This is a genomic window from Streptomyces sp. NPDC101152 (assembly GCF_044768275.1).
Taxonomy (GTDB): Bacteria; Actinomycetota; Actinomycetes; order Streptomycetales; family Streptomycetaceae; genus Streptomyces.
Window position 1 is genome coordinate 395,530 of sequence record NZ_JBIWPO010000002.1, and the last position, 49,461, is coordinate 444,990.

Sequence of the window (49,461 nt, forward strand, 5' to 3'; positions counted from 1 at the left end):
CTCCCGTCTGGCCGCCCTCGGCGGCGCCCTGATCTCCCTCAGCCTGTGGCTGACCATGAGCTGGGCCTCGGACCCGTACTACTACGGCAACGACCTCGCCTACCTGATGGCCTGGCTCCCCCTCGTCCTGGCGGGCGCCCCCGTGTTCTCCCTGGACGCCGCACTCCGCGCCCTGCGAAGGCCGGCGGGAGGATACCGGTAACCCGTGGCCGGCCTGGTCGTTGGGCCAGTGCGTCTGGCCGTGGCCTCCGCCCTGCCATGGCCACTCCACCTCGCCGGTCAGCCGGTTGACGCCCTGTCAGGCCGACGCGTCCGGCTCGGCCTCCGCGCTCTCCTGTCGCCGTGCGGTCACCGCCCTGCGCCGGCGTATCCCACGGCTGACCAACCCCACCGCCGCGGCGAGGAACAGCCCGACCGCCACAACGGGTATCACCGCGAACCACGGCGTATCCCACAGGCCGCCCGCGTCACCGGCGTACATCGCCCCCGCGAGGGCGAGGAAGAGACCGGCGACCAGCCTTCCCGGCTGGAACTCATGACGTAGCACGGATCACCTCCGCCTGCCCGACCCCGACCCGGAGGCCGAGGTCCAACGTGCCGGCGTTCTTGTCGCCGGTGACCGGCGACAGCGTCACGTCCTTGTGCTTGCCCGGCGCCACGTCCACGTTCTTCCTCGTGTCTCCCGGCAACCGGATGTCACCCACTCCCACGTCGATGCTCAGCCTCACGTTCGCATTCTTCGGCACGATCACCTTCAACTGACCCGCCCCGACCTCGGCCTGCGTGCTCACCGTCTGTCCCTTCGCCGGGCGCAGCCGGCCCAGGTCCAGGGTGCCGACACCGCTCCCGAGCCGGTACGTCGTCCCCACGTCGGCCACGGCGGCGGGCTGCCAGGTCGTGCGTATCCAGTGCGTGCTGATGTCCTTCGGCAGGGCGGCCGAGCCGGCGAGCAGCGCCGCCGTGACCATGGCGAGGAAGACCGAGCCCGCTCCCGTCCGCCCCAGGAACGCGCTCAGGGCGATCCCCACGCCGACGACGAGGAGCGCACAGGCGAGTCCGGTCTGCAGACTGGTGCCGAGGGCGTGGTCCGTCCACGTGGTTCCCGTGCCGAGGCCGCCCGCCAGGAGGGCGAGCAGGAATATCCAGCCGCCGATCCAGCGGGGGCCGCGCGGTCTGGGCGGCACGGGGCGCGGGGTGCGCGGGGCCGGGCGACCGGCCCAGGCGGTGCCGAGGCTGATGTTGACCGCCGCCGCGATGTCCCGGTCGTGGGAGTCCCGGGGACCCCAGAGGTAGCCGGTGCCGCCGACGTGCGTTCCGTCCTTGACGATCGGGTCACGCCACCACGAGGGATAGGCGGCGGGGACCGGCGGTGCCTGGGCCTCCGGCGGGGCGTCGGCGACCGCCTGGGCGGCCAGCGGGTCGGGATCGGGGGCGTCCCGCTGCTGCGACCAGTACCCCGCTCCCGCCAGGAGCAGGGAGAGGACCACCGCGAAGGCCAGCACCCCGCCGTTGCTCAGCATCGTCAGGAACACCCCGCAGCCGACCAGCGAGAACAGCACGGCCGTCAGCGCCTGTCCGTCGACCCGGCCGGTCAGCAGCTTGCGGACCTCGTTCTCCTCCTCGCCCTCGAACGGGATGAGCAGCCAGGCGAAGCCGTAGAAGATCAGGCCTATGCCGCCGGTCGCGGAGAGCACCACGAGCGTGATCCGGAAGATCACCGGGTCCATGTCGCACTGCCGCCCGAGCCCGGAGCAGACCCCGGCAAGCATCTTGAACTGCCGGTCACGACGGAACCTGCCGGGAGACGTGACCTGCCCGGCGCCTGCGAGGTCCTCTCCGCGTCGCCGGTCCCGCCCCCCGGCCAGGGCTTCCGCGTCTGTCGCGTCCGTGCCCCGGGCACCGATGTCCTCACGCGGGCCTTGGGTTTCCCTGGCGTCGCGCCCCTCCCAGGCACCCCCCTCTTTCCGCGCGCCCGCGTCCGCCCGCCCGTGCGCGCCCGCGTCCGCGTGTGCGCGCACGCCCGAGCCGGACGCGGGGCCCGAGTCGGCCGGGGAGCCCGGGCCCGCGGCGGGCGCGGCATCCTGCGGCCCGGCGCCCGGAACTGGGCCCGGGCCGGAGCCGGGTCCCGGACCCGTCGCGGCGGCGTGCTGGTGATCTGTCATGTGTCCATGGTGACGGGCCGACCGCCCGAGCGGCAGTCGGGACGACCCTGGCCGAACCCTGATATCGCCCCTGACCCGCCGCCCGGGAAGCGTTCGACGGGCGGCGGAGCCGAAGATCAGGGGAGTCTCGGGGGTCGACCCTGATGCCCCTGTCCTCCACCCGTGTGAGTATCGGTGGCATGCCGGAAGCCGCTGCAGCGCCCCTCGTCGAACCGCGGCCGCCGCGCAAGCTCTACCGCAGCAGCGACGGACGCTGGCTCGGTGGTGTGGCGCGGGGGCTCGCCGGACATCTCGGGCTGCCCGTGGTCTGGGTGCGGCTCGTGTTCGTCGGCCTGTTCATGGCGGACGGCCTCGGCGCCCTGCTGTACGCCGCGTTCTGGTTCTTCGTGCCGCTGGGCGTCGGCGGTGTCGGCGGCCAGAAGCCCCCCTCGCTGGTCAGTACCGAGACCTCGCCCGACGGCCGCCGCCGGCTCGTCGCCCGCAAGCCGGACAAGGGACAGATAGTCGCCCTGCTCCTGATGGTCGTGCTGGCCATGGTCTTCGTGGGCAACGTGAAGCTGGGCACCGGCGCCAAGGCCTACCTCTGGCCCGTCGTCCTCGTCGGCGCGGGCGTCGCCCTCGTCTGGCGCCAGGCGGACAACGCACGCCGGGCCCGCTGGGTCGAGGTCGGCAGCCGCCGTCGCACCCTCACCCTGCTGCGCGCCGCGGGCGGTGTCCTGCTCGTCACCGCGGGCGTCTCCGGCGTCTTCGTCCTGCAGGGCTCCACCGCCCACCTCGGTTCCGTCCTGCAGGCCGCGCTCGCGGTGCTGGTCGGCATAACGCTCCTCGCGGGGCCGTACCTCGTCCGCATGACGCAGGACCTCTCCGAGGAGCGGCTGATGCGCATCCGCGCCCAGGAGCGCGCCGAGGTCGCCGCGCACGTGCACGACTCCGTGCTGCACACCCTCACCCTGATCCAGCGCAACGCGGAGAACGCGAACGAGGTGCGCCGGCTGGCCCGCGCCCAGGAGCGCGACCTGCGCACCTGGCTCTACAAACCGGAGGGCACCGGCAAGGACGAGGCGGACGAACCCGCCAACCTCGCCGACGCGGTGCGGCGCAACGCGGCCGAGGTCGAGGACAAGCACGGCGTCCCCATAGAGGTCGTCATAGTCGGCGACTGCCCGCTCGACGAGAGAATCGGCGCGCAGATGCAGGCGGCGCGCGAGGCGATGGTGAACGCCGCCAAGTACGGTGGCGAGGGCGGCGCGGTGCAGGTCTACGCCGAAGTCGAGGGGAGGACGGTCTTCGTGTCGGTCAGGGACCGCGGCCCCGGCTTCGACCTCGACTCGATACCCACCGACCGCATGGGCGTCAGAGAATCGATCATCGGCCGCATGGAGCGCCACGGCGGCACGGCGCGGCTGCGTGCGGTGCCGGACGGCGGCACGGAGGTCGAGCTGGAGATGGAGAGGGCGGAGAAGACGTCATGAGCGACCCGACCGAGGCGAACGAGCCCGTGGAGTCGACCGGCGGGAGCGCGGGCGAGCGGCATGTGCGCGTGGTCCTCGTCGACGACCACCGCATGTTCCGTACCGGCGTCCAGGCCGAGATCGGCCGCACCGACGAGACCGGCGTCGAGGTCGTCGGCGAGGCGGCGGACGTCGACCAGGCGGTCACCGTCATCACCGCCACCCGCCCCGAGGTGGTCCTCCTGGACGTCCATCTGCCGGGCGGCGGCGGGGTCGAAGTGCTGCGCCGCTGCGCCGCGTTGATGGCCGACGCCGAGCAGCCGGTGCGCTTCCTCGCCCTGTCCGTGTCGGACGCGGCGGAGGACGTGATCGGCGTGATCCGCGGCGGCGCCCGCGGTTACGTCACCAAGACGATCACCGGGACCGACCTCGTGAACTCCATCTTCCGCGTCCAGGAGGGCGACGCCGTCTTCTCGCCGCGACTGGCCGGCTTCGTCCTGGACGCCTTCGCCTCCACCGACGCCCCGCCGGTCGACGAGGACCTGGACCGCCTCACCCAGCGCGAGCGCGAGGTGCTGCGGCTGATCGCCCGCGGCTACGCCTACAAGGAGATCGCCAAGCAGCTGTTCATCTCGGTGAAGACGGTCGAGTCCCATGTCTCGGCGGTCCTGCGCAAGTTGCAGCTGTCCAACCGGCACGAGCTGACCCGCTGGGCCACGGCGCGACGGCTGGTGTGACGCTCACACCACGCGCGTGGCGCCCGCGAACGGCATCTCGTCGACCGGCGCGATCCGCACCGGTTCCGACGGGTTCGGGGCGTGGATCATCTCGCCGTCGCCGATGTAGATGCCGACGTGGCTGACGCCGGAGTAGAAGAACACCAGGTCGCCGGGGAGGAGTTCGGACCGGGAGACACGGCGGCCGGCGTCGATCTGGGCGTAGGTCGTGCGGGGGAGGGAGATGCCGGCGGAGCGGTAGGCGGCCTGGACGAGGCCGGAGCAGTCGAAGGCGCCCGGGCCGGTCGCGCCCCACACATAGGGGCTGCCGAGCTTGGAGTAGGCGTAGGCGACGGCGGCCGCGGCACGGGAGTCGGGCGCCTCCGCGGCGGCCGCGCCCGGGGCCGTCAGACCGATCCGCGCGTCCGGACCGGACCGTGAGGCGCGCGCGCCGCCGTCCCTGCCGAGTCGCGCGCGTTCCTCGGCGGGCAGTTGGGCCAGCAGCCGTCTCGCCGCGTCCAGCTTGGAGGTGATCGTCCTCTTCTGCCGCTGCAGTTCCGCCTGCCGGGCCCTCAGCGAGGTCAGCTCGATGCGTGCGGCGCCTCGCAACTGCTCGATGTCCCGCAACTGCCGGCGCACGTCCGCGACGGCGGCCGCCTGCCGGGTGCCCGCCCGGTCGACGAACTCGGCGCCGTCGAGGTACCGCTCGGGGTTGTCGGACAGGAGGAGCTGCACCGCCGGATCGATACCGCCGGCGCGGTACTGCGCCCGGGCGATCGAACCGAGGGCGTCCCGCGCCGAGTTGAGCCTGTCCGTCCTGCGGGCCGCCTCGTCCCGCATCGTCGACAGCCGCTGCTCGGCCGCGTCCGCCTTCTCCTTCGCGCCGTCGTACTTCTCGGTGGCGGTCTCCGTCTCCTGGTACAGCTTGTCCACCTGCGCCTTCACCTGCGACGGTGTCAGTTTCGGCGAGGCCTGGCCGGTTCCGTCGAAGGCCGTGGCGGTCGCCGCGCCCGCGAGGGCGATGGTGAAGGCGGTGCGGGCCGTGTTGCCGCCCAGCGAACGCCGACCGGGTTTGCGGTGCGCTGCCACGTGGACTGCACGTCCTTTCGTAGGGCCGCCCCGGGCCCCGAGGCGGGTTGCGCGTCCGGCGGCGGCCCACACAGGGGGAGCGGGCCACCGCCGGACCTTCTCGGCGGTGGTGGCCGACTGCCGCCCCTGGCCCGGGCGGCGGTGGGGAGCCGGTCACCTGGGGGAGGACGCTAAACCTGATGGTGTCGGCGGGGTAACGCCTTGTGCGGAACTGCCGCGAGCGGACCGCCGGGTGACCGGAAACGACCGCGATCACCGCCCGGCTCCGTCGACTTCGCGCAGTGCGCTGACCGAAGTGACGGTTTCGGGACCCGTATGGTCGCCGGAGTGCTATGGGCCGCATATATGCAAGATCGGGCCAGAGGGGGCGGCCCGGTGTCGGACGCCCCACACGCCTCTGTTTAAGCTCCGGCCTCATGGACGTACTCATCCACCTGTTCGTCGGCCTGCACATCATCGGCATCGCCGCGCTGCTCGGCGGCTTCCTCACCCAGATGAAGGCGATGGGCCGTGACGAGGCCCGGTTCGTCCCGGGCATGCTGCACGGCGCGCTCACGATGCTGGTCACCGGGGCGGTCCTGGTCGGCCTCAACCAGGCCGGCGACCATCACGTCAACACCGTCAAGATCGGCATCAAGCTGGCCCTGCTGGTGGTGATCCTCGGCCTGGTCTACGTGAAGCGGGACGACGAGAAGGTGGACAAGAGCATGTTCGGGCTGGTGGGCGCGTTCACCACGGCGAACATCTTCATCGCGGTGCTGTGGACCTGAGGCCGGCCCGGGCGGCCGCGAGGGCCTGCCCGGCGACCGCCAGCCACACCGCCACCGCGACCCACAGCAACACCTGTCCGGGGCTCCTGAGCCACGGCACGTCCAGGGCGGCGGCCACGGACAGCACGGCCGTCGCCGTCATCCCCATCGGGAACACGGTCGCCCAGCGCCGCACGTCGTAGCCCAGGCGGGGCCGGGCCGCCTCCGCCACGAGCAGGACGAGGTAGCAGGCGGCGTCGAGCACGACCAACGCGAGGGTGACGGCACGCAGGACGCCGCGGTCGTCGCCGCTCCACAGCGGCAGCCGCGCACTGTCCGCGGCGACGAGCTCCGCTCCGGCCAGCGCCGAGATGGCGAGCGCGCCGCCCGCGACCCACTGGTCCCCGCGCCCCTCCACGACCTGCCGCGGATCGAAGCGGGTCAGCGCGAGGCAGTACAGGACGAGCCCGAGTCAGAACAGCACGAGTGCCGCGTGCGCGAGCCACGCCACCGAATGCGCGGCGGCGAGCACGGCCCCGAGCACGGCGAGCCCCTGAGTGGCCACGCAGCCCAGGAACACCGCACCCGGCATGCGGCGCCGCCAGTGCGGATGACGTCGACGAGCAGCACGGGCCACAGGAGGGCCGCCAGCGCGAGCAGGGCCTCGGCGAGGGACTGCCACCCGAGGGCCGAGAACCGCGTCCCGAGTACGGTCGTCGCCGCTACGGCGGCGAGCGACACCGGTTCGCGGGCCTGCGCCCGCCAGCTCTCCCGGTCCCCCGGCAGACGCGCCCCGAAGTCAGCCGCGAGCCCCGCCCAGCCCACACAGGTCAGCACGAGCGCGACCCGCGACACCACCTCGTGCCCCGCGACCTGCAGCCCGGCCGATACGATGCCGGTCGCCATGACGGCGGCCCCGGCGGCCGGCGGACGCCGAACCCACCAGGTACGCAGAGGACGGTGCGGGATGCTTCCCAGGCCGGCGGACATGCGGCCGATGCTAAGGAGCGCGGCCGGGGTTGCCAGGCTGCACGCGCGCGGGTGGGGAGAAAAGCACGCGGGCGCAGGCGGCGGACAGGGGCGCTCACCCGTGTAGGTTCCGATCTGGTTTGTCGGTCGGCGCTGCGATGACCTGCGAACTTGCGTGGTTGTCTCGGTGATCTGTCGGTGGGTTCGTCCAGCCGGGCTGTCGGTTTCTTCGGGGCTGGATGGGGGGCTCGTGCGGATCTGCCCGAGGCCGCAGGGCTCGTGGGGTGGCTTCGACCACGTGAGGTGACCCAGTTTGGCGGCGGATTCCGGTCCCACTTGGCGATCTTTCGGGCATGATCTGCAATGGCGTTCGCCTTCATCTAATTCGCGCGGGATGCTGATCCGACGCGCCGGGCTCGATGCGCGGGCCTGGCAACCGGGGCGGGGAGGATCGCGTTGATCGTCTGGGTGAATGGTGCGTTCGGCAGCGGGAAGACCACGCTGGTGGACGAGCTGCGTCCGCGCTGGCCCGAGGCCCTGATCTATGACCCGGAGATGGTCGGCTATGTGCTGCGGGAGATCGTGGAGGTTCCGACCGGCGACTTCCAGGACCTTCGACTGTGGCGGCGGCAGGTCGCCGACTTGGCGGTGGGGCTGGTTGAGGAGTACCGACGTCCGGTTCTGGTCCCCATGACCTTGGTCAACCCCGGCTATGTCGGAGAGATCTTCGGCGCGTTGACGGTTGCGGGCATCGACGTCCACCACTTCTTCCTCAAGGTCTCCCGAGACGTTCTGGAGCAGAGGATCGACGGCCGGAGCTTCACCCCGGACAACCCTGAGCAGGACGAGAAGGTGCGGCGCTGGTGCAAGGACAAGATCGCGCCGTGCATGGCCGCTGCCGACACCCTTCCCAGCGACACCGTGTTTCTGGACGGCGAGCTGACCCCGCAGGAGTTGGCCGACGTGGTGCTGGCTCGTGTCGGCGCGGCTGCGATCCGGTAGGGCAAGCCAGCCGTCCGTCAGCCTTCCGGTATACGGCCCGGGCCGTCCGATCAGTTGTCGTTGCCGCGTCGTCGTACTCGCCCACCGCGACCCGCCCTTCCGTGTCAGAACGCTCTGACACCAGGACATAGGCCACCACCAGCCGTAACCTGGCCGTGCGGCAGGGAAACAACACGAAAGGCTGGACCTCAGACTCTGGCTGTGACTGCGGTGCGGCGCGAGCACCGGGCCGAAAGGAGAGCGCCGACCGACACATTGACGACAGATCACTTGGACACCGTCATCTCTTTTCGGAACCTACACCGCTGTAGGTTCCCATCACTTTTGTCGGGGCGGGCGCGTCTGAGCTGCAGGTTCATGGCGGTTTCTCATCGATTTGTCCGCGATCTTTCTCATCGGTCTGTCTGTTTCTTCGGATGGCTGATGAAGCTCCCGGAACAAGCCATCCTGCGCTCGAAGGTGGGACATAGCTGCTCGCTTTGGTTCCTCATCCGCGGTCTGCCGACACGGGTGTCGTGGTGCCCGGCGCATCTCAGTGCCCGACCGTCGACTCGTGCGTGCGACGCTCAGGAGCGGTGTGCCCTGCGCTGTCATGGCGCAGCAGTACTACCAGGAGCATTCCGGCGAGGACGTAACCACCGCCCTGAGCGGCGAGCATAGGGATGATGCCGAGGGACCGGCCCAGGAAGCCGGCCGCGCAGGTGCCTGCGACGAACGCGATGCCTTCGGCGGCGCCGAGTGCGCCGAAGATGCGACCTCGGTGGCTGTCTGTGGTGTGGCGCTGCAACAGGGTCATCACGGATGTGACCGTCAGCGCGCCGGGGAAGCCGACCAGGATCATCAGCACGATGGCGGGCCAGGCCGCGGCGAGTTGCAGCGGGTAGAGGAATAGGGCGAGGTCGATCAGACCGAACGCGATCGCGGCCCAGCCCATCGCCCGGGTTGCGGGCAGACGGTTGCCGATCGATGCGGCGAGCAGTCCGCCGCCGATGCCGCCGATCGCCTGGGCGGCGACGATCAGACCATATGTTTCGGCGCTCGCGTGCAGCACTGATCGGACGAAGGGGGCGAACAGCGTGCTCATGATGCCCTCGCCGACGCTCGTGACGAGCAGGAAGATGACGATGACGCGCAGCACGTGCTGGTGCAGGGACAGCCGCATTCCGTCGGCCCAGTCGGTGCGCAACTGTCGGAGGCGGGCCCTGAGTTCCGGGTGGGCGGTGGGCGTTCGCTCTGCCCGCGGTGCGGTGGGGATTGCCGCGATCAATGAGGCGGAGACGAGGAAGCTCGCGGCGTCGAGGAGCGCGAGCAGGCTGATTCCACCGGCTGCCGCGGCGGCGCCGCCGAGGGCGGAGCCGATCAGCCGGGAGAGGTCGCTGTTCTGGCTGTTGAGCGCGTTGGCGGTGACGAGGTGCTCGTCACCGACCAGGCGGGGCAGCAGGCTTTGCTGGGCGGGGGTGAAGAACTGCTGCACGCAGCCTTCCCACGCGGTGACGGCGTAGACGATCCAAATCTGGCCGGGCCGGTGCACCGCGAGCAGGGGCAGTAGGCCAAGGGCCAGCAATACGTTTGCCGTGACCATGGTGCGCCGCAGGTCCCACCGGTCGACGAACACGCCGGCGAGTGAGCCAAGCACGATCTGCGGGATGAACGACGCGAGCAGCATGAGCGCCGACGCGAGCGTGTTGCCGGTGAGTGCGTAGACGTAGTAGGCGAGGCCGACGCGGAGTATCCAGTCGCCGGTGAGTGAGATGAGTCCGGCCGACAGAAGTAAGCGCAGGTGGCGCTGGCGCAAGGCCAGTGCGATGGCCCGCATGTCAGCCCTCCGCCGCTGTCGGTTCCTGCGGCGTGGCGATGAGTGTCATCTTGACGGCCTTCGATCCGGGCGGGCGCGACGCGAGGTCATCGATCGGTCGTTGCTCGAGGTAGTGGGAGAGGAGCCCGCCGAATGCCTCCATCAGCTCGGTGAACTCGTCTTCGGTCAGGTAGACGGTGCTGTGTCCGATGCCGGAGTGCTTGCGCCAGCCGGGTGACCAGGAGGCCCGCCGCTCCTGCCAGCGGTGGAGTTCCTCCAGTGCGCGCTCGGCCGTGACTTGTTCGAGCACGGCCACCGCTTCGGCCCCGCCGGGCTGGTCCTCGATGTCTTCGATGTCGTGCGAGGTGTGCACAAGCTGCCACGGGCGCTCGCGATTGTCCGCGCCGTCGACCTGCTGCACGAAGCCGTACTTCGCAAGCTGGCGAAGATGATGTGAGGCCAGCGCGTGGCTGATGCCCAGCTCACGCGCGGCGTCCGCGGCGGTGATCCGGCCTGCCCGGCCGATGATCGACTGTAGTTCAAGACGGATCGGATGAGCGAGCGCGCGGATGCTGCGAGGGTCGTCCAGCAGCCGGCGGCGCTGGCCCGCGCCCATACCGGGATCCGGGCCGTTGTCCGGTGTCGGGTGGGGAGATTCCAAGGACATGCTTGGAATGTAGAGGCTCCCGGCCCGCATCTCAAGCATGTGCTTGGAATAAGCGTGTCAGGGCTGCCAGCTTTCAGAGATCGCCGTCATGGCTGGGCGCTGCGTCGTTGGATCTCGTGGGTTGCGGCTCTGCGTCCTTCAGGGGTGAGGGTGTAGTAGATCCGGCGGCGGCCGGCGCCGCGGCCGATGGGGGCTCTGCCGGTCCAGGAATCGTCGTCTTCGGGGCGGCTGGTGAGCCAGCCGGCTCGTTCGAGCTTCCTGAACAGGGGGGAGATGCTTCCCGCGCTGATGCCGGTGCGGGTGCGGACTTGGGCGGCGTAGGACTCTTCGTCCTGGTGGTCGAGGAGGTCTTGTAGGACGGTGACGGTCTCGCGGCGGATGCGGATCCGTGTGACGGCGATATCGGTGAAGGGCCGGGGCGGGCCGGGATTGCGGCGGGTGGTGACCCGTTCTGTTGCAGCAGCGAGGACGGCGTTTCCCGGCATGGGGATGAGCTTGCCGCCGAGCGCGGTGTTCATCCGGGTGCGGACGCGTTCGTCTTCGAGTGAGCGCAGAAGGGCTCGACCGCGCGCGGTGGGACGGTGAGGCTTGCCGAAGGCGGAGCGGTGGAACAAGAGTCCGCCGAGATCATTCTCCAGCCGCTGGAACTGTGCGACCAGCACCGACCGTTCAGCCCCGAGGTAGTTGGCCGCGGTTTCCATGCTGGGAAAGGTCATCGTGATCTCGAAGCGGTGGAGTCGGAGCCAGCCGTGCAGGGTGCCTTCGACTGCGGCGCGGATGTTGCGGGGGCAGCCGGTGCCGAGCTTCGTTGTCATGATGGTGCGGCTGCGGACACCTTGCGGGCGCAGGGTGATGCCAACATGCTGGAGACGCCGCCGGACGGTCTCGTCCGTGGTGCCAAGTTCGGTGGCGATGTCCCTGGTGGAACGCTTGTGATCCAGGTATTGGATGCGCAGCCAGCCCTCATCGATGGGGAACGGTCGTCGCGTCCGGTAGATGGGGAAGCCGAGTGCCTTGGCCTGCTCGACCACGACATGACGGGGGATGCCGGTGTCGTCCGCGATCCGTCGGAAGGTCTTGCCTGCGTCGAGGTATTCGCGCTGGAGGAAGCTGGGGGTGAGAACGGTGCGGGCCTGCTCACGCATTCTCCAAGCCGCTGTCGGAGTGTGGGGACGCCATTCCCGCGGTTGCTGGTCGATGCGTTCGAGGGCGAGGCGGACATGAGTGAGGCTGACGCCCAACTGGAGAGCGATGTCTGACGGCTTGCCGCCTTCCGCGATCACGAGGCGCCGCACTGCGTCGAAGTCGATGTCATCGAGTCGCGGGCCGGGCAGGTCCAGGCCGTGACAGCACTCCTCGGGCGGCTGCCAGGTCACGGGCTCGTCGATGCCCAGATCGTCGAGCACCCTCTGAGCATGCTGGAGCAGGGCGTCTCGTTGGGCGAGGGAGAGCGACAGGCTGAAGTTCAGGTAGCGAGAGCGGTCGCCAGGGGTCTTCCAGGCCAGGCTGTGGCGAGGGTCGGTGAGATCGGCGCCGGTCAGCAGTTGGAAGACGTAGCGCTGGGCGTGCAGGAGGCGGCCCGGTGACGTGGGGGTGCTTGTTTCACCGGGATGCGCGTTCGTCCGGAAACACAGTTCCTGCCACTGGGCCTCGCTAAGGACATTGGATGTGATCAGCGTGCGGCGCTGTTGATAGTCGATGATGCTGCCGTGTTCGTCGAGGTAGTCGGCGATGCGGCAGAGGGCGGGAAAGACCTCGCCGTAGCCGCTGTGGTTGATGACTTGCAGCGTGCGCGTGACGTAGTTGGGCAGGTGCTCGTGCAGCGGCGTCAGGACGCCCTTTCCGTCCCGTACGAACGCTCCGGGCAGGAAGAGCAGGGCTGCGGCGATGCCGCGGAACAGGTCAACACGCAGCCCCTGGGGTGGCAGAAACCGCAGGGTCCAGCCAGGCCAGAGAAGTTGGGGAACGTGGCGGGCCCGGGACAAGTGGGGTGTGTCGCCCGGCGAGGGGGTTCGCGCGGTGGGAATGCACGCTCGCAGGCGAAGGCGGTCGAGCGGGCCAAGCCCGTCGTCGGCAGCGCGGAGGAACCTGCCGCGCAGGCGCGGGGACAAGCCTGCCCAATGAGGCGGTGTCATGTTCGCGGGGACCAGACTCTTCGACGAACCGTGGTCGGCCCGGAGTTGCTGGATGCGACGGATGGCGATGTCGTCGCGGGACCCCAGAAGGACGCGGGCGTGATGAGTGATGACCGCGGTGAGTGCCGCGTTCAGAGGCGCCAGCCGGTCCGGCGGGGCCTTGGTCGGGCGATCGGTCCAGGCGTCCTCGGCCATGCTGCCCAGTGAGCGGACTTCCTGGTGGGGCAGGACATGAAGTAGCCATCGGGCAAGGTGGTGCAGGTCAGACATGGCCACGTCGACGTGCGCGGAGCCCCTTTCGGCGAGCAGCGTGTTGACCCACCGCTGGGCGGACAGCAGGGGACTGCCGTCGGGGAGAGGGATGAGCGGGACGGTGCGCAGGTCCGTGCCGCATGGTGGTGCATCGACGGGGTTGGTGGTGCAGACACCGGCCAGGTGGGATCGGGCGCGACCGGGTGGCCTGCGGCGTGGGAGGCGGCCGCAGACGGGACAGGCCTCGTGCAACAGCGTGCGGTGAGTTGTGCAGGCGAAGACACAGGGCAGCCACCAGACGATCTTCCAGCGGCCGTCACGTTCGACGAGGCAGCGCGGGCAGTAGCGCGAGCCGCGGACTTGCCGTGTCTCCGAGGGAAACGCCGCGTTCAGCACGGCCTGGTCGAGATGGTGTGCGGGCAGCTGGCAAAGGCGTTCCACTTCGCGTAGCTGGGGTGCTGTGATGCTGATGAGAAGGGCACGAGTCAGGTTGGGGGCGGGCAGATGGAGGACGGCCAGGAGGCGGCGCAAGGAGATGCCGTTGCGGCGGGCAAGGGCTTCCAGCCAGCTGTCGAAGCCCTCGCCAGGAGCGAGCGGAACCCGTAGCGGCAAAACGCGTCCGGTGCCGGTGCTCACGAGGCGGTCTCAATCGTGGCAGACAGAGTGCCGTGAGTGAGGGCGGCCGCCAGTTGCTTGCGTGCCTGCTCAGAGGCTTCATCGAGACGTACTTGGTCGAGCAGGTCACGGTCCAGGGCCTCGCTACTGGCACGGATGGCCCGGTAGCAACCGCGCATCAGCAGCGTGAAGTACGACCCAATGTGCCCGCTGGTGCGTTCGAAGAGATAGCCGGCAAGCTCGGTGAGCATGCCAGGCCGGTGCTCGGCGAGCATGAGCTGCCGCTCGGTCGCCTTGAGCAGGCTCCGCCAGTGCTGGCGGCCCTGGTCGGAGGTGAGCCGGAACGGGTCGACGCTGAGCCGGGTCCAGCGGCGGGCGGTCTGAGCGAGGACAGTGTTCTTTCCGGTCAGCCCGTCGGCGAAGAAGCGGCGTTCAGCGAGTCCGACGCCGACATAGACGAAGGTGACGGGAAGTTCGTTGGCGAGCCACTTCAGATGGTTGCTCACCGCGAGGCCTTCCTTGCGGTCGAGGTCGATGAAGTGGATGTCGTCGATGATCCCCAGGCGGGTTTCGCAGTTGAGCACGCAGTCCAGGGCATGGCTGGCCAGGGCCGCGGCGCTGGCCCGTTCGCTGGCGGGATGACCGTAGAACTCGCAGATCATCCGGTTCAGCGTGCGCAGGGTGGTGTTCGAGGTCAGCCCGACCCCGGAAGACCGGGACGCGCTCGTTGCCCTCGGCCGTGACCGCTCCGAGGCGGCGGCGCTGCTGGCGGTCGTAGGTGCGGCCGTAGAGGTTGGCGATGGTGGTCTTGCCCAAACCGGGTAGGGCGTCGATGACCGCAGCCGAGCGGATGCGGTCGCCGTCCTGCCGGTTGCTGGCCACGATCTGATCCAGTTCGTCGTGGAGGGAGGCCAGTTGAGGGGTCTGGATGATGCCGAAGTTCGCGTGCCAGTCGTGACGCCGGTCGTTGTAGTCCTCACGGGCGTCCTCGCCCAGCGCGTCTAGCTGAGCTCGGGTGAGCAACTCGGGACGCTGCCGAGGCGGAGTGTTGACGTACTGGTTCCAGCCCTCCTTGCGGGACAGGCTGAACGGTCCTGGTGTGCTCATTCCAGTACCTCGAAGGCGTCCGCGTAGAAGTCGTCCCCGTCCGGGGCATCGAAGATCTCGTCTTCCTCGTCCAAGTCGCTGGTGACGGACGGCTCGGGAACTAGGTGCAGACGGGCCATGCTCACCGGCGTGTGGGGCTCTTCCTCGGGCAGCCGAGGCAGCGGGACCGCGGCGCGTTCGGCCGACAACCGCAGGGCCATGCGGCGTTCGCGCCGGTCTGTGACCATGCCCTGGTCCCAGCGGGCGAGGAGCTCGGCAAGAGCCTCCGAGGCGTCGAGATGCCGCCCGCGCCGGAGCGACAGTCGCCGGGCGTGAGCCGCAGCCTCGGCTGAGAACGCCGTATTCAATGCGGGAGCGTGCTCCCATTCCAGCCGGTGCCAGGAGTCGTCGGCCGGATCCTGGAAGTAGACGAACCGCACGTCATCGGGGTGCACACGGATCGGCCACCGGCCGGCGAGCAGTCCGCCGAACGGGCTCTTCTCGTTGCGGTAGCCGTCCAGGACCGGGCCGTTGTAACGCAACCCGTCGACCTCGACGCCGTAGTGCTGGATAGTTCGCGGCTTGACCTGCAGGAAGTCGAAGGCGAGGTCAGGCGATGGCAGAATGCGCAGCCGTCCCGCCCGTGCCAGACCGGCCTGCAGCATTTCCAGCGGCGACAGCTCCACGCCCGGCCACTGAGGGATGACCAGCCCATCGTGCTGGGAACAGTGATAGACCCCCTTGATCCACTCGCGGATCACGTCCTCCAGCTCGTGGATGTAGAAGAACGCCTGGTCCTCCACCTTCTCTCCGCGGCTGTGCAAGTCCGGGCCCTTGTAGGCAGGAAGGTGCTGGATCAGTCCCTCGCGCAGAGTGCGGAAGAAGCGCTCGACGGTCGGCTTGTCGGTGGGTTTCTTCGGCTGGGCCGGCTGGATCGACATCCCCAGCCTGGTGCAGACACTGATCACGTGGGCCGACATGAACGCCCGGCCATGGTCGATGACCAACGTCTCCGGCGGACAGAGCCCCCGGCCAGGGATCAGAGCCTCTTCGCTGAACACCACATGTTCCGGCACTCCGTGATATGGCCCGGCAGTCTGGCCACCGCTGTCGTCCTCCGGCGGAGCGATCGCCTCGAACAGCACCCCCGCGACATCCACCGCTTTCGTGGACACCGCCGTCACACGCAGACCGATAATGCAGCGGCTGAACAAGTCCTGAGCGACGGTTAGTTGAGCCCTCACCCAGCGGCAGGTCACCGATTCCATCGCGAAGACGTCCAGATCCTGCGTGTCCAGCACCACGTACTCACCGGGCCTGGTGGCCCGCAGCCGCCCATAGACCCCGTTGGGACGGTCAGCGATCGATCGTCTCGCCTTCGCGCTCCCCGACAGGGCGTTCGTGCCCTTGCTCAACTCCTCAAGCCGCCGGTAAGCCGTCGCTGTCGAAGGCAACGGCACCACTCCCGCGCCGTGCGACTCCTCCAGCCAGGCCTCGACCCGCTTCAGCACCGCCGACCGTGTTGGCGTCGACGCCGTGACGTACTCCGCCAGCACGACGGCGACAGCCTCGTCCCAGCGCGGATCGACGCGAGGGCCCCTTCTCTTGAGCAACCGGGTATCCACCAACGCGGCCTCGCCGCCCGCCTGATAGGCAGCGGCCCATCGCTCCACCGTCCGCGCCGACACCTTTAGCTCGGCGGCCTTGGCTCCGATCCGCTGCGGCAGCGACCGTGCCTCGGAGAACTCGTCGCGCGGTTCGCCGGGCTGGGCACCCTCAGCAAAACCGGAACGGTAGCCGGTCAGGACCTCGCGGATATGCCCGGCCCGCTCACTGACCTCATCCCGCTGCTGCCGGGACAACGACGCCAGCACAAGACCGGCACTGTCATTCGCTCTGGGCAGTGGCCCGGTGTCCACCGGCTTCGAGCCTGCCGCCAGACGTCCCACCGAGAGGGTGGAGAACTCACCCGTCCGCGTATTGCGGATCGTCACACCCAGGTGATCGAACTCGACCACTTCGACGACATCGCCGCAGAAGACCAGCCGAGAGCCGGGAAACACCGCAACGGCGGCACCCCTCATCCCTCCCGAGCCTCCCCACCCGCGGGGCGTACTGGCGTCTGTGCACTCAACGGACGTGAAAGATCCGCCGACAGGGCACCCAACCACACCAGATGCAAAAGCGCGGGACGGACGAGATCCGCAGGATGCCGTGCCGCCAGCGCCTTCTCGATCCCGCCCACGCTGGCCTGTACTCGTGCGGCTTCAAGCACTTCAGTAGACAGATGCACCGCGACGCGTTCAGGTCGCCGGTAGCCGGCCAGGAACCGGACGTTCTCCACGAGGACAGGGTTGGCGCCGGCCCACACCTCGAAGGCCCAGCCCCGCAGCGAACACAGCTTCCGCATCCAGTCGAACTGGGCCACGACCTCCGGCACGTCCACACGGTACGGAGCCTTGACGTCCACCACCGTGACCAGCCCGTCCGCATGAGTCAACAGCAGATCCGGCACGTGCCGACGGGTGCGGACTCCGTCGTCCCCGCACACCTGGAACGGCTGAGCGGCGATCCCGACCACGTCCCGGGCGAAATCCGCCAGCAAGATCCGGGCGAGCTCCAAACGGCTCTCATAGGCCACCAGGCGATCGCCCGTCACCGCGTGGTACCAGCCCGAGTAGTGCCGACGCCCCTTGTACCAGCGGAACTCCCGCACCGGCAGCCCGGCCGCTACCTCGTCACTCACCAGCAGATCCCACGACGTCTCAGCGAAGACCCCGTCTGCCTGGCGGTAACGGACCTCGACAGCTCTGGCCTCAGCCGTTGGCTCTCGAACCGAGACGTACGACACTGCCAACCCCCGATTTACGTAACCGAAGGGACACAGAAGGTGATCCCGGCCGAGACTGCCCATGCACCGCGCCGTACCATGCGCCCGATGAGCGCAAGAATGCTGTGAGTAGCCGAGGATCACTCTACGGAGCGATTCTCGGCGATCTGTCGCAGGCGACAAGTTGACGACAGATCGCTGAGAATCCGACAGATCTGAAGCGGCCCTACAACCCGCTCACGCGGGGCGTACCACGCTGTGGATGATCGATTCGCCGCCGTAGTAGACGGACTCCTCGCGGACGTAGGCCCCCGGCTTGGGGGCGTGGATCATCATGCCGTTGCCGATGTAGACGCCGACGTGGCTGATGTCGTCGTAGAAGAAGATCAGGTCGCCGGGCCGTGCGTCGGCGAGGGAGACGGTCGTGCCCGCGTTCACCTGGTCGTAGGTGGTGCGCGGGAGGCTGACGCCGGCGGCCCTCCAGGCGGCCTGGGTGAGGCCGGAGCAGTCGTAGGAGCCGGGGCCGGTCGCGCCCCAGACGTACGGCTTGCCGATCTGTGCTCGGGCGAACGCGAGCGCCTTCGCGGCCTTGGTGGCGTACGACGAGTCCGAACCGCTCGTGGCTGCGGAGGAGCCGCCCTCCTGCGGCGCGGCCTTCTCCGCGGCCGCCTGCTGCTGCGCCAGCTCCGCGGCCTTGCGCTGGGCCTCCTGCTGCTTCTGCTTCTCGATCGCGGCGAGCCGCGCCTTCTCCTCGGCGTTCAGAGCCGACAGCAGCTCGCGCGCGTCGGAGAGTTTCCTCTGCACCGCGGACTTGGCCGTCTGCAGTTCGCTCTGCGACGCGGTGAGCGTCTCGAGGCTCTGCGAGGCCTCCTGCCGCTTCCTCATCGTCGCGGCCTGCTCGGTGAAGTAGTCGTCGACCGCGCTCTTCTCGCGGGCGGTCAGCCGCCCCATCAGCTGCGTCCGGTCGAAGTAGTCCTGCGGAGAGTCGGCGAGGAGGAAGGTCGCGGTGTCCGGTTCGGCGGTGCCCGTCCGGTACTGCGCGGCGGCGAAGGAACCGAGCTTGTCCCGCTCCTCGTTGAGCTTCTGGGCACGCTTGGCGACGTCGCCGAGGAGGGAGTCGACGCGTCTGCGCTGCTTGGTGGTCTTCTCCTTGGCCGCGTTGTACTTCTCGGTCGCCGACTCCGCCTGGCGGTACAGGTCGTCGACCTTCTTCTCGACTTCCTCGAGGCTGGGCTTTCCGTCGGCCGAGGGGGCGGCGTTGGCCGACTGGGAGAGCAGGGCCACGGAGGTGAGGGCGGCCGTGGCCAGAGCCGGGGTGCGTATGCCTGCTACGCGCGTAACGGCGGGGCGCGACTTGCGGTGCGACGCCAAGGGTGGCGACTCCTTCCATCGTCCGCCTGCCGGGCCGGCGGTGGGGGTCCCCCAGGTCGTTCAGGCAGCGGGGGAGGGTAGGGCGGGTCGTTCGGAAGGGGTGCCCTACGCGCGGCGGTGCCCCGGACTCGGCGGAGGCCGCGCGGCCCGGCGAGGTTCGCCGGTGGGGGTCGTACGGCCTGCCCGGAACGGTAGCCAACTCGTGTGGCCCGTGTGAAGGTTGATGTTCGATATGCCCGATACGTTTTTGTGACCTTCGCGCGGACGTCACGCACCGTCATGGTGCGGTTCCACACCGCCCTCGACCCTTGCTCGGGCCGCTGATTCCGGCGATGTTCCCAGGGCGGCCGCGGGCTGTCAGTGGGGCGCCCTAGACTCGGAGAGCGATGAGCAGCCTCTTTGACGACAGCTTCCTGGCGGACCTCCAGGCCCCCCGCGGCCACGAGGGCGAACCGCCGCCGCCCGAGGACGATCACCATCCGGAGCCGGTTCCGGACGATCTGTTCGGCGGGAAGTTCGACGTGCCGCCGGACCGGGACGCGCACTACCGCGACGGCGCGCCCCGCCCGGTGATCGACGCCGCCGCCCTCCTGGCCGGGCTCAACGAGAACCAGCGCGCGGCCGTCGTGCACGCCGGCTCCCCTCTGCTCATCGTGGCCGGCGCCGGTTCCGGCAAGACCCGGGTGCTCACCCACCGCATCGCCCACCTCCTGGCCGAGCGGGGCGTCCACCCGGGCCAGATCCTCGCGATCACCTTCACCAACAAGGCCGCCGGTGAGATGAAGGAGCGCGTGGAGCAGCTCGTCGGCCCGCGGGCGAACGCGATGTGGGTGATGACCTTCCACAGCGCGTGCGTGCGCATCCTGCGCCGGGAGAGCAAGAAACTCGGCTTCACCTCGAGCTTCTCGATCTACGACGCCGCCGACTCCAAGCGCCTGATGGCACTGGTCTGCCGTGACCTGGACCTCGACCCCAAGCGCTACCCGCCCAAGTCCTTCAGCGCCAAGATCTCGAACCTCAAGAACGAGCTGATCGACGAGGAGGACTTCGCCGCCCAGGCTGCCGACGGCTTCGAGAAGACCCTCGCCCAGGCCTACGCGCTCTACCAGTCGCGGCTGCGCGAGGCGAACGCCCTCGACTTCGACGATCTGATCATGACGACGGTCAATCTGCTCCGCGCCTTCCCGGACGTCGCCGAGCACTACCGCCGCCGTTTCCGGCACGTCCTGGTCGACGAGTACCAGGACACCAACCACGCCCAGTACGCGCTGGTGCGCGAGCTGGTCGGGACGAGCGAGCACCCCGTCGACGTCCCGCCGAACGAGTACGACGTCCCGCCCGCCGAGCTGTGCGTGGTGGGCGACGCCGACCAGTCGATCTACGCCTTCCGCGGGGCGACGATCCGCAACATCCTCCAGTTCGAGGAGGACTACCCGGACGCCACGACGATCCTCCTGGAGCAGAACTACCGCTCCACCCAGACGATCCTGTCCGCGGCCAACGCGGTCATCGAGCGCAACGAGTCCCGCCGCCCCAAGAACCTGTGGACCAACGCGGGCGCGGGCGCGCGCATCACCGGCTATGTCGCCGACACCGAGCACGACGAGGCCCAGTTCGTCGCCGACGAGATAGACCGCCTCACCGACGCGGGCGAGGCGAAGGCCGGGGACGTCGCCGTCTTCTACCGGACGAACGCCCAGTCCCGTGTCTTCGAAGAGGTCTTCATCCGTGTCGGCCTGCCCTACAAGGTCGTCGGCGGCGTCCGCTTCTACGAGCGCAAGGAGGTCCGGGACGTCCTGGCCTACCTGCGGGTGCTGGCAAACCCCGAGGACTCGGTGCCGCTGCGCCGCATCCTCAACGTCCCCAAGCGCGGCATCGGCGACCGCGCGGAGGCGATGATCGACGCGCTCTCGCAGCGCGAGAAGATCAGCTTCCCGCAGGCCCTGCGCCGCGTCGACGAGGCGTACGGCATGGCCGCGCGCTCCACCAACGCGGTGAAGAAGTTCAACACGCTGATGGAGGACCTCCGTACGATCGTCGAGTCCGGCGCGGGTCCGGCGACCGTCCTGGAGGCGGTGCTCGAACGGACCGGCTACCTCGCCGAGTTGCAGGCCTCCACCGACCCGCAGGACGAGACCCGTATCGAGAACCTCCAGGAACTCGCCGCCGTGGCCCTGGAGTTCGAGCAGGAGTCGGCGCAGGGCGAGGGGTCCGCCTCGCTCGCCGACTTCCTGGAGCGGGTCGCGCTGGTCGCCGACTCCGACCAGATCCCCGACGAGGACGAGGACGGTTCCGGCGTCATCACCCTGATGACCCTGCACACCGCCAAGGGCCTCGAGTTCCCGGTGGTCTTCCTGACCGGTATGGAGGACGGCGTCTTCCCGCACATGCGCGCCCTCGGCCAGACCAAGGAGCTGGAGGAGGAGCGGCGGCTCGCCTACGTCGGCATCACGCGCGCGCGTGAACGGCTGTATCTGACGCGGTCCTCGCTGCGCAGCGCCTGGGGGCAGCCCTCGTACAACCCGCCCTCGCGCTTCCTGGAGGAGATCCCGGCGCAGCATGTCGACTGGAAGCGCACGGGCGCCACGGCCCCGGTCTCCTCCGGCCCGGCGTCCGGCGTGGCGGCCTCCCTGTCGTCCTCGCGCTCGCGCTCGTCGGCGTCGGGCGTTCCCGGCTTCGCCACCAGCCGCGCCTCCGACAAGCCGGTGGTGTCGCTGGCCGTCGGCGACCGGGTCACGCACGACCAGTTCGGGCTCGGCACGGTGGTGGCCGTCAAGGGCACGGGGGCGAACGCGGAGGCGACCATCGACTTCGGGGACTCCAAGGCGAAGCGTCTGCTGCTGAGGTACGCGCCGGTGGAGAAGCTGTGACGCAGACGGTCCGTGCGGCTCAGGTCGGGTCCAGTCCGTGGCTGCGCAGCCACGGCAGCGGGTCTATCGGCGCACCGCCGTTCGGCCGGACCTCGAAGTGCAGGTGCGGGCCGGTGGAGTTGCCCGAGTTGCCGGAGTAGGCGATCGGGTCGCCGGCCTTCACCGTCGTACCGGAGGAGACGCGGTAGCTGGAGAGGTGGCAGTACCACGTCTCCGTGCCGTCCTTGGCGGTCAGGATCAACATGTTGCCGTACGCGCTGTTCCACTGGGTGCGCACGGTGCCGTCGGTGGCGGCCATCACCGTGGTGCCGTAGGAGACCGGGAAGTCGATGCCCGTGTGCACGGACATCCAGTTGACGCCGGCCTGCCCGAAGTAGGCGCTGAGGCCTCTCTGGGTGACCGGGAGGACGTACTTGGGGCGCAGTCGCTCCTTGCGGGCCGCCTCCGCCGCCGCCTGCTTCTTCGAGGCCTCCTGCTGGGCCTTGAGGTCGATGCGCTCCTGGGTGCGGCTGGCCCGGTCGGCGAAGTCGTTGGCGCCGGCGGACAGGCTCAGCAGCTGGTTGTCCAGCTTGTTGTTGGCGGTGGACGGTTTCACCGCGTGCGCGTCCGACGCGGCCGCCGAGGTGCCGTCGCCGGAGAAGGTGCCCACGGAGGCGACCGCGATGCCCGCGACCCCCATCACACAGGCCGAGGGCACCGCGATGGTCAGCAGCGCGGAGCGCTTGGGGGGCGTACGGCGCCGGGAGCGCGCCCCGTTGCGGGCGGCGGCGCGGGGCGCAGGAGCCGCCTCCTCCTGCTCGTCGAGCAGCGGTGTCACGGCGGGCAGTTCACCGGTGCCGTCGGCCGGCTCGCCGTCGTCGTGGCCGTGTTCGTCGTACGCGTCGTGCTCGACCTCGTCGAAGACGGCGGTCGCGTGCTGGTCGAACGGTTCGCCTGCGTCGGCCGGGGCGTCGGAGTTCCACTGCGTGGCGTCGTACGCGCCGGTGTCGAAGGCCTGCGTGCCCCATTCCCAGTGCTGGGTCCGGTCGGAGGTACCGCCGGACTGGTCGGGCTGGAGCCAGGCGCTCGCGTCCCACTCTCCGGACGTGCCGTGCCCGGTGGACTGCGGGGGGATGGCGGAGAGGTGCTGGTGCTCGCCGGTCCAGGCGGTCGTCTCGTACGCGCCGGTGTCGTAGGCCGCGTGGTGCTGCGCCGCGTACGCGTCGTAGTTCAGCGTCTCGTGGTGGTGGCCCGTGCCCCACTGCGAGGCGTCGTAGGAGCCGGTGCCGCCGTCCGGGAGGCTGCCGAAGAGGGGGTCAGCGGCGAAGGTCGAGGTGGTGTGCCCGCCGGTCGGAAAACCGCTCGCGTCGTAGCCGCCGTACGTGGTGAAGTCGCCGTACTGGGCCTCCTGCGTGCCGTACGACGCGTAGTGCGCCGAGGCGGCCTCGGAAGCCGGAGCCGGGGTGGTCATGGTCCCCGACGGGTGACGGTCGTTCACCAACTTCTCTTTCGCCTCGACAACAGGGGCTGCCAGAGCAGTGCGGCGACTGTACCCGGCGGTATGCGGGCGCGACAATCTTCAACTGGTTTCGGGCGCGCAGGAAACGGGCATTCGGCCGTGATTCGGGGGAGTGCGGGCGCGGGTTTGGCTTTGTGTTCGAAATGTGTTCGATGTCGACCGGCTGTCAGGCCACTGTCAGCCCACCGGAGCGGGCCGCGGCCTCGCCTTCCGCCGGTTCGGCGTCGAGGGCCTGGCGTATCCCGGTGGCGACCGCGGGGTGCACGGGAAGCGCCAGATGGCCGATTCCGCTCACCCGCACGTTCTGAGCCATCAGGTCGGGGTGCTCGATACAGGCTGTCTCCAGCGGGTCCATCAGATGGTCGAGGTCGCTCCAGAAACTCACGAAACGGGTACGGCAGCCCGGTGCGGGCCGGGTCAGCTCCTCCAGCAGCTCCGAGCCGGGGCGCATCTGGCGCACGATCGGGTGCGCGTTGGCCAGCGGAGCCACCCGGGTGCCGGAGTGCGGGGTACCGAGTGTCACCAGCGTGCGGACCCTGAGGTCACCGCCGAGCCGCTGCACGTAGTACCGCGCTATCAGCCCGCCGAGGCTGTGCCCGACGATGTCGACCTGCCTGCTGCCGGTGCGCTCGCAGATCTCCTCTATGTGCCGGCCGAGCAACTCGGCCGCCGTGCGGATGTCGCAGGTCAGCGGGGAGTAGTTGAGCGACTCGACGCGCTGCCTGCCGTGCTGGGCGAGGCTGCGGCGCAGCAGCACGAAGACCGAGCGGTTGTCGATGAAGCCGTGCAGCAGGACCACCGGGGGTTTCGTCCCGGTCGGCAGCTGTGCGGCGCCGTCCGGCGAGGGGAGCAGGGCGGGTCCCCGGCGTTCCTGGACGATGCCGGACGGATAGAGCAGGAGGTGGCCCGCGAGGATCGTGAGCTCCAGGGCGGTCGCCTTCAGCAGAACCAGAGACAGCCCAGCCAGCCTGCTCGGGAGCAGTCGCCGGCAGATCGGCAGAAAGGGCTGTACCGCCTCGCTGACCTTCATGGCCGACCTCCTGTCGGCACGCGGAGGACGCCTCTGTCCCCCGTGTGCCCTCGGGGGGCCACGACGAAGACGGTCGACGGCGTGCCTGAGGGATGCGTGGGGTCCGAACTGCGCCCTGCGTGCCCTTCCAGCCGACGCCGACGCTTCGCACCGCCACGGCGCGCGGTCTGCGGCGCGGTGGTGCGGCGACCTCGTTGCGGCTCCCGTTGCGCCTGTTCCCGCCGGAACGGTGCGCGGTGAACGTGTCCCATCGTGTGATTTCCCCCTCGCTCCGCACCGCGAAACTGCCGGTTGCGGGATGCTGTCGATAACGTTCGTTCACTTTCCCGGCCGGTTCGGGTACCCAAGTACTTGTCGGTAGGGATGGGTGCAGTCGCTTCATGGAGGCAGTGATGGGTGTGGCAGCCGGTCCGATCCGCGTGGTGGTGGCCAAGCCGGGGCTCGACGGCCACGATCGAGGGGCCAAGGTGATCGCGCGGGCACTGCGGGACGCCGGTATGGAGGTCATCTACACCGGGCTCCACCAGACTCCCGAGCAGATCGTCGACACCGCGATCCAGGAGGACGCCGACGCGATCGGGCTCTCCATCCTCTCCGGCGCCCACAACACGCTGTTCGCCGCCGTGATCGATCTGCTCAGGCAGCGGGATGCGGAGGACATCCTGGTCTTCGGCGGCGGGATCATCCCCGAGGCGGACATTCCTCCGCTGAAGGAGAAGGGCGTCGCGGAGATCTTCACGCCGGGGGCGACGACGCAGTCGATCGTGGACTGGGTGCGGGCCAATGTGAGGCAGCCGGCCGGGGCGTAGTCGGCTGTCCGGCGACGGGCGACGGGGCCGTCAGTCGATCTCCGTCGGACGTGCGGGCCGAAGCTCCTCCGCCATCGCCGCGCGCAGGCGCAACGTCGTGACCAGGCGTTGGAAGGCCTCCGCCCAGTAGCCACCGGCGCCCGGGGACGCGTTCTCGTGCTCGTCCGGTATCGCGAGCAGGCCGTCGAGGCGGCCGGCCTCCCCCGGGTCCAGGCAGCGTTCGGCCAGGCCCATGACCCCGCTGAAGCTCCACGGGTAACTCCCGGCGTCCCGCGCGATGTTGAGGGCGTCGACCACGGCGCCGCCCAGCGGCCGAGCCCAGGGAACCGCGCACACGCCGAGCAGTTGGAACGCCTCCGAGAGCCCGTGCGCCGCGATGAACCCGGCCACCCAGTCGGCTCGTTCCCCGGCGTCCAGGGTGCCGAGCAGCTTGGCGCGGTCGGCCAGGGACACCGCGCCCGGGCCACCGGCCTCCGGGGCGGAGGGAACGCCCAGGAGCGCCCGCGCCCACCGCGGATCCCGCTGCCGTACGGCCGCTCGGCACCACGCGGCGTGCAGTTCGCCCTGCCAGTCGTCCGCCACCGGCAGGGCAACGATCTCGTCCGGCGTCCGCCCGCCCAGCCGCGCGGACCACGCCCCGAGCGGCGTCGCCTCCACCAACTGGCCGAACCACCAGGACCGTTCACCCCGTCCCGTCGGCGCCTTCGGGACGACACCGTCGCGCTCCATGCCCGCGTCGCATTCGTGCGGGGCCTCGACCGTGATCGTCGGTGTCTCCCGCGTGCGGTCCACGGCCACGCACGCCGTGGCCCGCACCGCCATGCGCGTCGCCAGCGCCGAGTCCGGGAGCGCCGAGAGCAACTCGGCGGCCGTCGCCCGGACGTTGCGGCTGCGGTCGGCCAGCGCCTGTTCCAGGAACGGTTCGTCCTCGGGGCCGAGGGCCGTCCGCAGCGAGTCGAGGAACATCAGCCGGTCCTCGGCGCGTTCCGTCGGCCAGGTCGTCGACAGCAGTTCGCGCGCGGCGGCGGGCTCGCGGGAGCGAAGGGCGGTGAGCAGGGCGACGCGCTCGGCGAACAGGCCCTCCTGCCAGAGCCGCCCGGTCTGTTCCCGGTCCTCGAGGTGCGGCAGCGGCGCGCCACCGCCCGGGGCCGCGCGCAGGGCGAAGCGCCACTCCGGGTTGAGCCGGGCCAGCCAGGTGGCGCGGGGGCCCGCGAACGCCAGGACGGCGGGGCGCAGGTCCGTACGGCCGCGCGCCGCGTCCAACAGGGCGGGCAGGGCCTGCGGGGGCGGTGCGAAACCGCGGGCGTTCGCCGCCGCGAGCCACTGGGGGAGCAGCTCCATCAGGTCCGGTGCGGTGCCTCTGCGGCCGCCCGCGCTGGCGCCGGGACGGTCCGCCAGGAGCAGGGTGAGTCTGCGGGCGGCGGCGGGGGGCAGCGGGGGGCGGGGGTCCTCCGGGGCGGGAGCGGGGCGCTGCGCGGCGGGCGCGGGGCGCAGGCCGGCCCGCCGCCGTACGGTTTCCTCGGCCGCCGCGTCCAGGAGGGCGACGGGGGCCTCGCGGGGTGTGGCACCAGGAGGCGGGGTCCGACGGTCCGTGCCCAACAGGGCCGTGGTGACCAGGGCCTCCCAGGATGACGACGGGTTCATGCGGGTCCCTTCGATGGTGGGTTGTCCGGGTGCGCCTGGCCTCCGGCCGGATGGGGATTCCAACCGCGGTGCGCGGGCGGACCTTGCTGGTCGGCGCGGAGAGAGGTCCCTTGTGGTTCGCGTTTCTGTCTCTGGGCGGGTTCCCGCGTTGCGGCGTCAGTACAGCGGGACGGGCTCGCCCCCTTCCTCCGGCCAGGCCGTCAGCGGGGTGAAGCCCCGGTGACCGCACTCGCCGAAGACCTTGACGGGGGCGCCGCCGGACAGCGCGACGAGGCGCCAGAGGCCGGGGCGGGACCGGGCGGCCGGGGTCACGGGGAGGGCGGTGTCGGTGTCGGCGTCCGCGAGTTGCCAGGAGTCGCCGTCCGGCGTCGGAACGACACGGTCCAGCGTCACCGGGACCGAGTCCAGCCAGGGGTCGTCCCGCAGCGCCGTGCCGTAGTGGGCGACGGCCTGGAGGGGCGTCATACCCGATGGACGTGTCTGCGTGGGCGCGGGCGGCGCGAACTGTGCGCCGAGGGAGACGCGTCGCCGGCCGTCGCCCGGGTACGCCGACACCTCCCCCTCCAGGGCCAGGCCGACCGGCAGCGCGAGTTCGGGAGCGCGCCCTGCCGCTCCGTAGGAGAGGAGCAGCACCGTGCGGTCGGAGTCGGCGCCGTAGAGCCAGATGCGGCGGGTCGTCAGGCGGGCGTCCGCCGTGTCGTACTGGGCCAGGACCAGCCAGTGGTCCCGCACCGGCGGGCCGTCCGCCGTGCCGGGCAGGCCGATGCGGGAGCGGACCGTCGCCGCCAGGCCATCCGGCAACTGCTCACGCCGCAGCCAGCCCTGGTCGAGGAGATGGAGCAGCGCGAACTCCTCCAGCAGCCGGACCGGCCAGCCCGGGCCGGACGCCGGGATCGCACCCAACTCCCGTACCCGCGCGGCCAGTCCGGGCGCCTGGGCGTCGACCATGCGGGCCGCCGTCTCCTCCCACATCCCGTACCCGGCCTGTTCGGCGCTCGCCAGGCCGCCGCGCAGCAGGTCCGCCAGGCGCTGCTCCAACTCCGTCGCGCCCGCGGTGACGCGCTCGGCCCGTCGCTCCGCCCGGCGCCGAGCCCCGTCGGGATCGGCGGAAACGCCACCCGAGCCGCCCGCCGCCCGTCTCTCCTGCGTCCGCTGCCTTCTCCCCTCTGTCCACTGCGCCGCCCAGTCCGGCGGACTGCCCGCCGGCACCGCGCCGTCCTCGCCCGCCCAGAGCAGCAGCAGCCCGAGCGCGTGCTTGCAGGGGAACTTGCGGCTCGGGCAACTGCACTTGTAAGCCGGGCCCGCCGCGTCCGCGATGTCGACGACCGTCTGATACGGCTTGCTGCCGCTGCCCTTGCACAGTCCCCAAACCGTCCCCTCCCCACCACTCCCCGTCCCGGTCCACGGCCCCGCCGCCCCGAGTTTGCTTCCCGCTTTGCGTGACGCGGCGTCAGGCGCCAGCGCCAGCACCTGGTCCGCGCTCCAGCGCACCCCCTGCTGAGTCATGTCCTCGACGGTAGATCCCCCCACTGACAATCGGCCCTGCGAGGACGTTTGCCCAGGTCGCAACGCATTGTCAGTGGCGTGGTGCACGGTGGGTGACAGATCCGAACCGGCCGAGCTGGAGGGGGCCTCAGCCATGTCTGTGTCCGTGGAACCGACGACCGTCGAAGCAGCCGACGTACTCGCGGGAGAACCCGCCGAGGAGTTGCGACCGCATGCCGAGGACGCCTTCGCCGGTGAACTCGTCGCGCTGGCCGCGCAGGACGACCGGCCCCGCCCGGCCCGCTGGAAGCTGTCGCCGTGGGCGGTGGCGACGTACCTGCTCGGCGGCACCCTGCCCGACGGGACGGTGATCACGCCGAAGTACGTGGGCCCGCGCCGCATCGTCGAGGTCGCCGTCACCACGCTCGCCACCGACCGCGCCCTGCTCCTGCTCGGCGTGCCCGGCACCGCGAAGACCTGGGTGTCGGAGCATCTGGCGGCGGCGGTCAGCGGCGACTCGACCCTGCTCGTGCAGGGCACCGCGGGCACACCGGAGGAGGCCATCCGGTACGGCTGGAACTACGCGCAGCTGCTGGCCAACGGCCCGAGCCGGGACGCTCTCGTGCCGAGTCCCGTCATGCGGGCGATGGCGGAGGGCATGACGGCGCGGGTGGAGGAGCTGACCCGGATCCCGGCGGACGTGCAGGACACGCTGATCACGATCCTGTCGGAGAAGACGCTGCCGATACCGGAGTTGGGGCAGGAGGTGCAGGCGGTCCGCGGCTTCAACCTGATCGCCACGGCCAACGACCGCGACCGCGGGGTCAACGACCTCTCCAGCGCCCTGCGCCGCCGCTTCAACACGGTGGTGCTGCCGCTGCCGGAGAGCGTCGAGGCCGAGGTCGACATCGTCTCGCGGCGCGTCGACCAGATCGGGCGCTCCCTCGACCTGCCGGCCGTGCCCGAGGGCATCGACGAGATCCGCCGGGTCGTGACGGTCTTCCGTGAGCTGCGGGACGGCGTGACCTCCGACGGCCGGACGAAGCTCAAGTCGCCCAGCGGCACGCTGTCGACGGCCGAGGCCATCTCCGTCGTCACCGGCGGGCTCGCTCTCGCGGCCCACTTCGGCGACGGCGTGCTGCGGGCCGGTGACATCGCCGCGGGCATCCTCGGCGCGGTGGTCCGCGACCCGACGGCCGACCGGGTCATCTGGCAGGAGTACCTGGAGGCGGTCGTCCGCGAACGCGACGGCTGGACGGACTTCTACCGGGCCTGTCGGGAGGTGAGCGCGTGACGCGGACGGGGGCCGGCGGCGGGCCGTTGCTGCTCGGGGTGCGGCATCACGGTCCCGGGTCGGCGCGGGCGGTGCGGGCGGCCCTGGACGCGGCCCGGCCACAGGTGGTGCTGATCGAGGGGCCGCCCGAGGCCGACGCGCTGGTACCGCTGGCCGCCGAGGAGGACATGCGCCCACCGGTCGCCCTCCTGGCCCACGCGGTGGACCAGCCCGGCCGTTCGGCCTTCTGGCCGCTCGCCGAGTTCTCCCCGGAGTGGGTCGCGATCCGCTGGGCCCTCAGCCACGAGGTCCCGGCCCGCTTCATCGACCTGCCGGCGACGCACACGCTGGCATGGGGGAGCAACGCGAGCACCGAGCCGGAGGAGGGGTCCGCCGACGCACCGGCTCGGGAGACGGACGTCCGGGTCGACCCTCTCGCCGTGCTCGCCGAGACCGCCGGTTACGACGATCCCGAGCGGTGGTGGGAGGACGTCGTCGAGCATCGCGGGGTCCGGGAGGGGGACGCGTTCGCGCCGTTCACCGCCCTGGAGGAGGCCATGGGGGCGCTGCGGGAGACCTACGGCACCGGTGGCCACGAGCGGGACCTCGTGCGGGAAGCCCACATGAGGCTCCAACTGCGGGCGGCGCAGCGGGAGTTCGGGGACGGGGTGGCCGTCGTGTGCGGGGCCTGGCATGTGCCCGCGTTGCGGTCGAAGGCGTCCGTCGCCGCCGACCGGGCACTGCTGAAGGGACTCGCGAAGGTCAAGACGGACATGACGTGGGTGCCGTGGACGCACCGGAGGCTGTCCCGGGTCAGCGGGTACGGCGCGGGGATCGAGTCGCCGGGCTGGTACGGGCACCTGTTCAGCGCGCCGGACCGGCCGGTCGAGCGGTGGCTGACCAAGGTGGCGGGACTGCTGCGCGGCGAGGACCGGATCGTCTCCTCGGCGCACGTCATCGAGGCGGTACGGCTGGCGGAGACCCTCGCGGCGATGCGGGGACGGCCGTTGCCGGGGCTCGGGGAGACCACCGACGCCGTCCGGGCGGTGATGTGCGACGGCTCGGACGTGCCGCTGTCGCTGGTGCACGACCGGCTGGTCGTCGGGGACGTGCTCGGGCAGGTGCCGCGGTCGGCGCCGGCCGTGCCCTTGCAGCGGGACCTGGAGCGGATCCAGCGCCGGTTGCGGCTCAAACCGGAGGCGCTGGAGCGGGAGCTGGAGCTCGACCTGCGCAAGGAGACCGACGCCGGCCGCAGCAGGCTGCTGCACCGCCTGCGGCTGCTGAGGGTCGAATGGGGTGAGCCGGTGGCCCCACGGGGCAGTACGGGCACGTTCCGGGAGACGTGGCGGCTGCGCTGGGAGCCGGAACTGTCGGTGCGGGTCGCCGAGGCCGGGGTGTGGGGTACGACCGTGCGCGACGCGGCGACGGCCAAGGCGGAGGCCGACGCCCTCTCCGCACAGGGGCTCGCCGAGGTCACCGCACTCGCCGAGCGCTGTCTGCTCGCCGAACTGCCGCGGGCGCTGCCCGTGGTGATGCGGATCCTGGCCGACCGGGCCGCGCTGGACGCGGACGTCGGTCACCTCGCCCAGGCGCTGCCCGCCCTGGTCCGTTCCCTGCGCTACGGCGACGTCCGCGGCACCGACACCCGCGCGCTGACGGAGGTCGCCGCCGGTCTCGCCGAGCGGATATTCGTCGGCCTGCCCCCGGCCTGCGCCGCCCTCGACGCGGACGCGGCCGACGAGATGCGCCGCCATGTGGACGCGGTGCACGGATCGGTGGGACTGCTGGCCGACGCGGTCGCCCTGGCACACCCCGGGGCCCGATCCGCAGGTGACACGGACGGCGTGACCGGTGACGCGGACGCCGGGGCCGGGGGAGCAGGTTGCGGGCCGGGCCACCGTGACCTGCGCGGGCGCTGGCACACCGTGCTGCGGGTGCTGTCCCTCCGGGACACCGTGCCCGGAGTCGTCCGGGGGCGGGCCGTACGGCTCCTGCTGGACGAGGGGAAGGTGGGACAGGACGAGGCGGCGCGGCTCATGGGCCTGGTGCTGTCACCGGGGACCCCACCGGGGGACGCGGCCGCGTGGATCGAGGGCTTCGTCGGCGGCGGGTCAGGCGGCGGGATGCTGCTCCTGCACGACGAGCGGCTGCTCGGACTGGTCGACGCCTGGCTGACCGGCGTGCCGGCGGAGGCGTTCACCGACGTACTGCCGCTGCTGCGGCGGACGTTCTCGGCCTACGAACCCGGAGTCCGGCGCACGCTCGGTGAGCTGGTCCGGCGCGGACCCGGGCAGCGCGGGAGCGTCACGGCCGCCGGACCCGGCATACCCGGATTCGCGGCCGACCTCGACGCCGGACGGGCGGACGCCGTCCTTCCGGTGGTGCGGCTGCTGCTGGGGTTGGGCGGCCCGGAACAGGACGCCCGGAACAGGGACGTCGACGACGATCTGGTGGGGGTGGCGGGATGACGAACGACGCACTGAGGGCGACGACGGAGGAGACCGAGGCGGCGACAGCCGTGAGAGACGTCCGTACGGTGAGGACGCAGGGCCGTCCGGCCGTCGCGGTCGCCGTGGTCCCGCTCTGGGCGCGGCCCCGCACGGGGGTGCGCCGGTGACCGCGCAGGCGACGGATCCGACGCAGGAGCGGCTGCGGCGTTGGCGGCTGGTGCTCGGGGGCGACGCGGCCGACGGAACCGGGTGCGCGTTGCAGGGTCAGGACGCGGCGATGGACGGGGCGTTGACCGCGCTGTACGGCAAGGGGGACCGGCAGGGGCAGTCGGGGCGGGACCGTTCGGCGGGGCTCGGGGCGTCGGCGCCGTCGGTGGCGCGGTGGCTCGGGGACATCCGGACGTACTTCCCCTCCTCGGTCGTCCAGGTGATGCAGCGGGACGCCATCGACCGGCTCGGGCTGTCCACGCTGTTGCTGGAGCCGGAGATGCTGGAGGCCGTGGAGGCCGACGTGCACCTCGTCGGCACCCTGCTCTCCCTGAACAAGGCGATGCCGGAGACGACGAAGGAGACGGCGCGGGCCGTCGTCCGCAAGGTCGTCGAGGACCTCGAGAAGCGGCTCGCCACGCGCACCCGGGCCACCCTGACCGGCGCCCTCGACCGCAGTGCCCGCGTCGACCGGCCGCGCCACCACGACATCGACTGGAACCGCACGATCGCGGCCAACCTCAAGCACTACCTCCCCGAGTACCGCACGATCGTGCCCGAGCGGCTCATCGGATACGGGCGGGCCTCCCAGTCGGTCAAGAAGGAAGTCGTCCTCTGCATCGACCAGTCGGGGTCGATGGCGGCGTCCGTGGTCTACGCGTCCGTGTTCGGGGCGGTGCTCGCGTCGATGCGGTCGATCGACACACGGCTCGTCGTCTTCGACACGGCGGTCGTCGACCTCACCGACCAGCTCGACGACCCCGTGGACGTGCTGTTCGGCACCCAGCTCGGCGGCGGTACGGACATCAACCGTGCGCTCGCCTACTGCCAGTCGCAGATCACCCGGCCCGCAGAGACGGTGGTCGTGCTGATCAGCGACCTGTACGAAGGCGGGATACGCAACGAGATGCTCAAGCGGGTCGCCGCGATGAAGGCGTCCGGGGTGCAGTTCGTGGCGCTGCTCGCCCTGTCCGACGAAGGGGCACCCGCGTACGACCGGGAGCACGCGGCAGCGCTCGCGGCGCTCGGGGCACCGGCGTTCGCCTGCACTCCGGATCTCTTCCCGGAAGTGATGGCGGCGGCGATCGAGAAGCGGCCGCTGCCGATACCGGAGACGGCGTGACCGCCGGCCGGGCTCGATGGCCGCATGGGGTGTTCGCTGACGATTTGTCGACCCGTAACAGTCCGGCGCCGACGAGCAAAAGGGACATGACCACCCATCGGTAACGGAGGGCTTGCGCAACCTCGGGAGGGGCGTGCCAATATCGACGCCTCGTCAGCGGCGCCCAGTGCTCCGCTCGTCCGTACCGCGTCACGCCGACTGTCGGCTTCCGAGGCGCGGTCCGGCCCACACCGTTCCGCCGCACGGGAGGACTCACCCCCTCTTGACCTGGCCAGCAGCTCTGTCCGTCGCCGCTGTGCGCATGTTGCGCACAGCGGTCGGGCGGCGTGCGCTGCAGGTGGCGCTCCTGGTGGGCGGTCTGTTCGCCCTCGGGTTCCTCTGCGGGGAGCAGGCCCACGCGGCGGACGAATCGCCGCTGGCGTCCTCCCCGACGGCCGGGCCGCTCGCCGGGGTGCCAGGCGTGAGGTCACTGACGGAACACACGGTCGGACACCTCGTACCAGCACCACCCGCGCCCGCGGCCGCCACCGCTCCCTCAGACCCCGGTAGGCCCGCGTCTGCACACCACCGCACCGCCGTCCCGTCGCCGCGGCGTACCTACCCCGACCCGGTGACCGCCCCCCTCACTCAGGGGCTCGGGGCTCGTGTTCTGCACCCGGTCGGTGAGCTGGCCGTGGCGGTGACCGACGAGGTGGGGAAGGCGACCGGGCGGATACCGCCGCTGTCGTCGTTGCCGACCCTGCCGGTCCTCCCGACCGGGCCCTGGTCGCCGTCGGTGCCAGAGCCGCCCGGGCTGCCGTCCCTGCCCTCCCCTCCTGGCCTGCCCGCCTCCCCGGTGCTGCCGCTTCCGGTTCCCCAGCCGGGAGGCGCGGGCCTGCCCACTGCGGGCGGAAGCTCCGCCGGCGGCCGTTCCGGAGTGGTGGCGGTGGCGGTGCGCGGGGTGACGTACGGGCCGTGGCTCGCGACCGGCGTCGTCGGCGGGCACGACCCGGCGCAGCGTGATGAGCAGCGGGCCGCCGGTGCGAGGCACGTTCCCCTCCACCCGGCTCCCGACGGTGACCCCACCGGTGCGCAGAGCGGCCATAGCGCCGTCGACAACGGTTCTTCGAGGCACGGGGACGCGCAGGCCGTGTCGCCGGACCGGCGGGCACCGCTGTGCCTGCCGGCCGGCCACGTCTCACGTACGGACGCTGCCGTGACCGGGGACGTCCACCGGGACATTCCGGTCTCCCCCGCCTAGAACGGTCCCGCCCCCGGGTCGTAGACCTGTCGCGCGGGTCGGAACAGGCCTGCCGACTTCCTGGGCGGCCGTACCCTCCGCCGTTGCTCTGAGCGCCACGGCCGGCCGTACCGCCCCCACAGGAGCTGACCACTCCGCCACCGGCGTCGCAGGACGCCCCCCCCCAGACTCCGCGAGGTGCGGGACGCGGACGGTCGAAAGCCGTCGGTCCGTCCGGCCACGACCCCGCGGAAACGAGCGGTTGGCCCCCATTGGGGTGGGGACCACCCGCCGGAGCCCTCAGGGACGGCCCATTCGTGTCCTGAAGGGCTGCTCAAGGGGCCTCACCGGGTCAACCCCAGCCCGGTGAGGCCCTTCCCCGCGGCCGCGCGTGATCTTCCCGAGTCCTCACATCCGGCACGGCGTGCCAGTGAAGGCGGCATCATGTGACAGGTATCACCGCTCAGGTGTGACCCTCGATTTAGGGCACTCCCGCAAGCGGCGATAACCTGCGAGACGGACATGCCGCGCGCTCGGACACCGTGTGCGCTTCCCCTGTGACCCAAGCGGACGTCACGTTGCCCTTCGCGGCACGCCCACGCATCCAACGAACCGCGAGATCACTGATAGGGACGGAAGCGCGTGGACCTGTTCGAGTACCAGGCGAGGGACCTCTTCGCCAAGCACGATGTACCGGTGCTGGCCGGTGAAGTCATCGACACGCCTGAGGCGGCGCGCGAGATCACCGAGCGTCTGGGCGGCAAGTCCGTCGTCAAGGCGCAGGTGAAGGTCGGTGGTCGTGGCAAGGCCGGTGGCGTCAAGCTGGCCGCCTCCGCGGACGAGGCCGTCGCCCGTGCGACGGACATCCTCGGCATGGACATCAAGGGCCACACGGTCCACAAGGTGATGATCGCCGAGACCGCGCCCGAGATCCTCGAGGAGTACTACGTCTCCTTCCTCCTCGACCGCGCCAACCGCACCTTCCTCTCCATCGCCTCCGTCGAGGGCGGCATGGAGATCGAGGAGGTGGCGGCCACCCGTCCGGAGGCCGTCGCGCAGACCCCGATCAACCCCATCGACGGGGTGGACGAGGCCAAGGCCCGCGAGATCGTCGCGGCCGCCAAGTTCCCGGCCGAGGTCGCCGACAAGGTCGCCAACGTGCTGGTCAAGCTGTGGGACACCTTCATCAAGGAGGACGCCCTCCTGGTCGAGGTCAACCCGCTGGCCAAGGTCGCCTCCGGTGACGTGATCGCGCTCGACGGCAAGGTGTCGCTCGACGACAACGCCGAGTTCCGTCACCCCGACTTCGAGGAGCTCCACGACAAGGCCGCGGCCAACCCCCTCGAGGCCGCCGCCAAGGAGAAGAACCTCAACTACGTCAAGCTCGACGGCGAGGTCGGCATCATCGGCAACGGCGCCGGTCTCGTGATGAGCACCCTGGACGTCGTCGCGTACGCCGGTGAGAAGCACGGCGGCGTCAAGCCCGCCAACTTCCTGGACATCGGCGGTGGCGCCTCCGCCCAGGTCATGGCGAACGGCCTGGAGATCATCCTCGGCGACCCGGACGTCAAGTCCGTCTTCGTCAACGTCTTCGGTGGCATCACCGCCTGTGACGAGGTCGCCAACGGCATCGTCCAGGCCCTGAAGCTCCTCGAGGAGCGCGGCGAGGACGTCACCAAGCCCCTGGTCGTCCGTCTCGACGGCAACAACGCCGAGCTGGGCCGACAGATCCTCACCGACGCCAACCACCCGCTGGTCCAGCGCGTCGACACCATGGACGGCGCGGCCGACAAGGCCGCCGAGCTGGCCCACGCCGCCAAGTAAGCACTCAGGACGAGGACACAACACACCATGGCTATCTGGCTCGACAAGGACAGCAAGGTCATCGTCCAGGGCATGACCGGTGCCACGGGCATGAAGCACACCAAGCTCATGCTGGGCGACGGCACCAACATCGTGGGCGGCGTGAACCCGCGCAAGGCGGGCACCACCGTGGACTTCGACGGCAACGAGGTACCGGTCTTCGGCACCGTCAAGGAGGCCATCGAGGCCACCGGCGCCAACGTCTCGGTCATCTTCGTCCCGGAGAAGTTCACCAAGTCCGCGGTGGACGAGGCGATCGACGCCGAGATCCCGCTGGCCGTCGTGATCACCGAGGGCATCGCCGTGCACGACACGGCCGCCTTCTGGGCGTACGCCGGCAAGAAGGGCAACAAGACCCGCATCATCGGCCCCAACTGCCCCGGCATCATCACCCCGGGTCAGTCGAACGTCGGCATCATCCCGGGCGACATCACCAAGCCGGGCCGTATCGGCCTGGTCTCGAAGTCCGGCACGCTGACGTACCAGATGATGTACGAGCTGCGCGACATCGGCTTCTCGACGGCCGTCGGCATCGGTGGCGACCCGATCATCGGCACCACGCACATCGACGCGCTGGCCGCCTTCCAGGACGACCCCGACACCGACCTGATCGTCATGATCGGTGAGATCGGCGGCGACGCCGAGGAGCGGGCCGCGGCCTTCATCAAGGAGAACGTGACCAAGCCGGTCGTCGGCTACGTCGCGGGCTTCACCGCGCCCGAGGGCAAGACGATGGGCCACGCCGGCGCGATCGTCTCCGGTTCCTCCGGCACGGCGCAGGCGAAGAAGGAGGCCCTGGAGGCCGCGGGCGTCAAGGTCGGCAAGACCCCGACCGAGACGGCGAAGCTGGCCCGGGAGATCCTCAGCGTCTGAGGTCCTTCGGTGACGGTTGACGGGCCCGTTCCCCGGGTGGGGGCGGGTCCATCGTCTGTCCTCACCGGCTCAGAGGCACCAGCCGCCCCCGTCCCGGCACCGCCTCCCTCCGCAGCTTGTCGCGCAGTTCCGTCTCCTCGTCCGACAGCGGTCCCTGGGCGATCCGCGGCGGAAGTCCCTCCACCTGTACGCCGAGCGGTACGGGTGGCTCGTAATGCGTCGGAGCCGTCCGCAGGGTGAACGTCGTGGCGCCGATCAGTGCGACCGTGCAGGCGATGGCGGTCCGCGTCCAGAAGCGTGTCCTGCGCTCGCCACCGATGCGGACCGTCGGCGGCTGGGGCGCGCGCAGGCGTTCCGTGGAGGCCAGAGCGACCAGACGGCGGTGGACTTCCGCCGCGTCGGCGAGCTCCGGTACCTGGGCGGCGACGGCCGCGCGGGCGTGCAGCAGACGGGCCGCCGCCGCCGGAGTGCTGGCCTCCGTCTCCGCCGCGGTCTCCGCGAACCCGAGCCCCACCCCGTCGTGCAGCACGAGTGTGCGGCGGTACGGCGCGGGGAGCTTGAGGAGCGCGGACAGGAGCGCGCGGTCGGGGGCGTTCGCCGGTGGGGGCTCCGGTTGGCGGTGGCGGGGGCGGAAGCGGTGCCAGGGGGAGAGTGCGCAGTCGTACGCCGTCGCGCGCACCCAGCCCGCCGGGTCCCGGTCGCGGGCCACCTCCGGCCAGCGCTGCCAGGCCAGTTGGAAGGCCCGTTCCACCGACTCGCGGGCGAGTTCGCGCCGGCCGGTGAGCAGGTAGGTCTGCCGTACGAGGGCGGGGGCGCAGTACGCGTAGAGCGCGTCGAAGGCCTGAGCGGGCGTCAGGGGTGCCGACAACTCCCGTTCCTGAGGCTGCGTCACTGGGCGCCCCCTCGTACGAAAAAGTACATAAACATATATTGAGCGACACGTCGGGGGTTCGCCTGTTACGACGGTCAAGCGGGTGTCGTTGGGAGCATGACGCTCGTGACCCAGCTGACCGCTCGCCGTACGTCGTTGTCGTCCCTGCTCCTGCGTCTGCGCGACCGATCGCCCGGGCTGGCTGCCGCCCTTCTGGGCGGCGCGGTCGCGGCCGGGCTCGGGCTCGGTGTGTTCGCCGTCCTCGTGATCATGCTGTGGATCAGTTCGCCGTACCCCGACAGCGGGCCGGGCGGCGCGCTGCACGTCGCGGCGGCGCTGTGGCTGCTCGCGCACGGCGCGGAACTCGTCCGGACCGACACGCTCTCCGGTGCTCCCGCACCGGTCGGTGTCACGCCGTTGCTCCTGCTCGCGCTACCGGTGTGGCTGGTGCACCGGGCGGCGCGGGACGCGGTGGAGGGGGATCAGGAGGAGGGGCCGGCGCCGCTGGTTCCGGGGCGTACGGCGTGGGCGGGCGTCGTCCTCGGCTACCTCGGCGTCGGAGCGGCGGCCGCCGTGTACGCGTCGGGGGGCGATCTGCGGCCCTCCTGGACGTGGACGGCGATCTGCCTGCCGCTCGTCGTGACGGCGGCGGCCGGGGCGGGCGTCTGGAGTGCGTACGGCCGCCCGCGCGAGCCCGTGGACGGCGTGCTGTTGCTGCTCCCGGCGGGGCTGCGGCGGCTGGCGTTCGGGGCTTGGGCGCGCGAACGATGGGCGGTCGCGGTGCGTGCGGCGAGGGCCGGGGTGGCGGTGCTCGTCGGGGGTGGGGCGCTGCTGGTGGGTGCGTCATTGGTGTGGCACGGCGGGGCGGCGCGTGAGGTCCTTCTGCATCTGACGGAAGGGTGGTCGGGGCGGTTCGCGGTCCTGCTGCTCTGTCTGGCGCTGCTGCCCAACGCGGCGGTGTGGGGGGCGTCCTACTCCCTCGGCCCGGGGTTCCTCCTGGGCGCCGGGCACGTCGTCGGCCCGCTGTCGTCGGCACCGGCGCCGCTGTTGCCGCCGTTCCCCCTGCTGGCGGCCGTGCCGGACGCGGGGCACGGGTGGTGGGCCACCTGGGCCGCGGGGATCGTGCCGGTGGTGGGGGGAGTGGTGGTGGGGTGGTTCGTGGGGCTGGTGGGGGCCGGGTGGGTGAGGGGGGAGGAGGACGCTGACGGGGACGCCGAGGAAGTCGCGCGAGCGGCCGTCGAGGGCCGCGGGGGCACTGCCGCCCCTTGGTCGCTGGGCGGGACCGCCGGTACGGCCGCGTTGGCCGCCGTGCTGTGTGCGGCCGGGGTCGCTGTGCTCGCCGGGTTGGCGGGTGGGCGGCTCGGTGTCGCGGCGTTGGCGCGGTTCGGGCCGGTGTGGTGGGAGGCGGGGGGTGCGGCGCTGGGGTGGGTGCTGGTGGTGGCCGTTCCTACGGCGCTCGCGGTGCGGGGGTGGCGGGGCCGCGGTCGGGGTGGGCACGGTGGGGAGGGGGTGCCCGTCGGCGGGGGTGAGCGGGAGGTTGTCGCGCCGAGGACGGGGCCGCCGGAGTCGGTCGAGGAAACGGCCCGGGGCGGGGGCCTGCGTGGATGGGTGAGCTCGGTCGGGGCGTGGCTGGGGATTCGGAAGGCTGCGGAGGCGTCTTCGTCACCGGTGCCGTCTCCGTCCGTGTCTTACGAGCGGGACGAGCTGTACGACTTTCTGCCGGCCGATCCCATGCCGGAGCGGCCGGAACCGCCGGAGCGGCCGGACCTGCCGGAACCGCCGGAGCGGCCGGACCTGCCGGAACCGCCTGAGCAGGGCTGAACGGGTGTTTCGCCCCCGCCGCCCTTACCCATTCCCGTCCCCAGGGGCTGCCGCCCCTTCGACCCGGAAGGGCTGCATCGTGCTGGCCGGCGTCGAGAAGTGGCGATGGGCTCAGCCGTTCGCCCCCAGCAACCCCCGCAGTTCCTTCGGCAGATGCTGGTCGCAGGACTGTTTGGCCTCGTTGGTGAGGGAGTCGTTCACGCAGGTGTAGTAGTTGCTGTAGACCAGTTGGGCCGTGAAGCCCGCGGCGATCAGGGCGATGGCGAGGGTGGCGGTGACCAGGCCCGTCACCGCCGCGGTGACGTGGGGGCGGGGAGTCTGGTCGGCCGGGGCCGTGCCCGGGTTCTCGCGGGGCTTGGCGCGCAGGGCGCTGACGCCCCAGTACAGGGCGAGGGCGCCGAGCAGCAGGGCCACGTACGGCCAGCTGAAGAGGGCGAAGAAGAAGGCCCACATGCCGCTCAGCAGGGCGTAGCGCGCGCGGCGCTGGGCGGGGTCGGTGGGGTCCCAGCGCATGCCCTGGTTGGGGGCGTTGCCGCCGGGGCCCTCGGGGCCGGGGGCGCCGGGGCGTTCACCGAAGCCGCCCGAGGAGCGGCCGGGCTGACGGTCGCTCCACTGGCTGCCCCACGGGGAGCGGGAGTCGTCGCGCGACGAGTCGTCGCCGTTCGCCGGCCGGCGCGGCTGCCAGGGGCGGTCGGGGGTGCCCTCCGGCGGCGGGGCGAACGGGTTGTCGTCCTTGCGGTCGCCGTCCTGTTCGTCGCCGCGCTCGCGGTCCGACGGCGCGTCCGGCGGGGAGGCGGGCCGCTCCCGCAGCAGCACGGCGTCCCGCTCCCCTCCCTGTGCCGGGAGCGGTGAGAGCGTAAGGAGGCGCAGACTGCGGTCCGACATCAAGAGAGCGTCTTCCCCTTGGTGACTTGGCTTCGTTGACTTCGGTGACTTCGAGGACTGGGCGAACGTGACGAAGTGGGCGGTTACGGCTGGTTCTGCAGGAGCCTTCACCCCGTGAACGCATCGCACGGCGAGCGCGTTCCCGGGTCGGCTCCTCCCAGACGCTACCTTCCGGCCACGCCCCCGTCCCGTGGGGGCCGCCGCATGTGCCGGTATCGTTGCTGACGGTCGGCCGCTTCGTAGACTTCCCCGTATCCCGGGGCGCGAAGCATTCGTACGAATGTACAAAGCCCGTGCTCGTCCAGCGTGCGCGTCCGGCCGCTCGCAGAACCGCACCCGACGTACCCCCGAGAAAGGGCCCCACCGTGGCCGCCAAGCCCGTGGTCAAGCGCCTCGTCGTGCTGGTCTCCGGATCCGGCACCAACCTGCAGGCGCTCCTCGACGAGATCGCGGCCACCGGAGTCGAGGGCTACGGCGCCGAGATCGTGGCCGTCGGCGCGGACCGTGAGGGCATCGAGGGGCTCGCGCGGGCCGAGCGCGCCGGACTGCCCACCTTCGTGCGGAAGGTGAAGGACTACGGCACCCGCGAGGAGTGGGACGCCGCCCTCGCCGAGGCCGTGGCCGAACACGAACCCGACCTCGTGGTCTCCGCCGGGTTCATGAAGATCGTGGGCAAGGAGTTCCTCGCGCGCTTCGGCGGACGGTTCGTCAACACCCACCCCGCACTGCTGCCCAGTTTCCCGGGAGCCCACGGTGTGCGCGACGCGCTCGCGTACGGCGCCAGGGTCACCGGCTGCACCGTCCACTTCGTCGACGACGGCGTCGACACCGGACCGATCATCGCTCAGGGCGTGGTGGAGGTCCGGGACGAGGACGACGAGAGCGCTCTGCACGAGCGCATCAAGGAAGTCGAGCGAAGGCTGCTCGTCGATGTCGTGGGGCGGCTCGCCCGCAACGGCTATCGCATTGAGGGACGAAAGGTAGTTATCCAGTGACCGCCAACGCCGAGACCAACAAGCGGCCGATCCGCCGGGCGCTCGTCAGCGTCTACGACAAGACGGGCCTCGAGGACCTCGCGCGCGGCCTGCACGAGGCCGGCGTCGAGCTCGTCTCCACCGGGTCCACCGCCGGCCGTATCGCCGCCGCGGGCGTCCCCGTCACCAAGGTCGAGGAGCTGACCGGCTTCCCCGAGTGCCTGGACGGCCGCGTCAAGACCCTGCACCCCCGGGTGCACGCGGGCATCCTCGCCGACCTGCGGCTGGAGAGCCACCGCGAGCAGCTGGCGGAGCTGGGCGTCGAGCCGTTCGACCTGGTCGTCAGCAACCTGTACCCGTTCCGCGAGACCGTCGCCTCCGGCGCAACGCCCGACGAGTGCGTGGAGCAGATCGACATCGGCGGCCCGTCGATGGTCCGCGCGGCCGCCAAGAACCACCCCTCGGTCGCCATCGTCACCAGCCCCGCCCGCTACGGCGACGTCCTCGCGGCCGTCCGCGACGGCGGCTTCGACCTCGCGACCCGCAAGCGCCTCGCGGCGGAGGCCTTCCAGCACACGGCCGCGTACGACGTGGCGGTGGCGAGCTGGTTCGCGTCGTCCTACGCCCCCGTCGACGACTCCCCGTTCCCGGACTTCCTCGGCGGCACCTGGGAGCGCGCGCACACCCTGCGCTACGGCGAGAACCCGCACCAGCCCGCCGCGCTCTACGTCTCCGGCACCGGCGGCCTCGCGCAGGCCGAGCAGCTGCACGGCAAGGAGATGTCGTACAACAACTACACCGACACGGACGCCGCGCGCCGTGCCGCGTACGACCACGACGAGCCCTGCGTCGCGATCATCAAGCACGCCAACCCCTGTGGCATCGCGATCGGTTCGGACGTCGCGGAGGCACACCGCAAGGCGCACGCCTGCGACCCGCTGTCGGCGTTCGGCGGGGTCATCGCCGTCAACCGCCCGGTGTCCAAGGAGATGGCGGAGCAGGTCGCCGAGATCTTCACCGAGGTCATCGTCGCGCCGGACTACGAGGACGGCGCCCTCGAGGCCCTCGCCAAGAAGAAGAACCTCCGCGTCCTGAAGGCCGCGGGCGCGCCCTCGAACCCGGTCGAGCTCAAGCCGGTCGACGGCGGAGCCCTCCTCCAGGTCACCGACCGCCTCCAGGCCGACGGCGACGACCCCGCCAACTGGACCCTGGCGACCGGCGAGCCGCTGTCGCCCGCCGAACTCGCCGAGCTGGCCTTCGCCTGGAGGGCCTGCCGCGCCGTCAAGTCCAACGCCATCCTCCTCGCCAAGGACGGCGCCTCGGTCGGCGTCGGCATGGGCCAGGTCAACCGCGTCGACTCCGCGAAGCTGGCGGTCGAACGGGCCGGCGAGGAACGCGCCCGCGGCTCCTACGCAGCCTCGGACGCCTTCTTCCCCTTCCCCGACGGCCTGGAGGTCCTCACCGCCGCGGGCGTCAAGGCGGTCGCCCAGCCGGGCGGTTCGCTCCGCGACGAACTGGTGGTCGAGGCCGCGAAGAAGGCAGGCGTGACGATGTACTTCACGGGGACGCGGCACTTCTTCCACTGACGTAACCCATCAGCGCGCAAGTGAAGGCGCCCTCACACCGGTTGAGCGGTGTGGGGGCGCCGTTGCGTTGCGTGTCAGGCGGGATTCTCCCTTGCTGCCTCATGGTTAAGTCGCCGCAGAAAACCCGAGCGTTGCGGTGCGTGACCGCGTGCGGCTCGTCCAACTCGCCCGGGACAACGGCATAGCGGCCCCCGCCGCCTGGCGCTACCTGCACGAGGGGCCGACGGCCCTCGCCGGCCTTGCACCCGATCTGGCCACCGCGCTGGAACACGCTGCGGCGGCCGGCTGCACCGACCTCAACCTGGACGGCGCGGTGATCCACACCGACCGCGTGGCCGCCGCCAAAGGTCATCGCGGCCCCGGACTGCTGGCCGCTGTGGGTGTCGCCGATCCGCGCGACCGCGAGCACAACACCACCTGCGCCCGCGCCCAAGGTCTGATTCGCCCCCTCAATCGGCTCCCCGCCAGCCTGGGCATCCCCGCTCTGACCGACCTCGGCTACGAGAACATCGGCAATGGGTTCCGCCACCCGGTCAAGAAGCCCAAGAGCGGCGAACTCACCGAGCCGGACCGGACGTTCAATGCGGTGATCCGCGGCGTGCACGGCATGCGGAGCGTGCGAACGCCCTGCTGAAGGTCACCTTCAAGGCCCTGCGACGGGTCAGCCTCGACCCAGCAGCCATCCCCGCATTGCCCGGCCGCCCATCCGACGCTGGCAACCACGGCCCGTACCTCCTCGACCCTCAGCCGGTCCAGAATGCCGCCATGGCCGACGAAGAGCACGACAAGCCAGCTACACGCTCCTTCCTGTCATGCGTCACTGAGGTGGCGCGGCTGATGAATCTCGGGAACGCGGCCGACGTGCCGGAAGCCGGCCGCGCACGGCACCTGGCCCATGTTGTGCGCAAGCCGTTGCTCGAACGCACCCGCCTGCCCGAAGAGTTCTTCACCCCGTTGGTGGCCGCAGCCGTGTACGACCCGGACCCCAGCTTCTGCCGCTGGTTCGTCGAACCAGCGGTGTACTCCTTCGGGCGCCGTCGAGTCATGACCGCACTGCTCGACTATCTACGGACCGGCACGGAGGCGGAGCAAGCAGGCGCCAAGCGGGCCTGGTACTGCGCCCATGTGCCACTTCGCGCAGACCGGTCCCCGGCCCACGCACCTGGCGGAAGTCGGGATCCCGCCATGGATGAGTCCCAAGATGTAATGACCGAGTGGCGGGAAACCGTTCGATGATCAGCCATGTGACTGGGGCACCGCGAAGCCTGACAGCCATTCTCTGTGTGGGGGGATTCTTCTGAAGGTGCCGTCGAGTAAGCGCAAGAAGGTCGCCGGTGGTGTCGGGGCGCTGGTCGCCGTCATGGTCGTCGTCGGCTGTACGACTTCCGGAGGCGGGGGTGATGTCGCGCACCGCACCTCGGTTGTCGTAACGCCTGTGGCGGGTGGGGAATCGAAGCGCCCCCTGGCTGTGGCCACGGCGGCGCCTGGGCCTGCGCAGAAGCTCGCCGCCATCGATGGGGGCGGGCGGCCTGCTGAGGAGTATCAGCAGGTGCTCGATGCGTTGGCGCGCTGCATGGAAGGGCGTTCGCGTCTCGTGGACGTCGTCGACGCCACTCTGCGTGACCTGCGGAGGCACGGGGTGGGTGATGTGGACGCCTTCGGTGTTCTGCAGCGGTTGGAGCAGGCCGTTCCTGCCGGGAAGGGTCGGGTCGAGTGTGTGTCGGCGGCTTCGGCTTACGCCAAGGTGAGGGAAGCGGGTTAGGCGGGGCGTTCGGTGTCCATGGGCTGGGTTTTCAGGGCCTTGAGGAAGGTGGTGAAGGGACCCGGGAGGAAGGTGAGGACACCGGCGGTCACGTCCTTCGAGTCGCGGACGGCTGTGTGCGTGGGGGAGTTGGCTATCTCCACGCAGGCGTCACCGTCGCCGGGCCCGGAATAGGACGACTTGCGCCAGTCGCCGAGGGTGTCCATCGGTGCCTCACAACTCTTTCGCCAGCCTGTGGATGAAGTCGCGCGACCGGTCAGGGGGCAGCGACACGGCCTCCACTCTATGAAAGAGCGTTCGAAACGCGGCGAGCTGGGCTTCGGAGTCGATGAAGGCGGCGCCATGCGGGCCGTCGCGTACGACGGTGTCCAGTTTGGGCAAGGCGCCTTCCGCGTAGGTCATGGCGCTCGTGGCGCCGGCGAATCCCTCCAGGTCGAACGGGATGACGCGGACGGTGAGGTGATCAGCCTCGGAGACTTCGGCCAGGCGGACGAGCTGGACTCGGGAGGCGGAGCGGTCGTTCACCATGATGCGGAGTGCCGCCTCGTGGATGACGGCCTTGTACGGGGTCGGAGTTGGGCCAGCGAGGATCACCTTGCGCTGCATGCGGTGCTGGACGCGCAACTCCAGTGCAGCGGTGGGGAGTTCGGGGACTCGGTAGTCGTAGACCGCGCGGGCGTATTCCTCTGTCTGGAGCAGTCCGGGGATGTACAGGAACTGCACCTCCCGGAGGGACGTGGCGTGGTGCTCCAGCTCCGCGAGGTCGAGGAAGGGAGTGGGGAGGAGTTCGCGGTACTCCTCCCACCAGCCGCGAGTTCGGTCGGTCGCCATGGCCGACAGCGCTTCGATCAATTCTTCGTCGGTGCACGAGTAGTTGGCCGCCAGCAGGCGCAGCCGCTTCTCGCTCACGCCCGCGAGCCCGGATTCGATGTGGGTGATCTGGGCCGGGCTCACGCTGAGCAGCGCCGCTGCCTCGCGGGCGCTGAGGCCTGTCGCTTCGCGAAGTCTGCGCAGTTCGGTCGCCAGTCGTGCCTGGCGTGCCGTCGGTTCGCGCCTCAAGAGTCTCGACCGCTCCTAGGTTCAACACGCCTGTCGGCGCGACTCGTTCGGCGTCAGATTACGCGATCGGCTTGCCTCATCTATAGATTTAGATCTACCGTCGGTGACGCGAAGCACACCCTGCGGAACCGGGACCCCGGAAGCGCACCGCCCCGTCCTGCCATGACGGCCGCGGCACTGCCACCGCCCGGCGTACCGAACACCCCACCACACCAACGGAGTTGCCGCATGTCCGAAAGCGAAGCGGAACCCTGGGAGTACTCCCTCCACATCCCGAACGACCTCCGTGCGGTCACCGTCAGTCGCCGTACCCTCCGGTTGATCCTCACCCTGCACGGGCTCATCGGGCTCGTGGAGGTTGCCGAGTTGCTGGCAGCGGAGCTGGTCTCCAATGCCGTGCGGCATACGAAGGGGCCCGCTGCTCTGCGGGTGTCCTGGGCCGCGGGGGCGTTGTGGATCGGGGCGTGGGACGCCGATCCCGGGCCGCCTGAGCCGCCGGGGGCGTTGGAGCGGCTCGGGGAGGCCGAGGAGGGGCGGGGACTGGCGCTAGTGCGGGCCTGTTCGAGCCTGTGGGGATGGCAGCCTTCGGCCAGGGGCGGGCGGCGGGGCAAGGTGGTCTGGTGCGAGGTGACCTCCACCTCCGCCTCGGTGGCGTGAACGAAGAAGGCCGCCAGGGCGATGCAGCAGGGCCGTGTCCCCCTCGGAAGGGTGAGACACGGCCCTCGGCGTTTATTGGTGTGAACTGTTCACTGAGGCAAGAGGGGCGACGGTCAGTTCTGGATGACCATCGTGCTCGCCGCCTTGTCGTGCCAGCCCTGCTGGCGGCCGGACTTGTCCCAGAAGGGGGACAGGTAGACCAGGAGCGCGCCGATGCCGCACAGGAGGCTGCCGACCTGCGGGATGACCCAGCGGATGAACGCCGAGCCCACGCCGGGCTTCTGGCCGGTGTCGGCCTTCACCACGCGCAGGCCGACGGCCATCTTGCCCAGGGTCGCGCCGAGCAGGCCGATCATCAGCACCTCGTAGAGCAGGCTGGCGACGATGATGACGCCGAACACCGCGCCGAACTTCGCCACGAAGTCGGCGCTGGCGTTGTTGATGCAGGTTTGGTAGTCGGCCGCGTTCGGGTCGCAGTTCTTGACCGAGTTCGCCGCGCCCGCGATGCCGGCGAAGGTGAGGACGATGTAGACCACGCCGATGATCAGCCCGTCGATGACGCGGGCGCCGAAGCGGCGGCCCATCGAGGCGACGTTGGGGACCGGCCCGCCGGGGTAGCCGCCGCCCTGCGGGTAACCGTAGCCGGGCTGCTGCGGGTAGCCGTAACCCGGCTGGCCGGGCTGCTGGGGGTAGGCGCCGTAACCGGGCTGGCCGGGCTGGCCCTGCTGCTGCGGGTAGCCGTACGGCTGCTGCGGCGGGACTCCCTGCGGGGGCTGCTGCGGGTAGCCGTAACCCGGCTGCTCCTGGGGATTCTGCGGGTTCTGCGGCTGACCGTACGGGTTGTTGGGCGAGCCGAAACTCATGGCCGGTTTCCTCCGTTGCAATGCGGGGACGATGCGGATTGCGCGGAGGAATCACACGATGTGAGCGGTTTGCCCCCCGAACACGAACCGCGATACTGCGCCGTTCATGCTTCTTCACCCCCGTGTGGCTTGTCCAGCCGGAAATCGCATGTGTTGTGCAAGTGCAATGTGGCTGATCATGGACGTGCGCAGGGGTGCCACCCGGATTGGAACCGGGGGGCGGTCATCCGCGAGGATGGGGGCATGACCGCCCAGATTCTCGATGGCAAGGCCACCGCAGCCGCGATCAAGTCCGACCTGACCGCCCGCGTGGCGGCGCTGAAGGAGAAGGGCGTCACGCCCGGCCTCGGCACGATCCTGGTCGGGGACGACCCCGGCTCCCAGAAGTACGTCGCCGGCAAGCACCGCGACTGCGCCCAGGTGGGCATCGCCTCCATCCAGCGCGAACTGCCGGCCACCGCCACGCAGGAGGAGATCGAGGCGGTCGTACGGGAACTCAACGACGACCCCGCCTGCACCGGTTACATCGTCCAGCTGCCGCTGCCCAAGGGCATCGACGAGAACCGGATCCTGGAGCTCATGGACCCGGACAAGGACGCGGACGGGCTGCACCCGATGAACCTCGGGCGGCTGGTGCTGAACGAGCCGGCGCCGCTGCCCTGCACCCCGAACGGCGTCCTGACCCTGCTGCGCCAGTACGGCGTCGAGATCAAGGGCGCCGAGGTCGTGGTCGTCGGCCGCGGTGTCACCATCGGCCGGCCGATGCCGCTGCTGCTGACCCGGCGCAGCGAGAACGCCACGGTGACCCAGTGCCACACCGGCACCCGGGACCTGTCCTCGCACCTCAGGCGCGCGGACATCATCGTCGCGGCCGCCGGCTCCGCGCACCTGATCCGGCCCGAGGACGTCAAGCCGGGCGCCGCCGTCCTCGACGTCGGGGTCTCGCGCAGCGCCGAGGGCAAGATCGTGGGCGACGTCCACCCCGGGGTTGCCGAGGTGGCCGGCTGGATCTCCCCGAACCCGGGCGGCGTCGGCCCGATGACCCGCGCCCAGCTGCTCGTCAACGTGGTCGAGGCGGCGGAGCGCAGTGTCGGCTGAGGCACGGGACTCCCGGCGGGCGGCCGCGGCGCAGGACCCGGAGAAGCAGGCGGAGGCGGCGGTGCGCGAGGCGATCGGCGCGAACGGCACGAGGAGCCGGGCGCACCGGACCGAGCAGACCGTCCGGGACGCGATCAGCGCGCCCGACGCCGAGGGCAGGCCGCGGCGCACCACCCGCCGCTTCCCGATCTTCACGCGCGACACGGCACGCCCCGAGGGCGGCGGCCGGGCCGCTCCCCGTGACGCCCCCGCGCCCGCGCGGCAGTGGCCGATCCTCGCCGTGCTCGCCCTGGTCGGGCTCGGTCTGCTGCTGACCGCGCTCGACGCCTTCCGCTACGGCACCCTGCTGATCGGCTGCGCCCTGCTGGCAGGCGCCGTGCTGCGCTGGGTCCTGCCCGACGTCGGCATGCTCGCCGTCCGCTCCCGCTTCACCGACATCGTCACCTACGGCGGCCTCGGCCTCGTGATCGTGCTGCTGGCGATGATGGTGCAGCCCCACCCCTGGCTGCAGATCCCGTTCCTCAAGGACACCCTGCACTTCACGGTGAGCAGCAACAACTAGTGCAGCGCCGCATTGATCTTGCGGGGGTCATGCGGCTTTGAGTGGGGTGCCGTCGTAGGTCCAGCGGAACGGCTGAGCCTCATCGTCGTA

At 70.8% G+C, this 49,461-nt stretch carries 41 protein-coding genes and 2 pseudogenes (1 of these 43 only partly in view); 23 read left to right on the forward strand and 20 right to left on the reverse strand.

What is annotated here, in order from left to right; genetic code table 11:
• Window positions 1–202, forward strand: partial view of a DoxX family protein gene (locus ACIRVK_RS04445; RefSeq protein ID WP_404243812.1) — the final stretch only. The gene continues 326 nt to the left of window position 1, outside the view; 202 of the gene's 528 nt are visible here — the last part of the coding sequence; the start codon falls outside the window, past its left edge; its stop codon occupies window positions 200–202.
• Window positions 203–298: 96 nt separating this feature from the next.
• Here the strand turns inward: ACIRVK_RS04445 and ACIRVK_RS04450 are convergent, their stop codons facing one another.
• Entirely contained in the window at window positions 299–547 is a 249-nt protein-coding gene (locus ACIRVK_RS04450) for a hypothetical protein (RefSeq protein ID WP_404243814.1), read from the reverse strand.
• Window positions 534–2,162 (reverse strand): PspC domain-containing protein, encoded by a 1,629-nt coding sequence (locus ACIRVK_RS04455; RefSeq protein ID WP_404243816.1) that lies wholly within the window; start codon window positions 2,160–2,162, stop codon window positions 534–536. The genes ACIRVK_RS04450 and ACIRVK_RS04455 overlap by 14 nt, the downstream gene beginning before the upstream one ends.
• Window positions 2,163–2,341: 179 nt before the next feature.
• Between ACIRVK_RS04455 and ACIRVK_RS04460 the strand changes: the two genes are divergently transcribed.
• Both ACIRVK_RS04460 and ACIRVK_RS04465 read left to right on the forward strand, forming a co-directional pair.
• The gene (locus ACIRVK_RS04460; RefSeq protein WP_404243818.1) at window positions 2,342–3,634 is read left to right on the forward strand and encodes a PspC domain-containing protein; all 1,293 of its coding nucleotides are present in this window, start codon (window positions 2,342–2,344) and stop codon (window positions 3,632–3,634) included.
• Window positions 3,631–4,350 carry a LuxR C-terminal-related transcriptional regulator gene (locus ACIRVK_RS04465; protein WP_404243820.1) on the forward strand — a complete coding sequence of 240 codons (720 nt, stop codon included), beginning with the start codon at window positions 3,631–3,633 and terminating at the stop codon, window positions 4,348–4,350. Before ACIRVK_RS04460 ends, ACIRVK_RS04465 begins: the two co-directional genes overlap by 4 nt.
• A gap of 3 nt (window positions 4,351–4,353) precedes the next feature.
• On the opposite strand, the gene ACIRVK_RS04470 is transcribed toward ACIRVK_RS04465, so the two are convergent.
• Window positions 4,354–5,418, reverse strand: a complete 1,065-nt coding sequence (locus ACIRVK_RS04470) for an NlpC/P60 family protein (protein ID WP_404243822.1) — start codon at window positions 5,416–5,418, stop codon at window positions 4,354–4,356.
• A 416-nt stretch (window positions 5,419–5,834) separates the two neighbouring features.
• Between ACIRVK_RS04470 and ACIRVK_RS04475 the strand changes: the two genes are divergently transcribed.
• On the forward strand, window positions 5,835–6,188 hold the full coding sequence (locus ACIRVK_RS04475; RefSeq protein WP_404243824.1) for a hypothetical protein: 354 nt from the start codon (window positions 5,835–5,837) through the stop codon (window positions 6,186–6,188).
• Here the strand turns inward: ACIRVK_RS04475 and ACIRVK_RS04480 are convergent.
• Window positions 6,166–7,157 (reverse strand): annotated as a pseudogene (locus ACIRVK_RS04480) (tellurite resistance/C4-dicarboxylate transporter family protein). The gene ACIRVK_RS04475 and the pseudogene ACIRVK_RS04480 sit on opposite strands and share 23 nt — an antisense overlap.
• A 435-nt stretch (window positions 7,158–7,592) precedes the next feature.
• On the opposite strand from ACIRVK_RS04480, the gene ACIRVK_RS04485 reads away from it, so the two are divergent.
• Window positions 7,593–8,138 (forward strand): AAA family ATPase, encoded by a 546-nt coding sequence (locus ACIRVK_RS04485; RefSeq protein WP_404243826.1) that lies wholly within the window; start codon window positions 7,593–7,595, stop codon window positions 8,136–8,138.
• A gap of 532 nt (window positions 8,139–8,670) precedes the next feature.
• Here the strand turns inward: ACIRVK_RS04485 and ACIRVK_RS04490 are convergent.
• From ACIRVK_RS04490 to ACIRVK_RS04520, 7 genes are all read right to left on the reverse strand, one after another.
• Window positions 8,671–9,954: an MFS transporter gene (locus tag ACIRVK_RS04490; protein ID WP_404243828.1), complete on the reverse strand. Its 1,284-nt coding sequence runs from the start codon at window positions 9,952–9,954 to the stop codon at window positions 8,671–8,673.
• Window position 9,955: 1 nt separating this feature from the next.
• On the reverse strand, window positions 9,956–10,600 hold the full coding sequence (locus tag ACIRVK_RS04495) for a helix-turn-helix domain-containing protein (protein WP_404243830.1): 645 nt from the start codon (window positions 10,598–10,600) through the stop codon (window positions 9,956–9,958).
• 86 nt (window positions 10,601–10,686) lie between these two features.
• The gene (locus tag ACIRVK_RS04500; protein ID WP_404243832.1) at window positions 10,687–13,623 is read right to left on the reverse strand and encodes a TniQ family protein; all 2,937 of its coding nucleotides are present in this window, start codon (window positions 13,621–13,623) and stop codon (window positions 10,687–10,689) included.
• On the reverse strand, window positions 13,620–14,264 hold the full coding sequence (locus tag ACIRVK_RS04505) for a TniB family NTP-binding protein (protein WP_404243834.1): 645 nt from the start codon (window positions 14,262–14,264) through the stop codon (window positions 13,620–13,622). The genes ACIRVK_RS04500 and ACIRVK_RS04505 overlap by 4 nt, the downstream gene beginning before the upstream one ends.
• A 441-nt stretch (window positions 14,265–14,705) precedes the next feature.
• Complete coding sequence (locus ACIRVK_RS04510) at window positions 14,706–16,772, reverse strand: helix-turn-helix domain-containing protein (RefSeq protein WP_404243836.1); 2,067 nt, start codon at window positions 16,770–16,772, stop codon at window positions 14,706–14,708.
• A complete protein-coding gene (locus tag ACIRVK_RS04515) occupies window positions 16,769–17,434 on the reverse strand; it encodes a TnsA-like heteromeric transposase endonuclease subunit (RefSeq protein WP_404243839.1) in 666 nt (221 codons plus the stop codon). Before ACIRVK_RS04515 ends, ACIRVK_RS04510 begins: the two co-directional genes overlap by 4 nt.
• A 321-nt stretch (window positions 17,435–17,755) precedes the next feature.
• Window positions 17,756–18,889, reverse strand: coding sequence for an NlpC/P60 family protein (locus ACIRVK_RS04520; RefSeq protein WP_404243840.1), 1,134 nt, complete (start codon window positions 18,887–18,889; stop codon window positions 17,756–17,758).
• Between the two features lie 386 nt (window positions 18,890–19,275).
• On the opposite strand from ACIRVK_RS04520, the gene pcrA reads away from it, so the two are divergent.
• Window positions 19,276–21,759, forward strand: a complete 2,484-nt coding sequence (gene pcrA / locus ACIRVK_RS04525; RefSeq protein WP_404243842.1) for a DNA helicase PcrA — start codon at window positions 19,276–19,278, stop codon at window positions 21,757–21,759.
• Window positions 21,760–21,778: 19 nt separating this feature from the next.
• On the opposite strand, the gene ACIRVK_RS04530 is transcribed toward pcrA, so the two are convergent.
• Entirely contained in the window at window positions 21,779–23,209 is a 1,431-nt protein-coding gene (locus ACIRVK_RS04530) for a M23 family metallopeptidase (protein ID WP_404243915.1), read from the reverse strand.
• A gap of 214 nt (window positions 23,210–23,423) precedes the next feature.
• A complete protein-coding gene (locus ACIRVK_RS04535) occupies window positions 23,424–24,287 on the reverse strand; it encodes a lipase family alpha/beta hydrolase (RefSeq protein WP_404243844.1) in 864 nt (287 codons plus the stop codon).
• A gap of 392 nt (window positions 24,288–24,679) precedes the next feature.
• Between ACIRVK_RS04535 and ACIRVK_RS04540 the strand changes: the two genes are divergently transcribed.
• On the forward strand, window positions 24,680–25,096 hold the full coding sequence (locus tag ACIRVK_RS04540; protein ID WP_404243846.1) for a cobalamin B12-binding domain-containing protein: 417 nt from the start codon (window positions 24,680–24,682) through the stop codon (window positions 25,094–25,096).
• 30 nt (window positions 25,097–25,126) lie between these two features.
• Here the strand turns inward: ACIRVK_RS04540 and ACIRVK_RS04545 are convergent, their stop codons facing one another.
• Together ACIRVK_RS04545 and ACIRVK_RS04550 are read right to left on the reverse strand one after the other, a co-directional pair.
• The gene (locus ACIRVK_RS04545) at window positions 25,127–26,740 is read right to left on the reverse strand and encodes a DUF5691 domain-containing protein (protein WP_404243847.1); all 1,614 of its coding nucleotides are present in this window, start codon (window positions 26,738–26,740) and stop codon (window positions 25,127–25,129) included.
• Between the two features lie 156 nt (window positions 26,741–26,896).
• Entirely contained in the window at window positions 26,897–28,246 is a 1,350-nt protein-coding gene (locus tag ACIRVK_RS04550) for an SWIM zinc finger family protein (RefSeq protein ID WP_404243849.1), read from the reverse strand.
• Window positions 28,247–28,379: 133 nt separating this feature from the next.
• Here ACIRVK_RS04550 and ACIRVK_RS04555 point away from each other — a divergent pair, with 133 nt between their 5' ends.
• The 7 genes from ACIRVK_RS04555 to sucD all read left to right on the forward strand — a co-directional run bounded on the left by ACIRVK_RS04555 (window position 28,380) and on the right by sucD (window position 37,233).
• Entirely contained in the window at window positions 28,380–29,519 is a 1,140-nt protein-coding gene (locus tag ACIRVK_RS04555; protein WP_404243851.1) for an AAA family ATPase, read from the forward strand.
• Window positions 29,516–31,966, forward strand: coding sequence for a DUF5682 family protein (locus tag ACIRVK_RS04560; RefSeq protein ID WP_404243853.1), 2,451 nt, complete (start codon window positions 29,516–29,518; stop codon window positions 31,964–31,966). Before ACIRVK_RS04555 ends, ACIRVK_RS04560 begins: the two co-directional genes overlap by 4 nt.
• The gene (locus ACIRVK_RS04565; protein WP_404243854.1) at window positions 31,963–32,115 is read left to right on the forward strand and encodes a hypothetical protein; all 153 of its coding nucleotides are present in this window, start codon (window positions 31,963–31,965) and stop codon (window positions 32,113–32,115) included. The genes ACIRVK_RS04560 and ACIRVK_RS04565 overlap by 4 nt, the downstream gene beginning before the upstream one ends.
• Window positions 32,112–33,278, forward strand: coding sequence for a VWA domain-containing protein (locus ACIRVK_RS04570; protein ID WP_404243856.1), 1,167 nt, complete (start codon window positions 32,112–32,114; stop codon window positions 33,276–33,278). Before ACIRVK_RS04565 ends, ACIRVK_RS04570 begins: the two co-directional genes overlap by 4 nt.
• A 301-nt stretch (window positions 33,279–33,579) precedes the next feature.
• Window positions 33,580–34,518, forward strand: coding sequence for a hypothetical protein (locus ACIRVK_RS04575; RefSeq protein WP_404243858.1), 939 nt, complete (start codon window positions 33,580–33,582; stop codon window positions 34,516–34,518).
• Between the two features lie 621 nt (window positions 34,519–35,139).
• Window positions 35,140–36,321, forward strand: coding sequence for an ADP-forming succinate--CoA ligase subunit beta (gene sucC, locus ACIRVK_RS04580; RefSeq protein ID WP_404243860.1), 1,182 nt, complete (start codon window positions 35,140–35,142; stop codon window positions 36,319–36,321).
• A 27-nt stretch (window positions 36,322–36,348) separates the two neighbouring features.
• Window positions 36,349–37,233: a succinate--CoA ligase subunit alpha gene (gene sucD / locus ACIRVK_RS04585; protein WP_404243862.1), complete on the forward strand. Its 885-nt coding sequence runs from the start codon at window positions 36,349–36,351 to the stop codon at window positions 37,231–37,233.
• A 61-nt stretch (window positions 37,234–37,294) separates the two neighbouring features.
• Here sucD and ACIRVK_RS04590 read toward each other — a convergent pair whose 3' ends face one another.
• Complete coding sequence (locus ACIRVK_RS04590) at window positions 37,295–38,125, reverse strand: sigma factor-like helix-turn-helix DNA-binding protein (protein WP_404243864.1); 831 nt, start codon at window positions 38,123–38,125, stop codon at window positions 37,295–37,297.
• A gap of 96 nt (window positions 38,126–38,221) precedes the next feature.
• Between ACIRVK_RS04590 and ACIRVK_RS04595 the strand changes: the two genes are divergently transcribed.
• On the forward strand, window positions 38,222–39,925 hold the full coding sequence (locus ACIRVK_RS04595) for a DUF6350 family protein (protein ID WP_404243866.1): 1,704 nt from the start codon (window positions 38,222–38,224) through the stop codon (window positions 39,923–39,925).
• A gap of 111 nt (window positions 39,926–40,036) precedes the next feature.
• Here the strand turns inward: ACIRVK_RS04595 and ACIRVK_RS04600 are convergent, their stop codons facing one another.
• A complete protein-coding gene (locus ACIRVK_RS04600; protein ID WP_404243868.1) occupies window positions 40,037–40,810 on the reverse strand; it encodes a hypothetical protein in 774 nt (257 codons plus the stop codon).
• A gap of 365 nt (window positions 40,811–41,175) precedes the next feature.
• Between ACIRVK_RS04600 and purN the strand changes: the two genes are divergently transcribed.
• From purN to ACIRVK_RS04625, 5 genes and pseudogenes are all read left to right on the forward strand, one after another.
• Window positions 41,176–41,805, forward strand: a complete 630-nt coding sequence (purN, locus tag ACIRVK_RS04605) for a phosphoribosylglycinamide formyltransferase (RefSeq protein ID WP_404243870.1) — start codon at window positions 41,176–41,178, stop codon at window positions 41,803–41,805.
• Complete coding sequence (gene purH, locus ACIRVK_RS04610) at window positions 41,802–43,370, forward strand: bifunctional phosphoribosylaminoimidazolecarboxamide formyltransferase/IMP cyclohydrolase (RefSeq protein WP_404243872.1); 1,569 nt, start codon at window positions 41,802–41,804, stop codon at window positions 43,368–43,370. Before purN ends, purH begins: the two co-directional genes overlap by 4 nt.
• Window positions 43,371–43,512: 142 nt before the next feature.
• Window positions 43,513–44,054, forward strand: a pseudogene (locus ACIRVK_RS04615) (transposase family protein); the annotation flags it as partial.
• 81 nt (window positions 44,055–44,135) lie between these two features.
• The gene (locus tag ACIRVK_RS04620) at window positions 44,136–44,606 is read left to right on the forward strand and encodes a hypothetical protein (RefSeq protein WP_404243920.1); all 471 of its coding nucleotides are present in this window, start codon (window positions 44,136–44,138) and stop codon (window positions 44,604–44,606) included.
• A gap of 67 nt (window positions 44,607–44,673) precedes the next feature.
• Window positions 44,674–45,132: a hypothetical protein gene (locus ACIRVK_RS04625; protein WP_404243874.1), complete on the forward strand. Its 459-nt coding sequence runs from the start codon at window positions 44,674–44,676 to the stop codon at window positions 45,130–45,132.
• Here the strand turns inward: ACIRVK_RS04625 and ACIRVK_RS04630 are convergent.
• Both ACIRVK_RS04630 and ACIRVK_RS04635 read right to left on the reverse strand, forming a co-directional pair.
• Window positions 45,129–45,338, reverse strand: a complete 210-nt coding sequence (locus ACIRVK_RS04630; RefSeq protein WP_404243876.1) for a DUF397 domain-containing protein — start codon at window positions 45,336–45,338, stop codon at window positions 45,129–45,131. The genes ACIRVK_RS04625 and ACIRVK_RS04630 overlap by 4 nt on opposite strands.
• Window positions 45,339–45,345: 7 nt before the next feature.
• Complete coding sequence (locus tag ACIRVK_RS04635; protein WP_404243878.1) at window positions 45,346–46,191, reverse strand: helix-turn-helix domain-containing protein; 846 nt, start codon at window positions 46,189–46,191, stop codon at window positions 45,346–45,348.
• A 228-nt stretch (window positions 46,192–46,419) separates the two neighbouring features.
• On the opposite strand from ACIRVK_RS04635, the gene ACIRVK_RS04640 reads away from it, so the two are divergent.
• On the forward strand, window positions 46,420–46,848 hold the full coding sequence (locus ACIRVK_RS04640; protein ID WP_404243880.1) for an ATP-binding protein: 429 nt from the start codon (window positions 46,420–46,422) through the stop codon (window positions 46,846–46,848).
• 113 nt (window positions 46,849–46,961) lie between these two features.
• Here ACIRVK_RS04640 and ACIRVK_RS04645 read toward each other — a convergent pair whose 3' ends face one another.
• Window positions 46,962–47,711, reverse strand: coding sequence for an RDD family protein (locus ACIRVK_RS04645; protein WP_404243882.1), 750 nt, complete (start codon window positions 47,709–47,711; stop codon window positions 46,962–46,964).
• A 243-nt stretch (window positions 47,712–47,954) separates the two neighbouring features.
• On the opposite strand from ACIRVK_RS04645, the gene ACIRVK_RS04650 reads away from it, so the two are divergent.
• Together ACIRVK_RS04650 and ACIRVK_RS04655 are read left to right on the forward strand one after the other, a co-directional pair.
• Window positions 47,955–48,809: a bifunctional methylenetetrahydrofolate dehydrogenase/methenyltetrahydrofolate cyclohydrolase gene (locus ACIRVK_RS04650; RefSeq protein WP_404243885.1), complete on the forward strand. Its 855-nt coding sequence runs from the start codon at window positions 47,955–47,957 to the stop codon at window positions 48,807–48,809.
• Window positions 48,799–49,371, forward strand: a complete 573-nt coding sequence (locus tag ACIRVK_RS04655) for a DUF3017 domain-containing protein (RefSeq protein ID WP_404243887.1) — start codon at window positions 48,799–48,801, stop codon at window positions 49,369–49,371. The genes ACIRVK_RS04650 and ACIRVK_RS04655 overlap by 11 nt, the downstream gene beginning before the upstream one ends.
• Window positions 49,372–49,461 lie beyond the last annotated feature (90 nt).

Excerpts from the sequence above, each read along its gene's own strand:
- ACIRVK_RS04540 (WP_404243846.1), top strand. The coding sequence starts at position 24,680 with ATGGGTGTGGCAGCCGGTCCGATCCGCGTGGTGGTGGCCAAGCCGGGG.
- ACIRVK_RS04575 (WP_404243858.1), top strand. The coding sequence starts at position 33,580 with ATGTTGCGCACAGCGGTCGGGCGGCGTGCGCTGCAGGTGGCGCTCCTG.
- ACIRVK_RS04565 (WP_404243854.1), top strand. The coding sequence starts at position 31,963 with ATGACGAACGACGCACTGAGGGCGACGACGGAGGAGACCGAGGCGGCG.
- ACIRVK_RS04465 (WP_404243820.1), top strand. The coding sequence starts at position 3,631 with ATGAGCGACCCGACCGAGGCGAACGAGCCCGTGGAGTCGACCGGCGGG.
- ACIRVK_RS04545 (WP_404243847.1), bottom strand. The coding sequence starts at position 26,740 with ATGAACCCGTCGTCATCCTGGGAGGCCCTGGTCACCACGGCCCTGTTG.
- ACIRVK_RS04535 (WP_404243844.1), bottom strand. The coding sequence starts at position 24,287 with ATGAAGGTCAGCGAGGCGGTACAGCCCTTTCTGCCGATCTGCCGGCGA.
- ACIRVK_RS04505 (WP_404243834.1), bottom strand. The coding sequence starts at position 14,264 with ATGATCTGCGAGTTCTACGGTCATCCCGCCAGCGAACGGGCCAGCGCC.
- ACIRVK_RS04550 (WP_404243849.1), bottom strand. The coding sequence starts at position 28,246 with ATGACTCAGCAGGGGGTGCGCTGGAGCGCGGACCAGGTGCTGGCGCTG.
- ACIRVK_RS04640 (WP_404243880.1), top strand. The coding sequence starts at position 46,420 with ATGTCCGAAAGCGAAGCGGAACCCTGGGAGTACTCCCTCCACATCCCG.
- ACIRVK_RS04645 (WP_404243882.1), bottom strand. The coding sequence starts at position 47,711 with ATGAGTTTCGGCTCGCCCAACAACCCGTACGGTCAGCCGCAGAACCCG.
- ACIRVK_RS04620 (WP_404243920.1), top strand. The coding sequence starts at position 44,136 with ATGGCCGACGAAGAGCACGACAAGCCAGCTACACGCTCCTTCCTGTCA.
- ACIRVK_RS04650 (WP_404243885.1), top strand. The coding sequence starts at position 47,955 with ATGACCGCCCAGATTCTCGATGGCAAGGCCACCGCAGCCGCGATCAAG.
- ACIRVK_RS04630 (WP_404243876.1), bottom strand. The coding sequence starts at position 45,338 with ATGGACACCCTCGGCGACTGGCGCAAGTCGTCCTATTCCGGGCCCGGC.
- pcrA (WP_404243842.1), top strand. The coding sequence starts at position 19,276 with ATGAGCAGCCTCTTTGACGACAGCTTCCTGGCGGACCTCCAGGCCCCC.
- sucD (WP_404243862.1), top strand. The coding sequence starts at position 36,349 with ATGGCTATCTGGCTCGACAAGGACAGCAAGGTCATCGTCCAGGGCATG.
- ACIRVK_RS04595 (WP_404243866.1), top strand. The coding sequence starts at position 38,222 with ATGACGCTCGTGACCCAGCTGACCGCTCGCCGTACGTCGTTGTCGTCC.
- ACIRVK_RS04490 (WP_404243828.1), bottom strand. The coding sequence starts at position 9,954 with ATGCGGGCCATCGCACTGGCCTTGCGCCAGCGCCACCTGCGCTTACTT.
- ACIRVK_RS04530 (WP_404243915.1), bottom strand. The coding sequence starts at position 23,209 with ATGACCACCCCGGCTCCGGCTTCCGAGGCCGCCTCGGCGCACTACGCG.
- ACIRVK_RS04555 (WP_404243851.1), top strand. The coding sequence starts at position 28,380 with ATGTCTGTGTCCGTGGAACCGACGACCGTCGAAGCAGCCGACGTACTC.
- ACIRVK_RS04455 (WP_404243816.1), bottom strand. The coding sequence starts at position 2,162 with ATGACAGATCACCAGCACGCCGCCGCGACGGGTCCGGGACCCGGCTCC.
- ACIRVK_RS04600 (WP_404243868.1), bottom strand. The coding sequence starts at position 40,810 with ATGTCGGACCGCAGTCTGCGCCTCCTTACGCTCTCACCGCTCCCGGCA.
- ACIRVK_RS04495 (WP_404243830.1), bottom strand. The coding sequence starts at position 10,600 with ATGTCCTTGGAATCTCCCCACCCGACACCGGACAACGGCCCGGATCCC.
- ACIRVK_RS04510 (WP_404243836.1), bottom strand. The coding sequence starts at position 16,772 with ATGAGGGGTGCCGCCGTTGCGGTGTTTCCCGGCTCTCGGCTGGTCTTC.
- ACIRVK_RS04475 (WP_404243824.1), top strand. The coding sequence starts at position 5,835 with ATGGACGTACTCATCCACCTGTTCGTCGGCCTGCACATCATCGGCATC.
- ACIRVK_RS04460 (WP_404243818.1), top strand. The coding sequence starts at position 2,342 with ATGCCGGAAGCCGCTGCAGCGCCCCTCGTCGAACCGCGGCCGCCGCGC.